We start from the raw sequence: 53,489 nt of genomic DNA, 5'->3' as shown, positions 1-53,489 counted from the left end.
CTCAATCATCAAACGAATGAAGCATATATGTGTTCTTTGCGTTTGATATATATCAAACGAATAATTCTACAGGAAAGAATAAGGAACAATTATAATGGCCCAATCAATTCTTTCGGCCTAATTCCAAAAACATATCATCAAAATTAATTACAACCCGATGAAATAAATTAATAAAATCCATTCCTTATAATACAGATAAAGATCAGCCAGACCGAAACACTCTCTCACCGGGAAGCGGAGATCCTGCGGCTTCTATGTAAGCATACAAACGATATGCTACACAGGAACCCCGTATTGCTAAGAGCTATGGGGAGACGATAGTTTTTTCAACGCCCGGAGTATGGACGTGTTTATTACTAAACTACGTAAGAAACTAAAAGCCGATCCCTCGGTTCAAATAATAAATATCCGTGGGATCGGCTATAAGCTAATTATTTAAAATGATCAAAAGAACAATTCAGGTTCGCGCCGTGCACTGAAGTTTTTATGAAGCATGGCCGTATAAGGCGTATCAAACGTACGTGCTCCTTCCGGACATTCCTTCACACAGGCACAACATTTAATACAGAGAACAGGATCACTGAACATCCGGTCATCGACAATCGAAATGGCAGTAACCGGACAAACATCAATACAATATTCACACTGTGTACATAGCTCTTCATCCGTAACCGGAGCCTGTGGTGTCGACGGTCCTTTTACTTTATAAGGGTAATTCCCTTTCACCTCCAGCACTGGCAATTTCGACAAACAGCCAGCATCATCCAGTTTCTTCAGCGTATCATGTCCAAACTGAGAAGCCTTAAACAGATCATCCTTATCCGGACGACCTGCCGCAATAGGCATATCCTTCCGGCTATAAGAATGTTCACCGACAAAAGCACCGGCACTGACAGGAATAAATCCCTGCACTACCAACGTATCGCTCAGCTCTTTCAAAGCATCTTCGTAATCGCGGTTCCCATAGACAACCACTGGTATGACCGGCGTATCTTTTCCCTGAAACATACGGATACGTTCCATCGCCGTTTCTGCAACACGCCCGCCATAGACCGGGACAGCAACGATCACCAGCTCATTCTCTCCTATTAGCAACGGTTCCTTTAAGCCTTCGCAGGTTATATCCGACTCAGATAAAGTTTCCGCTTCCAATCCTTCCGCAATAGCATAAGATATCTTAGCCGATGTATGCGTCGGAGAAAAATAGATTAAATGTATATTCTTATACTGCATATCTTTTATTTTATCGCCGCATCGATCTTTTTCATCAATTCGGCAAACTCTTCTTCCGTATATCCTTTGCCGGCATAGATCACTTTACCGTCCTTACCTATCAAATAGGTTCGGGGAATCAGGTTCTTGGCAAACGCACCGAAGATCGCCCGGTTCTTGTCGGGGTATAACGGGAAAGTAAAACCTTTTTTCTCGTTGTACTTCGCCAGTTCGGCATCCGTATGTTCACGACCGATCACCAGCATTTGAAAACTCTTGTTATCCTTATATTTCGGCCACAGTTTCTGCTGTACCTCAGCCAGTTCTTTCTGGCAGGGAGGACACCAAGTGGCAAAAAAGTTTATCAGGACTACTTTTCCTTTCAGAGATGCTGACGATGTTTGTGTTCCGTTATCGGAAACGATCGTAAATGCAGGCATCTGGTCACCTACCTTTATTATGTCTGCATCGTTTTGTGCATGAGTAATAAAGGCAAAGATCATAAAGATGGCGGTTAAGAGACTTTTTTTCATAAAAATTTTATTTTAAACTTTGGGCTACGTCATAGCCTGCTTTCAATGCTTTCAGGTTCATCTCGACCACTTCTTCACCCTTACGGCCAAAGATATGACGGATACCATCTGCTATTTTATCATATTCGATACCGATAAAAGGAGTTGCTGCCCCCAGCATAACGATATTCGCAGCACGGGCCGTAGCCACTTCTTTTGCAATTGCCTCCACATCGAGAATTACTTTATGCGGCAGCTTATTCAATTCTTCATTCACCTTGTCGATATCCGGATAGTTGGGGATATTGACAAACGGCTGTGAGTTTGTCACCAGCCAACCCTCTTTTTTCAGATAAGGAAGATAACGGAGGCTCTCCATCGGTTCCAGAGAAATGATCAGGTCGGCATGTCCTTTCGGGATCAGATCGGAAGCGATCGGCTGGTCTGACAAACGCAAATTCGACTGTACGTCACCTCCGCGCTGGCTCATTCCGTGTACTTCCGCTTGTTTCATATACAGACCTTCTTTCAAAGCTGCTTCTCCAATAACGGCGGCAATAGAGAGGATACCTTGTCCTCCTACACCTGACAATATAATATCTGCTCTCATTTCTTACTTGCTTTTTTCTTTCTGGTTAATGTCTGGATACATTCACGACGCGGGATCAGGACAGATACGCCCTTATATTCAATCTCTTCGCGGATGATCGTTTTCATCTCTTCGTAATTCTTTTTCAACGGGATCATCACACGGATATGAGCCGGATCGACGCCGATACCGGCACAAATAGCTTCCAGACGTCCTGTTCCGGCTGAATCTTGCCCACCGGTCATCGCCGTTGTTTCATTATCGGAGATAACGATCGTTATATTCGTATTCTCGTTTACACAATCCAGCAAACCGGTCATACCCGAGTGCGTGAAAGTAGAGTCTCCGATCACTGATACCGCAGGGAATACACCGGCATCGGAAGCACCCTTTGCCATCGTGATAGAAGCCCCCATGTCAATACAGGAGTCGATTGCACGGAATGGAGACAAAGCACCTAACGTATAACAACCAATATCACCGAATACTTTCGGATCTTTATATTCGGCCAACACTTCGTTCAGCGCTTCATAGACATCGCGGTGACCGCAACCCTGGCACAAAGCGGGCGGACGCTGTTCAACCACTTCCGGTATCGCATAGTAACTGTTAATTTCTTTACCCAAAGCCTTCCCTACAGTATCCGGAGTCAATTCACCGTCACGCTGTAAAGTTCCGTCCAAACGGCCATGTACAATAACACCTTTCCCCAGGAAACCTTTCAGTTGTTCTTCCACTACCGGATATCCTTCTTCCAGTACCAGGATTTCCTTGCATTCGTTTGCGATCTTTTCCACCAACTTACGTGGTAACGGATACTGGCTGATCTTCAGTACCGGATGCTCAAACCCGTCCGGATAATTCTCAGACAGATAATTGAAAGCAATTCCTGTAGTAATGATACCCAACTCTTTATCCGGAGCATCGAAATACTTGTTATATGTTGAATTTTCAGAAGATTCGGTAAATACTTTCTGAGATTCCAGTAATACTTTGAAACGCTTACGTGCCAAAGCCGGAAGCAGGATAAAACGCTGGCGTCCGTCCGGCGGGCAATTCATTGTATTTTCATCTTTGATCGGACGTGTCACTACACCTGCACGGGAATGTGCCATACGGGTAGTAATACGCATCAGGATCGGATAACCCAGTTTTTCAGAAAGCTCGAAACCTTCATACACCATATCGTAAGCTTCCTGCTGGCTGGAAGGTTCCAGCATCGGGATCATGGCAAAATTACCATATACACGGTTATCCTGTTCATTTTGTGAAGAGTGCATAGATGGATCATCCGCTGTAATAATGATCATACCGCCGTTAATACCACTCATTCCTGCATTCATAAAGCAATCTGCTGCCACGTTCAGTCCGACATGCTTCATACAGCACAAAGAGCGCTTTCCGGCATAACTCATACCTAATGCAGCTTCCATTGCAGTCTTTTCATTCGCACTCCAACGGCTATGTATCCCCCGTTCTTTCGCTACTGCCGAGCCTTGGATATACTCGGTAATTTCTGTTGAAGGAGTACCCGGATAGGCATAAACACCGGAAATACCGGCATCAATCGCAGCTTGTGCGATTGCCTCATCCCCCAAGAATAGTTGTTTTTCCATGTATATTTGTTTTCTTAAATTGATTTTTATGTTATACCAACTGCCAAAGATACAGTTTTTACCCCAACAAGCGGTAAAAAATTTATCGAATCTTTCTCCTGTTAAGCTCAGCCCTGTAGCGGTTTGCATTACGGTTATGTTCCGTCAATGTCGCTGCAAAATTGTGGCGTCCCGAAAAATCCTCTTTGGCACACATATAAAGATAATTATGCTTCATATAATTCAAAACGCTGTCCATCCCTTTGATGGTAGGAATACGTAATGGCCCCGGTGGAAGGCCGGGATATTTATATGTATTATAAGGAGAATCGATCTCCAGATGTTCAAACAGGATACGCTGCAAGGTAAAATCACCTACGGCGAACTTCACAGTCGGATCTGCCTGTAAGGGAATTCCACGATGCAAACGGTTAAGATATAATCCTGCTACAATCGGATATTCATCCGTGGCTGCTGTTTCTTCCTCCACAATAGAAGCGAGAACAGAAACTTCAACCGGGGTCAGGTTTATGGCCTTTGCTTTTTCCAAACGTGCATCTGTCCAGAAAGATTTATACTCCCGTTTCATACGTTGCATCAGTTTCTCTGCCGGAATATTCCAATAGACTTCATAAGTATTCGGGATAAACATTGCCATGACTGTTTCAAGCGTGAATCCCAACGAATCACAATAGGCGGAATCATTGAGCAAAGAGAGCAATTCTTCTTTATCCAGCATCAACTGGTCATCCATACGTTCGGCTAGATCATCCTTGAAACGGATATTATTAAATGTAAGACGGGTTGCCACCTGATGTCCGCGCCGCAGATCGTTCAAAAGCTCCAGGTTACTCATCCCCGGTGATACGGCATATCGCCCGGTCCTTATGTTCTCCTGATATTTCAATATCCCTGCCAATTGTTTAAAGCTACCGATCCGGCTACAATCAGCGGAATCGATCAATTGGCGACACAGGTCATCAAAATTTTTTTCCTTTCCTATATATAGGTAGACTGTTTCTTTCGGCATAAAATTCGGAGCCCATGCCAGACGATATCCCCAAAAGCCCGCTCCCGCCAGCAAAAAGACTAAAAATACGACTCCCCCGATTAGTATATTACGTTTTCCTCGTTTTTTCTTATTCATTTTTTAATCCAATAAAATACTGATTATCAGAACAGGTTACAAAAGTAGTATCTTTTTCTCAAAAAATAGATGCAAAATACTTTGTTTATTAAAAAACATACGCCTATCTTTGCAGCGCAATTCTAAGGAAGAAGCACAGAACACATGGAAGTGTGGGTGAGTGGCTGAAACCACCAGTTTGCTAAACTGACGTACTCGTAAGGGTACCGCGAGTTCGAATCTCGCCGCTTCCGCTCCAAGGCTGTTAGTCGAAAGACTGATAGCCTTTGTTGCTTTATCCACCTCCAATAAAACCATTTTTCAGATCCTTTCAAAGTATTTTGTCAATGGAGTGGCACAACTACGCCATCCTAATGGGAGTCTTCATAAGTATAAGTGTTCAAATACTTTTTTAACTGATAATACCTGTAGAATCCAATGAGAAGCAGAATCACACTAACACCTATGCATATCCATGCTACTGCTATCAGATGTTGAATACTTTTGATTTCAAATATGCCGAACCCGACGGTCAAAAGATATAACGAGGTACGTATATAAGAAAAAAGAGTTCGTTCATTTGCCAACCTGGTTCTTTCCAATGCCAGATAATCCCTCAATATAATTTTCTCATAATTTTTAAACCCATTCATTTATTATCCCTTTCTTTCTATATAACATGATGACTTTATATTTTAAACACACAAAACAGAACTGTTGTTTACCTGTTTTTTGAGGATATTTTCATCAGATTTCCACGATTCCACAATCCAATTCCACAATCACATCACCATTGAGAAAACAACCATCACTGATAATCAGTATTTTACCCAGAACAAATCATTTTGGCATGCCAATTGAACTATCATAAATGTATTAGCATAAAAGATTGTTTAATTAAAAATTTAAAGTCATGAAAAAAGTATTAGTTGTTATGGCAATGGTGATGGGTGTTGGTTGTATGAGTGCTATCGCAGCAGAAACAAGCGTTGATTCAGTGGCTTGCTGTCAAGCGTCACAGGATGAATACAAAAAGATTGAAGTAACGGAAGTACCGGATGTTGTGAAAAGTGCAGTTGAAAAAGCATATGCAGGTCAGACAATCAAAGAAGCCTCTGTAGCAGAAAAGGACGGAGCAAAAACTTATAAACTGGTAATCGCTACAGCTGAAGGAACTGAAAGCACTGTTACTTTCAATGACAAAGGTGAAGAAGTAAAATAAATTAATAACCCACAGGTTATAAAACGGTTAAGATAAAATGTCCGGGACTTTTAAAGAAGCCCGGACATTTTTGTTCTTTAACTTTCATACTTTTCAGCCCATCCCAGAATCACCGGACTGTGTACATCGACACCGAATTCTTCCGCTTTTAACAGGATGCGATGTGCCAATAAAGACTTTTTATCTTCCGGTGCATATCTGAAATAAGCTTCGGCAGCCCTTACATGAGCACCGTCCGGCATTGGGAATTCCCGCGTTTCAGGAAGACCGAAATCAGAAGAGGGAAGTTCTTTACGTTCTTCTGTCGTTAATTTGTCACTAAATTCATTTGCCATAACAATCCATTTTTCAATTCGCTTATAATAACCCGGACAGCAATCGAAAAGCTCACTATTATGACAACATTTAGTAATTATTCTATTAAACAGAATCAGTCAACAAGAAACAGAGAGGTTATTCTTCCTTTTTAAGCAAGATAATATCCAATATGGAACTGACAATATCCGCTTTCTTCACCACCATTAAATGATCACCTCCTTCAACCGGAAAAACATCTTCGAGCCGGTCATAAGGAAATATCTGGTCGGAAGTTCCATGGATATGATAGAGATGTTCGCTTTTATTATCCGGTACCCAGTCTGTGATCTGTTCCACCGCCCATTTTATATAAACCGGATCAGTTACCGTCATATATTCAGCCAGATCAGAATTGGATGCATTATATACCAAACGGTTAAATGCATTCGTTATAAAATCAGTCGAAGAGAAAAGCCGCTTAGGCATAAATTCCATCAGATTCACTTTACGGACTGCCTGGAAAAGAATAGGGATTTCTTTCTTGCTTTTAAAAGAAGAAATAATCACACATTTCTCCGGTTTCAGGAAAAGGGTCATTTCCTGCATGACCACTGCACCGAAAGAATAGCCGATCAGGATAAACGGAGAGGAAGTATCGATCACTTTTGCCATAGTCCGGGCATATTCGGACAAGGATTCGTCCGGCCGGGGAATATGCCATTCAATATAAACCTTCCTATACCCTTTCGGAAGCCTCAGCTTATCAAATACCTTACAATTATAGCACATTCCGGAAATAAAATAGACATTGATATTCTTTACATCCTTCTTCCGGAACCAGTTTACCAACGATGATAAACGATTCCATATTCCGGGAGATTGTGCTTTATTTCCTTCCATACTGCTTTTACTCTTTATAAGCATAAAGATAGTGGTTTTGTTCAAAAACCTTATATTTATAACCAAAAGAATGTTTTACTCATAAAAGAACACGAAGATGACCGAAAAAGAAAAAATGCTGGCCGGTGAATCATATGATTGCGGCGACAAAGAGTTAATCACACGCTGGCACCTTGCCAAAAAACTGGCAAAACAATATTACGATACAGATACAACCGACAAAGAACAGCTGAACAGTATCCTCGACCAGTTACTCGGATCAAGAGGTGAAAATGTATGGGTTTCAGCCCCTATTTATGTCGATTATGGCGAAAACATACACCTGGGAAACAATATCGAGATAAATATGAATTGTACGTTTCTCGACTGCAACACAATTACCATAGGCGATAATTCCGGTATCGGTCCGAATGTACAGATATTTACCGTCGGCCATCCTGTAAATCCCGACGATCGACTTTCATCGGGTAAAGAAGGAGGTTTCTCTTTCTGGAAATCGAATACCGCTCCCGTGACGATCGGAAAGAATGTCTGGATCGGAGGCGGATCAATCATTCTTCCGGGAGTAACGATCGGTGATAATACAACGATCGGAGCAGGCAGTGTTGTTACTAAATCAATTCCGGCTAATTGTCTGGCAGTTGGAAACCCCTGTAAAATTATCAGAAACACATTATATTCTATTCTATCACAAGAAGAGACAAGCGATTGAAGTTAGAGTTTATTGCATGTATCGGGGAAACGTCATTTCCATCGTTAATGTTTACATATTCGGATAAACCTTGCAAACAAAAATGCAGCCTTTGCATCCTTTGCAAAAACTGCATTTCATTAATTATCCACTAAGATCACAATATCAGATATTACCTACCATTTTAGACGGATCAACCCAATTATCAAAATCTTCAGCCGTTAACAAACCCGATTCGACGGCCGCCTGCTTCAAAGACTTATTCTCACGATAAGCCTTCTGGGCTATCGATGCAGCCTTGTAATAACCGATCTTCGGATTAAGAGCCGTTACAAGCATCAATGAATCGTCCAGATGTTTCTTTATATTCTCTTTTACAGGCTCGATACCGATAACACAATTATCATTAAAGCTCCTGCAACCATCGCCAATCAGGCGGGCACTATGAAGAAAGTTATAAATAATCATCGGTTTGAATACGTTCAATTCGAACTGCCCGTTTGCCCCACCTACCGAAATAGCCACATCATTGCCCATCACTTGTGCGGCGATCATTGTCAGTGCTTCGTTTTGGGTCGGGTTTACTTTACCCGGCATGATGGAAGAACCGGGTTCATTCTCCGGAAGATGGATCTCACCTATCCCGGCACGTGGACCGGAACCGAGCATGCGGATATCGTTTGCAATCTTCATCAGACTGACGGCAATACCCTTCAGTGCACCATGGGTAGACACGATCGCATCGTGAGTAGCCAATGCTTCAAACTTATTCGGCGCGGTAACAAACGGCAACCCGGTCAGTTGTGCAATTTTACGGGCAACATTCTCTCCAAAGTTATCAGGCGTATTGATACCCGTACCGACAGCAGTACCACCTAATGCCAGTTCTGCCAAATGCGGCAAAGTACTTTTCAAGGCATGAATACCATATTCCAATTGAGCAGCATAACCACTAAATTCCTGGCCAAGCGTCAACGGCGTAGCGTCCATAAAATGGGTACGTCCTATTTTTACGATCGGCATGAACTCACGGCTTTTCATTATCAAACTCTTATGCAGCATCTCCAGGGCCGGGATCGTATTCTCCCTAAGCATTTTATATGCTGCGATATGCATAGCCGAAGGGAAAGTATCGTTCGACGACTGCGACTTATTCACATCATCGTTGGGCGACAATATCTTTACCTCATCCGTCAATTTTCCACCATTCAACACATGCCCGCGATAAGCTATCACTTCATTCACATTCATATTGGTTTGCGTTCCGCTACCGGTCTGCCATACAACCAAAGGGAAAGAGTCATCCAGTTTTCCATCCAGTATCTCATCACAGACACGTACAATCAGGTCGCATTTTTCCTGAGATAAAACTCCGGCATCTTTATTTGCCAGGGCCGCTCCCATCTTCAAATAAGCGAATGCCCGGATAATTTCTTTCGGCATCCGGTTTATATCCTGTGCAATCCTGAAGTTTTCAACACTACGTTGGGTCTGTGCACCATAATAGGCATCGATTGGGACTTTCACGTTTCCCATCGTATCTTTTTCTATCCGACATTCCATAAGTCTTTTTCTTTAATATCTTTTTTATAAAACCGTACAGATAATGAAATGTTTATACCTCAGGAGCATATATTTTGAAGTAACGAACCTTCATATAGCCATAAGTAAGGACAAAAAGCATGAAAACATATAAAAGCTCGGCCGTCCAGTAAACCATCAGCGGGACATCAAACTGTACCAATACCAAAAACAGATAGACCAGATAAATCAGGATCGTAATCAGTTCAAAAACAAAAGCAGTCCGTGTCCGGCCCGTTCCCGTTACAGCATTACAATAAATATGTGCCGGAACCGATAGGAAATAATTGGAGAGCATTACAACAAAAGGCCAGAATGCACTCCGGATCAGCTCCTGATTTTTTGTATAAATACCTAATACCTCATCCGAAAAAAGGAAGGTAAATACAAGCAACGGGATTCCCAGCATGTAGCTCAAACTCATCATCTTCCGGCATAAAGGCATGATATTACGATATTCCCCGGCACCGATCAGATTGCTGACCAAAGATCCTGTTGTCGTTGAAAAGGAACAGACTATTACAAAAAATACAGTAGAGATACTACGGACTATATTTGCAATGGCTAGCTGCTCCTCTCCCAAATGTTCAATCACCACAAAAAACAAGAACCAGGGAGCCACGGCCGTAAAAGAATACATCATGCTCCATACCGAAAGCTTAAATAGCCGAAGTTGCAATTGCCAATCGTATACAGGCCGTAGTCCATAATAACGTTTGTCTATTTTGCGGCAAACATATACCACTAAAACGATCAGAAAAGAAAGTTCCGAAATGGTGGAAGCCAATGCGGCTCCGGATATTCCCAGCCGGGGAAACCCGAAGTTACCGAATATCAACAGATAATTCAATACAATATTAGTAATTACCATTACGACTGCCCCCGTTGTCAGTATCCGTGTCTTTGTTATTCCCACAAAGAAAGCCCGGAAAGCCAAAGCCGGAAAAGTAAACAACAGACCGAACGTACGCCAGTCCAGATATTTTATTACAGCCTCATACACTTCTTCCGATGTGATCAGTTCAGATAATAAGGCCGGAGAGAATAACCAGGACATTACGAACATAGATCCGGCCAACACAATAAGAAAGAACAGTCCCTGAAAGAATACTTTCCCCGTCTCATTATAATTCCCTTCTCCGTTACGACGGCCTACCATCACTTGTAACCCCAGACTGAAACCAAACCCCAGCATATAGATAGCCAGGTAATACATACCCGCCAATGCGGCAGCTCCCAACTCCACCTCTCCATAGTGTCCCAGAAAGATAGCGTCTGTAATATTAATCAATTGCTCTATAAGAATGCTCATCATCACAGGAAAGTTGATGAGCCATATTTGTTTGTATGTGAAATTCATAATTCAACTTAGTATATATGCGTCACTATACATTCTTTTCAGAAGAATGCATCACGACAATTAATTATAAAATAAGATTTGTACCCTGTATGATAAGAGGATAGCGAATTACAGACAAAGAAGGTCTTTGCCTTATGTCAAAGGAAACTACGCTATATACAGAGTTGACACTTCATAAGTTGAATAATCGGATTATTTGTAACAGTTGCAAATGTAAACGTTTTTCCTGACTATGACTACTAAAACGGCAGAAAATGAAAAATATAAAAAGGACGACACTCCTGCCGTCCTTTCCGTTCAATCACAAATGACCTTCTTATCTGTCGGAATACAGTCCAATCGTATTTCCTTCACTATCGGAAAACATAGCAAAATATCCGCGACAGTCAGCTTCAATCTTTGTCTTTTCCCTAAGAACCTTTCCCCCGTTGGATTTGATCAGAGAGAGTGTAGCTTCCATATCGTCTACATGCAAATGGATAAGTACACCGTTCTTTGACGGGAGAAAATCGGCAGCCCATGATACGGCACCCGGAGCCAAACCGTCTTCATCAGGGAAGAAAGCCATCTTTTCGGCATCGCACTCCATCACATCCAACTTCAGGCTCAACACTGTTTCGTAAAACTTTACGGCCCTTACAAAATCAGAGGCCGGAATCTCGAAGAAAGAAATTAACTTTTTCATGTTCACTTTTTTAGATAAACAGTTTCTGTCTTTTGACAATGCAAAGATAGAGTATGCCAAAAGCCGAAACTTGGAAAAAAAGGACATTAGCCGTTCTCCTGTGAGAAATAATCGGAATAGGGAGCACAAACGCCCAGATACTCTTTCGGGGTATATCCGGAGAAAACCTTAAATTCATTAATCAGATGCGGCTGGTCATAGAAGCCACATTCATAAGCCAGTTGGGAAAAACTTATATCCGGAGTAGATTGCAGTACATATAAAGCATGCTGGAAACGGACAATCCGCAGGAACTCCTTCGGGCTGATCCCAACATGTCCGGTAAAAATACGTTGAAACTGTTTAGTACTCAGATAAACAGATGAAGCAAGATCAGAGATACGCACTTCTCCTCCCCGCCGGTTGATCGTCCGAATAGCAGAAAACATCCGTTCGAGATTATGTTCTTTCGGAGGATTGAGACGGGACAGAAGGAAATGTTCGACCAGGCAGATACAATTCCTGTCGTCTGCTTCATATAATATACGGTCTTCCAGTTCCTGCAATTCGCGGTCGCCCAACTCATCGGCAGAAACTTTTTGGTTGCAAAACTCACTGACGGGCATCCGGAAGAATGCACTTACCGAATGTGTATGGAAGACAACAGCCAGTATCCTGATCGTTCCGGAAAAGCTCAGTTCGGAGTAACCGACATACTGCCCACACAAAATAGACTGGCTGTTTACACGTCGGCTGTCGTGTGAGGAAGATAATAATATTGGATTCCCCCGATAGAAAAGCATCTGCACATTCCCGGTCGGGATGATGCGCTCCGTGTTTTCTATAGGACTATCCGTCTCCAACAACCAGTAATGCCTGACATAAGGAGCAAGTGCCGGCGATGGTAATAGTATCTGAAACGATTCCATGCCGGCAAATATACGAATTTATTCAATCGGAATATGGATTTCAGTCACCAGCTCTTCAGGAGCGGTATTGACCGGATTATTCAGATACTTTTCATATCCCGGCGCATCAAGCGGCCTGTATCCACTTTCAGGAATCAGGTGCAGATAGATCGTATCATATACCGATTTCAGATGTTCATACGAACCTTTATAGCGGAAGATTAGATATTTAGCAGCAGGTAATTGCTTTACGCCAACCTCCCCTTTCGGTTCGGCTGTTTTCGGTAAAACCAGGCAAACATACGTGCGCAGCTTGTCAGGTTCCGTCACTTTAGGGTCGTCATGATAGATACAGATATGCTCGATCCCTTCCGAATACAGGTTCTGTTCTTTCACAAAGGCCCACAGTTTCTGCCAGGCCCCGCAAAAATCGAGAGTCATATAGGCTCCCGATAAACGGACATAGGCAATCTGACGGTCAGGATATTCTTTTACTTCAGTTTCTATATTCAAATCATGTCTTACTTCAACAGGTCTCATAATAATGTAATCTTTATTTTTACGATAATTATTAGGTGAAATACCATAGAACAGTTTAAAGGCCTTCGACAAGGAAGACGGGACATCATAACCTACGCGCCAGGATATTTCCTGTACCGACATATCCGAGTAACGCAGTAACCGAGCTGCAGTCTCGACCCTCATCCTGACAATAAAAGCACCGATATTCTCTCCCAGGAATGCTTTTACGATCCGGTGGAAATGCCAGGGCGAAAAACCGGACATCTCTGCCAGCATATCCAGATCAATTGTTTCGCTCAAATGATTGTTGATATACTCTACCAGGATATTTATTTTACGTTGATACTCTTCTTTTGTTGCGGGTCTTTGTTCCATATTCATTTTGTATTTCGCTACAAAGATAAGAGCGGGGAGGATAAGATACTTTTCCTATCTTGCTAAAAAAGGGCGACCATCACTGGCCACCCTTTCCATGTTCACGTTGAATTATCGTTTGTTTTTAAATCAGAGAGTGAATGTTTAATATCTAGTTGTTATAGGAATTTTACATAAGATTTATTTCTTCCGTTAGTAATCATCCTTATCGTACTCATCCGGATGAAACTCCCATACATCATCAAAACGTATAAGCCCACTCATGCCAGCTAAGACAAAACCTCTCTTGCCATTTGAGAAAGATGCCTGTGCCTTACGACTTACCCCTTTGAATTTGGCTACATTCTCCCACAAATCAGTTGAAGGAGAATATTTCCAGGTATCGGTACACAGACTTCCGCTTTCACCGCAAGTCAGATAGGCTGAACCATCGATAACAAAAGTTGCTGCCGACACACGAGCTATCGCATACTCATCATCATAACTTTCTTCCGAAGTATCCGAAATATTACGCAATTGTGTCCATATCCCTGTTGAAGGGTTGAACCTCCAGAAATCATCTGCATAAACTCCGTTATTCAATCCGCAGCAAATATATGCCTTGTCGTCGATCACGAAAGCGGATGCGCCACTCCGTTTACATCCATCGAAATAGAGCTGTTCCCAACTATCGGTATCCGGATCAAACACATAAAAGTCTTTCAAAAAACTGCCGTCATAGCCGCAACCGACATAACCTTTACCATCGACACCGAAAGCCACTGCATCATAACGTGCACCGCCGGGAAAGTCGGCTCTTTGTGTCCAACTATTGGCTGCCGGATCATATTCCCAGAAATCATCCAACTTATTGCTTCCGTCATATCCGGTTCCGAAATATCCTTTCCCGTCAACCGCCATGGCAACTCCCGAGTTACGCGCCGCACCGGGAAAGTTCGCTTTCTGTGTCCAGGTATCCCGGTCCATATCATATTCCCAGAAATCCGACAAACGGCTTGTTCCATCAAATCCACAGACCAGATATCCGTAATCTCCGATCGTAAACGATGCGACATCACTACGGGGAACCCCGTCAAAGTCGGATATACGATACCATTTTCCCATCAAGCAATCTTCCGTGTCATCATCATCGGGAATGATATCGTCATCCTCCTTACAAGAGACCATCGTTACGGAGAACATGGTCAACAGCAATAGAAACAACCTCTCAAATACATTCATACCACTTCTTCTATTTACTGATACAAAAGAACAAAGTATCTTACCTACGCACAAATAAAATCGACCAACAGGACTAATCTCCCGATGAACAGACTATTATAAAAGGTAAAGCCCATTCAGACGCACAAGCAGTAATTGTCTTTACAAAAAGAAAGGGCGACCATCACTGGCTACCCTTTCCGACGTTCACGTTGAATTATCGTTTGTTTCTAAATCAGAGAGTGAATGTTCAATATCACCAATTGTTATTGAAAAATCCTTGTTATTTTTAAGCCTTTCCAGGACCAGCGAACCGATCTTACGGGCACTGGCCTCATCCGGGAAAGACCTCAGCGTGTCAATTGCAGGAATGGAGGGCTGATATATCAACACCTTCTTGTTCATCACGATCTGATAGCCCCAGCCATCCTCCAATTGAAACGTTTGCAACTCCAGTTGCCGGCCGTCGGGAGACCCCACATCTCCATGACGGAAATAAAGAAATAAAATAAGTACCGGTAACAGCACCAGGCCCCAAAGAGCCTTTCTACCTTTAATAATCATCATCGTCGTATTCATAAGGGTGAAGTTCCCAAATGTCATCAAAACGGTAAGTGCTGCTCTTTCCCGTCGCCACAAATCCCCTTTCACCATTGGAAAAAGAAACAGCAACTGTACGGGCCGTACCTTTAAACTTGGCTACATTCTCCCACAAATCGGTTGCAGGATAATATTTCCACGTGTCGGAACGTATACTCCCACTTTCCCCGCAGGTCAGATAAACTGCCCCGTCGATAACGAAAGCCGATGCATTCGTTCGTACTATATTATAATCATCATCATAACTTTCATCCGAGGTATCGGCTATGTCGCGCAACTGAGTCCATGTCTCTGTTGAGGGATCGAACATCCAGAAGTCATCCACATAAGTACCGTTATTCGTTCCGCAACAAATATATGCTTTATCGTTCATCACGAAACTGGTTGCACCGCGCCGTTTGGTTCCGCCGATGCTGACGATCTGTTGCCAGCTGTTGGAACCGGGGTTAAACGCATAGAAATCTTTCAGATAATTCCCATCATAACCACAACCGATATATCCTTTGCCACTTACACCGAAAGCGACAGCATCATAACGTGCACCACCGGGGAAATCAGCTTTTTGTGTCCAGCTATTGGCGGTAGGATCATACTCCCAGAAATCGCTCAGTTTATTCGATCCGTCATATCCGGTTCCGAAATACCCTTTGCCGTCAACCGTCATGGCAACTCCCGAGTTACGCGCCGTACCGGGGAAGTTTGCTTTCTGTGTCCAGGTATCCCGGTCCATATCATACTCCCATAAATCCGACAAGCGGTTTGTTCCATCAAATCCACAGACCAGATATCCCTTATTCCCGATAGAGAACGAGGAGGCATCACTACGGGCCAAACCGTCGAAATCGGATACGCGATACCACTTTCCTATCAAATCATCATCATCGTCATCCCCACAGGATATCATTACCAGAGGCAGCAAGGCCAGCAGGAACAGAAATAGTCTTTTTTGTGTCATCATATAACGTGTTACTGTTTACGGATGCAAAAGAATAAAGTATCTCAAAATCCGGCAAATTAAATCGACAAACAGCCTTTCCTATCCGATGAATGGGGATTTCAGGAAGGTAAAATCCTTTTTGGGCCTTATACCGGACCTGTTACCGGCTAATCTGTGCAATCAGGCCATTAACAGAGAAATCCGGGGCATTGGCAGGTTATTCTTGCATGAAAAAGACTGAATCCGGTTCTTTGTGCGGTCAATTGAACAGTATATAATAATATGAAAAGAAACATTTTTCTGTTATGGATATGCCTGGCTATGGCCGGCAGCCTTTTCCAATCCTGCTATGACGAGAGTAATAAGTATGGTAACGGATTAGTCGACTCGGCTTTCCGCAACATCAGTACGGACACCAGCACAGTGACGGTTACCGCCCTACTGATCGACTCGTTGGAGACTTCCGGCAAATCTCTTGTCATGTTAGGTGAATACACTCATCCTGTATGGGGCAAAATATCCTCCTCCAGCTATGTAGCTTATAACTGCCCGTCATACACGACCGATATCGATGCCCAGGTGGTACTCGACTCACTGGTCCTTTCCTTTAATTACGGAGGATATTATGTAGGTGACACCTTGCCGGCTCAACGGATCAACATACATAAGCTGACCGAAAAAGTGAGATTGAACGATAACGGTTATCTCTATAACACCTCATCGTTCGCCTACGAAACAGAGCCATTGGCCACCAGCACGTTCATCCCCCGGCCCCAAAGCGGGGAAAAGCTACTGGTACGTCTGCCCGATGAGATGGGACAGGATTTTCTAACCCGTTTCCACAAACGGGATATCCAGGTCAGCTCCGACTATTTTGAAGATTACTTCAAAGGGCTCGTCGTCATACCGGAAGTTACGGGTAACCAGTCGCTGCTCTCCTTCCAGGTTGCAGACAGTTCAGCGACGTTGGTCCTTCATTACCACATCATCGACGAAAAGGAGAATGAACAGGTATTGACATTCACCCCTAACACGACTACCCAGTTCAACCATATCGACCACGACCGCACAGGTACAATTATGGAACCTTTTCCGGCAGGGCAGAAAGAGATACCGTCTGCCTTACTCGATAACCGAGGCGTTCTTTTCGGTGGCCTGGGATGGTACACGCGTCTGGAATTTCCTTTTATCAATAACATCCTGATGCAAGGTGAACAGGTTGCTATCGAAAGTGCCTTGCTGAAAATCTACCCTGAACCCGGTACGTTCTCCGGAACCAACGCACTCCCCGACAGTATTTATCTCTATATCGCCGATGAGAACAATGTTGTCACCGATGCCGTAACGGATTATCTGGGAACAGCCGTACAAAGCGGTACTTTAGTGAAAGACGACACATACGACGAAAACACCTATTACTATTTCGATATCACAGACTTTATGCAACAGGAACTGGGAGCTTTCGGGATGTACAAACACAACCTGCAACTGGTGTTCAATGAAGACACTTATACGACATCGTTCCGCAACCTGACTTTCAGTGACCAGCAGGGCCGTTCTCCTATTGTCTTACAGCTAATCTACAAAATATATGAAAGTTATTAAATATCTGATCCTTTTCTTTCTGCCGGCCGTAACCGCCAATGCTCAAAACATTATGACCTCCTCGCCTTATTCGATGTTCGGACTCGGTGAGATCGTAACGGGTTTATATGGTTCCAATTCTGCTATGGGAGGCGTATCGACCGGTATGCGCGATGCCTGGCTGATCAATACGGAAAACCCGGCCGGACTGACCGGACTCGACACGCTCCGCCTCTTTGCCGAGACTTCGGCATTCCTGAAAAGCGAATCTTACCGGTCGAAAAGCGGTAGCAGCCATGCATTCACCGGTAATGTATCGGCCTTTTCCCTGGCTGGACGCATTATTCCCCGCTGGTATATGGCAGCCGGCCTGACACCTTATTCATCGGTCGGTTATTATTTCCAGAGTACACAACCGCTGGAAGGATCGCCCGATTCATATTACACCAGCATATTCGAAGGATATGGCGGACTTTCCAAAGTCTACCTGACAAATGCCTTCATGCTGACTAAAAACCTTTCGGTCGGTGTCAATGTAAGTTACATATTCGGCAACACGAAACTCACGGAAAGCCAAAGCGACATTTCAGTTGAAAACAGAATGTACACACATAATTTCTATGCCGACTTCGGATTACAGTATCACCGCCAACTCAACCGCGATGCCTCCTTTACGGTAGGGGCTGTCTACGGATATAAACAACGGCTGAAACTGGAAAACTCGATCGCCATTACTTACAGCAGCAACGAGACAGAACAAAGCAAGAAAAATACGACACAATACCTGCCGCAATATTTCGGAGTTGGAGGTTCGTTGGCTTATAAGAAATGGACGTATGCCCTCGACTACAGCCTCCACCAATACAGCTGTCTCTCATCGGGCGACAGCCGGGTAAAGTTCAAAGATTCGCATGAGTTGAAAATGGGTATCAGCTATTTCCCAGACGGATATACGTCGGGAAGTTACTGGAAACGGATCACGTACAAAGCCGGAGTAGATCTATCGACTCCCTACATGCAGATCAACGGACAGACCGGTTACTCGTACCGGGTGAGTGCAGGAATGGGACTGCCGGTAATGAACGGACGTATCAATGCAGCTTTTTATTATGACCGCACACAACTGAAGAATAATGTGTTCGGACGGGAAGCCTTCGGGGTAACGGTTTCATATACATTGAGCGAGTTATTCTATAAACTGAAGTTATAATTTATCACAGGAATGCTTCTGATCCGGAGAGTAGAGCCGCCGATCCGGCATGCCTGTGATAACAGGGATAGCACTATAGTGTCAGTGCATGCCACACTATTGTGTCAGCACACGTCACACTATAGTGCCGGAGAAGTAATATTCATCAGTAGTAAATTACTTTGAAGACGTCCCGCTTTCCAGAATGCTGACAATCGAGAATAAGGTAAAGCAAATGCCTCCCAGACCGGCCAACACACGTGCCGGAACGAAATAGTAAGCATGAACCGAACCCAGTTCAAACAGAAATGCGGAGAGGAACAGACAAGTCAATGCAGTGAAAATAGGTATCAACGGGATACGGTTGGACAATTTGAATTCGTGCCTCCATATCTTCGACAACAATATCACTTTACTGGATATACTGTAACAAACCAGTCCCAGCCCTATCATTATATAACCGGTCGCCCCGTTTGCCGGATTAGCAGTTGCCAGGATCAGGATAATCCCCCAGACAACACAAATACTTCCCATGATCAATACCATAACCGGCCAGAACTCCCGTTCGGTGGGTGTAAAAATATTCCTGATCTGCCGGGCGATCGTCGCTACCAAAGCAATCAGGCTGGTACAGATACAAGCCAGGCCGATCATGACATGCCCTGCTACAAAATATTCCGAACCACGATCACTCCCGGCCAATAGGCAAAAGGCCCACAGCCAGGCAACCAGCGCGATCAGGCCGGCAATAGCAATCAGGGTCAACCCCTGAGCACGGGTAAAAGCTTCGGGCGGAACATCATGGTCCGTCTTTTTCGCATTGACGGTAATCATCGTAAACCGGGTGGAAGAAGTTGCCGTAGTCGATACGCAAGCGGTGATCAACCCGACCCCGCAAATCACATGGCCGGCTACAAAGGAAGATGCATCGGGCGACCGCATGATACAGATCCCGGCTATCACGGTCAGAAGGGATGACAAATACCCCAGTGCCGGAAGCGCATACCGGCTTATCTGTCCAAACGTATGGATGATCTGCCGGATAATCGTTGCCGCAGTCGAGAACAGCGCGATACAAATCATCCCCAGGGAGAATATTACCGGGCCTGCAACAAACCGACTCGGGTCTGTTCCATACGCCAGAACGAACCATCCATAACCGAAACAAAACAGGGCCATCAGCAGAGGTATCGCCCTGAACAGAACACTAATGCCGTAATTCATAGTCTATTTGTTTTTTAATTTTCATCCAAACAGACAGGATTACGGCATTGTTCCTCAAATTACATTTTTATAGAATCTTTTTAGTTATCAGGAGCTGACAGCCTTATTCCTGCAAGGCCAACCGCCCCATCAATGCAGGCAGGTAAGAGTCACTGATCGGAATCAGTTCGTCACCGATGCGTATCCGCTTCCGCTCAATATAGCTGATATGCGAGAGAGATACGATATAGGAACGGTGTACCCGGCAGAACAAACCGTCCGCCAGATTTTCCTCAAAACGCTTCAGGCTTACCTGCGACAGGAGTGGCTTGCCCGTAGTACGGTGAATCTTCACATAATCGCCATAGCCCTCCAGGAAAAGAATATCTTCCCTGCGAAGACGAATGATCTTACTTCCTTCCCGAACAAAAACTGGTTGTTCGGTTTGTTCCCTGTGCAATACATCATGCACATCCGCCAATGCTTTATCCAACTTCTCAAAATAGCCCATCAAGGCGTTCAACGTAGAAGCATCCCCATCGAAAGTAATACATTTCAACATAGTTCCGTATCTTTTAAGTTTATGCTACAAATAAAGAAGAAAGTTCGGTGAACAAAGGTTAAGGGCCGATAAATGGTACAACTTAGTCGGTGAATCGCCCAAAGGGGCGGGGCGAAAAAATTTACCGGAATGATGCAGTATTTCATCCGTTCACTCTTCCATCAGTATCCATTTCTTAAAAACAGGGGTCTTTGTCTTGCTGATAATGATACGTTCGGGAATAGGCAAAATGAGATTGACGGACAAACGGCTTCCGAACCACAAGTCGATATCTTTAATCGCTTTCCGGGAGATGATAAACTGGCGGTTTGCCCGGAAGAAATGCCTCTCGTCGAGTTGATCGCCCAAGGCATCCAACGTACGGTCTACCGGATGCTGTTTGCCATCGGAGGTATAAGCCGTCACTTTTTCATTTGCCGTATAGAAATACAGGATATCTTTTACCTGCAAAGGATAAAACTTATCTGTCAGCATGATAAGCAAACTTTTGATCACATGGCGCCCCTGTATGACATCGTTGGTCTGCCGGATATGGGCCAGACGTTCCTCGGGACTGAACAGGCGAAGTTTGCTCAAGGCACGTTCCAGTGAAGTGAGCGTTACGGGTTTCAACAGATAGTCGATACTGCTCACCTGGAAGGCTTGCAAAGCATACTCATCATAGGCCGTAGTAAAAACAACCGGAGCTTCGATCTCGACCTGTTCGAATATTTTAAAAGCGGAACCGTCTGCCAGATGGATGTCCATAAAGATGATATCCGGTTGAGGGGCCGTATGGAAATAGACCACACTTTCTTCTATACTTTCCAGTTCCGCTACTATTTCGATCGGGATAATGGAGTTTTGAGCCAATATCGCTTTCAGGGTACTTACCGCAGCCGTTTCATCTTCTATTATTACAGCATTCATACGATCTATTTTGGTTTATAATAATCCGGAGCTTATTCATACCGGTTTATTCGATAAAGGAAGGGACACTTTGAAATATTCTTTCCGGTTGGAGATATTGATATCTTTACCGGTCAACAAGCGGTAACGCCCCCAGAGATTCTTTAAGCCGATACCGCTACTGTGTTCCTCCTCTACCTTCGGCTGAACTTTATTGGAGACCACCAACATGTTCTCCCCTGTAGTATAAATGTCGATTTGCAACGGATACTGCTTGCTGATCACATTATGTTTGACTGCATTTTCAATTAACGGCAGTACGCTCAGGATAGGAAGCGACCAAAGTAGCAGGGCCGGTTCGGCCTGTATGGAAAAAAACAGTTTGCCTTCATAGCGTACCCCCAGCAGATAAGTATAGGCTTTTACGAACTGTAATTCTTCTGCCAGCGTAACCATTTCCTTCTTATTGCTTTGGAGGATATACCGGAATACATTCGACAGTTCATCCAGATAAGTCAGTGTCTGTTCCTTTTCTCCATTACGGATCAGCGAATTAAGACCATTGAGTGAATTAAAGAAAAAATGGGGATTGATCTGTCCCATCAGGGCATTGTATGATGTTTGCAGCTTTTCCGTTTTCAACTGTTCATATTCCAGCATCATCTGTTGTTTACCGCTGAGTAGACGGATCAGGAGCACACTCAGAAGTACGGTCAATAAAACAAACAGATGCTCCGTGAGTTGCGGATGAAAAAAGAAGGGAGGTGATGCCATCCGGCTAATGGCTACAGTCTCCATCCGGTCTCTCGCCTTTGAAACAGGCCGCCCGTATCCCGGAATGATCTTATCGGAAGAAGATACCTTCACATTCGGGACATCCTTTATAATAAACTCGTGAATCTCCATATCTTGCGCCAGAAATTCACTCTGGGCAAACGGGTAGACCGTCAGAAGCCCCAGCCCGACAAGAAAACTGACTGCCCCGGCAAACAAGACTACTTTATATTCTTTTAGCTTCAACAGTTTATCCCCCACCTTATACATCTGTACATCCACCATAAAAAGAATGAAGGCAAACAGGAAAAACCAAACCAAAGGAAAATAAAAGAAATAACCATGCAACAGTACAGGAGGCGCCATCATATATTTGTCATTCGTCATATTGACCGCATGATCATAACTACGCATCAACATCGGGAAATTGACAAAAAGGGTCAATAGTACGGATATTGTAAAACCAATCAACAACTCACTCTTTCCGGAACGTAACATACAGGACTAATTTATAGGACGTAAAGATAACGTTCCCCGCTTACATGAAAAATTCCTATCGACGAAACGGACAAAAACATCGGTGAAACGTCCCTTTTCCAATGAAACCTGTATCCAACAAAAAAGCCACCCGAATAAATCGGATGGCTTTTTGTATGGCAATTAAATCCAAACGGATTAGAATCTTCTTTCTTTGATTCTTGCTTTCTTACCTGTAAGAGCACGCAGGTAATACAATTTAGCACGGCGTACTTTACCCAGCTTGTTAACAGTGATGCTTTCGATGAACGGTGATTCGATCGGGAAAATTCTCTCTACACCAACGTTTTCAGACATCTTACGAACAGTGAAACGTTTCTTGTCACCATGTCCTGAGATACGGATCACTACGCCTCTGTACTGCTGGATACGTTCTTTGTTACCTTCTTTAATACGGTAAGCTACTGTAATAGTGTCACCACTCTTGAATGAAGGATACTCCTTCTTTGTAGCAAACGCTTCTTCTGCAATCTTAATTAAATCCATTGTTTTATAGCTTTTTAATTGTAATTTAAAATGAAACGCAATATAACGGGCGACCTGTCCCGACAGAGATTGCGCAAAGCGGATGCAAAGTAACGAAAGATTTATTTGATACGCAAATAGATTGAAGAATATTTGCATCACACGTATAAAACCTCGGCAGATTTGTTTATTTTTGGAGAATAATAATGATTACGTGAAGATGAGGAAGATACTTACAATACTGTTTTGCTCTGTGTGTTTACTGACTGCCAAAGCACAGACTATACCCAATATGTACCGTAACGTCGATCAGGCAAAAATGAATCACTGGGTTGATTCCGTGTTCGATACAATGACTTACGACGAACGGATAGGGCAACTCTTTATGGTCATAGCCGAACCGAAATCGGAGAACCGCAATATGCAACGGCTGATGCGGTATGTGAATGAGATAAAGGTCGGCGGGATCCTTTTCCATAAAGGGAATCCGGTCACCCAGGCGGAAGTGACCAACCGGCTGCAGAAAGCATCTCGTGTCCCGATGTTCGTTTCGCTGGACGGGGAATGGGGGCTGTCCATGCGACTCAGCGGAACGACCCGTTTCCCGAAGAACATGATGCTGGGAGCTATCGAAGATGATAAACTGATCACTGAATATGGCCGGGAAGTAGCCCGCCAGTGCAAAGAGATGGGGATACAAATAAACTTTGCCCCAGACATAGATGTGAACAGCAATACAGACAATCCGGTCATCGGCCTGCGCTCTTTCGGTGAGAATCCGCGGGCTGTGGCCGACAAGGGAATTGCCTATGCCCGCGGACTGGAAGGTGCAGGCATCATCTCCGTTGCCAAACATTTTCCCGGACATGGCGATACAGCGGAAGATTCACATAACACGTTACCGGCCGTCCACCACGACCGGGCACGTCTGGACAGTGTCGAACTATATCCTTTCAAACGATATATCTATGATGGTTATGCGGGGATCATGACCGGACATCTCTATATCCCGGCATTGGATAAAACCCGTAACCTGCCTTCTTCCCTCTCCCGCCCTATCGTCACCGGACTGCTGAAAGAGGAGCTGGGCTTCAGAGGTCTGTGTTTCACTGACGCACTCGCTATGAAAGGTGCAACCACCCGCAAATCGGATAATCCGTCGGTGAAGGCGTTGTTGGCAGGAAATGATATTTTGCTGGCACCGGCAGCTCCGATCAATGACTTTACCGCTGTCAAAGAAGCGATCGACGAAGGTATCCTCAGCATAGAGGACATTGAGGCTAAATGCATAAAGATCCTTCAATACAAATATATTACCGGACTGAACAACTATCGTCCGGTCGACACGAAAGGGTTAAGCAAACGACTGAACTCACCGCATGCCGCCTGGCTGGCAGCCAAGCTCAACGCGGAAGCAATCACTTTGTTGAAGAACGAAGAGAATATAGTTCCGCTCAAACAATTGGATAAAAAAAAGATTGCAGCTTTGTCTATCGGTGCATCCGTCGGAAATGAGTTTCAGGAAATGCTGGGACGCTATGACAGTGTTGCTTGTTTTAGCATCAGCCGCAATTCAACTGCCGCACAAGTTCAGAACATCTATAAACAACTGGAAAAATACGATGTAATCATCTGCGGCATACATACTGTCCGTATCCCCGAAAGTCTGTTACTCCGTCAGTTAACCACCAAAAAAGAAGTAGTCTTCACTTTCTTTACCCTGCCTTATTCCTGTAAAGAATATAAGAGTTCCATCATGAAGGCCAAAGCGGTTGTCATGGGATACGAAGGTACCCCTCTTGCACAGGAATATGCTGCACAAGTCATTTTCGGAGGAGTCCCGGCCAAAGGCAAGCTGCCTGTCACGATTCCCGGACTATTCCATGCCGGTTCGGGTATCTTTACTGAAAAGACACGGCTCGGCTACCATGAACCGGAAGAAGTCGGAGCCAATGCCGTACGTCTGGACGTTATCGATGCGATTGCTGAAGACGGACTCGAACAAAAAGCCTATCCCGGCTGTCAGGTACTGGTAGCTAAAGACGGAATGATCATTTACGATAAATCATTCGGCTATTTTGATTACGACCAGAAACAGCAAGTAGAAGAAAATTCCGTCTACGACCTCGCCTCTGCCTCCAAGGCAGCAGGTACATTATTAGCGGTAATGAAAGCCTACGATGAAAAGAAGTTCACCCTCAATAACAAAATATCGGATTATGTTCCTGAATTGAAGGACTCCAATAAAAAAGACCTAAATATAAAGGAACTGCTTTATCATCAGTCGGGGGTTATCTCCACAATCAACTTTTACCTGGATGCAATTGATAAAGACAGCTATAAAGGCAGTCTTTACAGCCGCGAAAAGAATGCTACACATCCGGTACGCTTCGATGCCAAGACCTATGTCCGCAACGACTTCAAATACTTGCCGGAACTGGTGTCTTCCACCCAAAAGCCGGGATTTACCACCGAAGTCGCCCGCAACTTCTACCTGCACGACTCTTTCAAAGATAGTATCATGCAGGATATAAAAGACTCACGGCTCGGTACACGCGGAAAGTACGTATATAGCTGTGTCAACTTCATCATGCTGAAAATGATGGTGGAAAATCAGATGAAACAGCCGATGGACCAGTTGCTTCATAACGATTTCTACAGCCGGTTGGGAGCCTGGCACACGACCTATAATCCACTCCAAAGAATGGACAGCCTGCAAATCGTCCCAACCGAGAATGACCAGTTCGTACGCCGCCAGTTATTACGCGGTTATGTACATGACGAGGCTGCCGCCTTCCAGGGAGGTGTATCCGGTAACGCCGGACTGTTTTCGAATGCCAACGACCTGGCGAAAGTTTTACAGCTTTTCCTGAACCAGGGCACATACGGCAACGAACCATACTTGTCAGCAGAAACCTGCCGCCTTTTCACTCAAAGCAAAAGCCCGACAAGCCGCCGCGGACTGGGTTTCGACAAGCCTGCCGTCGGAACGCACAAAGGTTCTCCCTGCAGTAACCTGACACCGCCTTCGACGTACGGCCATACAGGTTTTACCGGAACTTGTTTCTGGGTGGACCCGGATAATCAGTTACTTTATATATTCCTCTGCAACAGGGTTAATCCGTCACGGGCCAACAACAAACTCAGCGCCTTAGATATCCGTACACGCATACAGGATGCAATCTATAAGGCGATTGATAGGAAAAGCCAAAAAGATTAGTATTTTTGCACCACCTTATTATAACAACATTAATTACTAAAACAAATAAAGTATGCTATTCGGACACGGTGATGACTTTTACAATTCGCAGAATGAAGTGAAGATAAACTTCAGTTCTAACGTATGGCACGGTGCTAACCTTGATAAACTCAAGGAACATCTTAATGAACAGTTCAGTAAACTGACACGTTATCCGGAGCCGGATGCTGCATCACTGAAAAGACTGCTTGCCCGCCGGTATGAAATAAAAGAAGAAAATGTAGTGGTGACAAACGGCTCGATAACTGCCTTCTATCTGATCGCCCAGGCATGGAAAGGGGCTAAATCCACCATTGCCGTACCTTCATTCTCGGAATATGAAGATGCTTGCCGCCTGCATGAACATGAAATCAATTTCTTCTCTACCTCCGATGATCTTTCGGAACTTTCTCTGGAAGGACAGGATTTCTGCTGGATATGTAATCCTAACAATCCGGACGGAAAACTGCTTCACCGTTCTGAGCTTCTGAGATTGATTGCAGCTAACCGCAATACGAAGTTTATCATCGACCAGGCTTATGTAGCCTTTACGACAGAAGACATGTTGAAACCTTCCGACGTAAAGAACAACCCGAACCTGATCCTGATCCAGTCCATATCGAAAGCATACAATATTCCAGGATTACGTATCGGCTATCTGGTCGCTTCTCCTGAAATAGCAGCGGAAGTAAACAAATATATCATCCCCTGGTCGGTCAATGCCATCGCACTCGAAGCCAGCAAATATATCCTGATCCATCCGGCCCAGTTCACCCTGCCTATCCGCAAATGGCAACGTGAAACAGCCGAACTGATCTATCAGCTGAATAAATTCGACAATCTGGAAGTGATACCGACGGCCACAACATTCTTCCTTGTCCGCCTGAAAAAAGGGACAGCTGCCGAACTGAAAAAGTATTTATGGGACAATTACGGTATCCTGATCCGCGATGCATCCAACTTCCGCGGACTGGATGAAACGTATATCCGCCTGTCCACCCAGACAACAGTAGAGAATCAGATTCTGATCGATGCGATCCGCGAATGGTTCGCTAAACTATAAGTAAAGAGTTGATTTACAATTTATAATTCAATCCCGGCATATCTATCAGATTGATATGCCGGGAATGTTTTTTCAGTTCTAAACGATTAAGATCGTTATTCCCACCATCTAAAAGACAACCTTCCTGGTATTAGATGTAAAAGTCCGTACATCTTTACAGGTAATGCATGCTTTTCTTTTTCGTAAAGCACACACTACACATATGTAACCCAAGCCTTACAAAAATAAAACAGAGACCTTACTTATATCAAAGTCATAAGAAAAACGGTTAAAAGTCATATGCTTAACGATTAATATACAGGATAAAATTGCTTAATCCTCAATACCCGGCACCAAACTGTATACAACAAATAAAACAACAAGAAAAAGAGAACGATCTATAATATCCTTTACAGAAACTTTTATCTTTGTAAAGAATTACCAGTATCGTCTTGAGTTTGAACACTCCGGTCGATAAGAGATCCGAATTATACACATTAATATTAATATAAAAATATCGATTCTATGAATCTTTGCAACCGACTTTTACGACAACTGATCATATGCCTTTTTTGTCTCTTTACAGTCGTTAGTTTACAGGCACAGATCAGCGAGGGAGGCCTGCCGCCTAGTTTTCAGTTCAAATCTAACTTGCGAAGTACAGAGCAAGCCATACAAATCCCGGTAAATTTCAGTGTCGAAGACCTAAAAGCTGTCGATGCATGGCATGTTAGCCAAGGTGCTCCGCTGTGTATTGCCAAAGTAATCGACACCGACTTCAACATAGCGAACGACGGGGACTGGATCACCTTACCTGATGGTCAGCAAGTATGGCAGTTACATCTGCAGGCGAAAGATGCAATTGCCCTGATCTTCTATTATTCCGACTTCTACATTCCGGAAGGAGGTAAATTGTATATTTACAATGCAAACAAAACCCAGGTATTGGGAGCCTATACCAACCGTACACATCCTCAGAACGGAGCTTTTGCAACCGAACTTATCGCTGGTGATGAAGCTGTACTGGAATATGTACCCGCCCCCTCTGGAAAAGAAGTGCTTCTGCGAATCGACAAGGTAGGATACGGATACAACCACTTATCTATTGAAGCCCCCGGTGCCGGTCAGTCAGGTCCTTGCCAGGTTAACATCAATTGCGAAGAGGGAGACAGCTGGCAACTCCAAAAGAAAGGAATCATTCAGATGATACAATTGATAGACGATGCCACCTATATCTGTTCTGCTTCTTTGATAAATAACACAGCGAAAGATAAAAAACCTTATGTATTAAGTGCCTTCCACTGCTCACAGAATATGTCTGGGACAAAGGAGGCTACCGACGAAGAGCTGAATCAATGGTTGTTTTATTTTCACGAAGAACACTCGGGTTGCGATAACGAATCACCGATCCTTCCGATCAAAACCATGGTCGGTTGTACCCGAAAAGTTGCTATCCCTGTCGAATACGGTTCAGATGGCCTGCTCCTGTTATTGAATCAGAATATACCGGACGATTACGATGTGTTTTTCAATGGATGGGATCGTATAAACAAACCTTCTCTCTCCGGAGTCGGAATTCACCATCCGGCAGGCGACTATATGAAGATATCCACTTACGGTAAATATCCCACAGAATCAGCAACCTGGCGGAATAGAGACACTGGGCAAACAGGAGCGAAAAACGCTCATTGGAATGTCATCTACGATGCAACCCCCAACGGACACGGAGTAACCGAAGGCGGTTCTTCCGGTTCACCGCTGTTCAACAGTAACGGATTAATCATCGGGACATTGAGCGGAGGTGACTCCAGTTGCGAAGACCCCGAAGGCATCAACCTATATGGCAAATTATCCTTCCACTGGAATAAATACAGCGAAAACAATACAGGCAGGATGGATCTCTGGCTCGACCCATTGCAAACGGGAGTAACCACGCTGTATGGAATGACGCAAACGGGGGAAACGATAGGAAGTAACTATAAAGGCCCCGCCGATCTGACATATCAGGAAACAGACAACAGAGATATTTTATTGAAATGGTCGGCTCCCTTATACGATCAGTTAGCAGGATGGGGTACGTCAAGCCGTTACAATCAATACGGATTACGAGGGGAACCTTTCTATTTCGCACAAAAATGGGACACGATCGACTTGTCCCCCGTGCATAAGAAAACGATTACACACGTCTGCATCTATCCGGTATCGAATGTAACATACGGTATATATATCAAGCAAGGAAATCGTATCTATGAAGAAGATGTCATCGAATCCGATCCTGACAAATTCAATTCGGTCAAACTCAAAACACCCTTTGTAATCGATTCTAATCAGGAGCTACTGGTAGCCATCCATGTGAAAGAATATGGCAATGACGTTTATCCGGCTTTCGTTGATGAGGGACCGGCAATAGATGGAAAAGGAAATATTTATTCGTTAGACGGAAAAGAATGGAAAACTTTCGCAAAGGAGGAGTTAAATGCCAATACACTCCTGGCCATTAACATTTCATCTCAGGATGGTGAATTAACTTCAAACTATACGGCATCCGGTATGCGACGCATACCGGTTACTCCAGCCGAACCCTCGGAGACACGTCGGTTGTCAGTCAAAAGATCAAATGTTGTTTCTGATTTGCCCGAAAGTTCCCTGATCACAGCTTTTCCTGAATTGACGGAATATAAGGTGTATCAGGATCAATCTCCACTAGCGACACTGCCGGGCTCACAAACACAATATACGGTCAAAAACAGAATCTCCGACGTATCGCTGTTTCAGGTATCGGCCCTCTATGGGAAAGAGGAAAGTCTTCCCGTCAGTGCCCGAATAGAAACAAGCGTCAGCAACGAACTGACACCGGTTAAAGAGGAAATAGATATTCACCCTCGTGTATTCAGCGAAAAAGTTCAGATACAAAATCACCAGCAGGTAAAGGTGTTGGAAGTTTATTCTTCTGATGGCAAACTGGTACGGAAAATACAACGTCCGAACAACATACTGAACACCAGCAGCCTATCCACTGGCGTTTATTTCTTCAGGCTTTCTACAGAGGAAGGGACAAAGACCATACAAGGTATAAAGCACTAAAGGATAAATCTGCATATACATAAAAAGCCTCTCTGATAATTCTACCAGGGAGGCTTTCAAATATATATCAAATCTATTTCTTATTTTTTGTAAGTCTTATAGCCATAGACAGCCAGGTTACCCAATTCTTCTTCAATGCGAAGCAGCTGGTTATACTTAGCCATACGGTCTGAGCGGCTCAACGAACCGGTCTTGATCTGTCCTGAATTAGTAGCAACAGCGATGTCGGCAATCGTAGCATCTTCCGTTTCTCCTGAACGGTGTGAAGTTACAGAAGTATATCCGTTACGGTGAGCCATCTCGATAGCATCCAGTGTCTCGGTCAATGTACCGATCTGGTTTACTTTGATCAGGATAGAGTTGGCACAACCTTCTTCAATACCTTTTTTGAGGAATTCTACGTTTGTAACAAACAAGTCATCACCCACCAGCTGAATACGGTCACCCAAAGCCTTGGTTAACTTCTTCCAACCTTCCCAGTCGTTTTCATCCATACCGTCTTCGATCGAGTCGATCGGATATTTATTTACTAATTCGGTCAGATATAATACTTGTTCGGCAGCTGTACGCTTTGCACCATTCGGACCTTCAAATTTGGTATAATCGTAAGTTCCTTTCTTATCATAGAACTCAGACGAAGCACAGTCCATAGCGATAGTTACATCCTTACCCGGCTCGTATCCGGCAGCCTTAATTGCAGCCATAATAGAACCCAGTGCATCCTCTGTTCCGTTAAGAGCCGGAGCAAAACCTCCTTCATCACCAACAGCAGTACTCAGACCACGGTCGTGTAAAACTTTCTTCAATGCGTGGAATACTTCAGCTCCCATACGCAAACCTTCACGGAAACTCTTCGCGCCTACCGGACGGATCATGAATTCCTGGAATGCAATCGGAGCATCAGAGTGCGAACCTCCGTTGATAATATTCATCATCGGAACAGGCAATACATAAGCATTCGTTCCGCCGATATAGCGGTAAAGCGGCTGGTCAAGATAATTGGCGGCAGCTTTAGCTACGGCAAGCGAAACACCCAGCATGGCATTGGCTCCTAGCTTCGACTTTGTCTTTGTTCCGTCCAAAGCGATCAGTTTATGGTCGATCTCACGCTGGTTCAAAGCACTCATACCGATAATTGCAGGTGCGATAATTTTGTTCACATTATCTACGGCTTTCAGAACACCTTTGCCGCTATAACGTTTTTTATCGCCATCACGAAGTTCGATTGCTTCGTTTTCACCGGTTGAAGCACCAGAGGGAACAGCAGCACGGCCAAACGCACCACATTCAAGAAGTACATCTACTTCTACTGTCGGATTTCCACGGGAATCAAGGATTTCTCTACCTATTACTTTTTCAATTTTCATAACCTAAATATTTAGTACTCTATTATTTCTCACTCAGTACAAATATAACAAAGTTTACACGCTGATTGTTGCCAGTCCCTTATAGAGTTTTTCGATGAATAAATAGAAGAGTTTCTTTTTCAATTCAATATTTTATCTAAATTTGCGCCTTGTAATGGTTGACAATTTTTTCCTAAAAAGTTTCAACCATTTGCAACTTCCAACTGTTTTAACATAAAAAGTCTTGTTTTGTTGGGTTATGAAAAAGATTCTATCCATATTGACACTCTTTATTCTGGTCCTTATCGGTCAGGAGGTAGTGTTCAATGCAGATAGTGGAACGATAGTCCAACAAGGTTACACAAATGACAATGCAAGAACCTCTTCTCTGAATAAAGAGCTTAAGAAGTTTGAGTTAGGGAAAATTCCTCTTGAGTCTTACGATATAACAGCCCGTACCAAACCGGCTTCCGATAACTACGAACGACTGTTCAAATTATCGAACAACAATAAAAACCTTCTCCTCCTACATCTGAAAGGTCAAGCTATACAATATAAAGTATCAGAGACTTTATCTACTATTCAAACCATAAACTACTCTTCGCTTCGTAAATGTGGAAATCTTTGGATCTACGTTTTACGAAAACTCGTTATTTGATATTATAGATTAAACAACTGTAATCGATGGTTATGCCTTTTTTGTAAGGTATGATCCGAATGCACATTCCCTTATTTGTGCACTCAGACTATTATTTTCTGTTTATTATCTCCAATATAATATCAAAATTATGAAAACAAATAAATCTGTTATATTAAAAACATCCAACGGCGTATCAGCCGGTATCGTTATTATCGTTTGCTTTATCCTGGCTGTATGTTTCTTTGAATTCGTCCTGGGTAATCCATCTAACTTCATGGATAATAATCCTGACAACCATCCGCTTCCCGGAAATTATGCAGGTACGATCTATAAAGGGGGTTATATAGTTCCTGTTGTAATCACTCTTCTATTGACTGTTATTACATTAAGTGTAGAACGTTTCATCGCTATCAGCCGCTCCAAAGGGAAAAAAGGATTGATGGGGTTCGTGCAGACCATAAAGAAAGACCTGGAAGAAGGTAATCTGGATGCCGCAAAAGCAGCCTGTAAAGAACAGCAAGGCTCCGTTGCCAATGTCGTTAACGCAGCTCTGACACGCTATGCGGATGTAGAACAAAGAGCAGACCAGACAAAAGAACAAAAGATGGTCATCATTCAAAAAGAGATTGAAGAAAGTACGGCGCTGGAATTACCGACTATGGAACAGAACCTGCCTGTCATCGCTACGATCTCAACGTTAGGTACCTTGTTTGGGTTGCTGGGAACCGTATTAGGTATGATCCGTTCGTTCGCCGCTTTGGCTAATGCAGGTGCTCCCGACTCCGTTGCTTTGTCTACTGGTATCTCTGAAGCGCTGGTTAATACGGCTTTAGGTATCGCCACCGGTGCCATGGCCATCATCTCATACAACTATTTCACCAGTAAAATAGATAATATTACCTATGCTATTGACGAGATAGGCTTCTCTATCGTACAGACATTCGCCGCTAAACACTGAAGCATATGCCTAAGATCATAGTAAAACGCAAAAGTACATTCATTGACATGACGGCAATGAGTGACGTAACGGTATTGCTGCTTACTTTCTTTATGCTGACATCTACCTTTATTCAGAAAGAACCGGTTATGGTAACGACACCGGGGTCTGTTTCCGAAATCAAAATACCGGAAACAAATATTCTTTCAATCCTGGTAGACCCGGACGGGAAAGTATTTATGAGCCTGGATAAACAGGAAGATAAGGCAAATGTATTGAAGATGCTGGGAAAAGATTATGGTATAAACTTTACCGACAAAGAAATATATGAATTCAGTCTGCTTCCTTCCTTCGGTGTTCCTATCCAGAATATGCAGGAGTTTCTGAATCTCCCGGGATCCGAACAAGACCGGTTAATAGTCAACTACGGAATCCCGGCCGACAGTACCAACAACCAGTTTAAAGCGTGGGTTCAACATGCCCGCGAAGTAAACCGTGACCTGGTGATTGCCATTAAAGCCGATCAACAGACTCCTTATCCGAAGATTAAGAACATTATGAACACATTGCAGGACTTGAGGGAAAACAGGTATAACCTGATCACTACTCTCAAAAATGTACCTGACAATGCCTAAACAACAAACGTTATGGCAGAAGTAAATACAGATAAAGGAAAAGGCGACGGCAAGAAAGGTAAACAGAAAAAGGTGAATATCCGTGTGGACTTTACTCCGATGGTGGATATGAACATGCTACTGATTACTTTCTTCATGCTCTGTACTTCGCTCAGCAAACCGCAGACCATGGAGATCAGTATGCCGTCGAAAGACCATGTGACGGAAGCCGAACAGACGAAAGTAAAAGCCTCCAAAGCCATCACCCTTATACTGGGTGAAGACAGCAAGGTGTATTACTATTTCGGCGAACCGGATTACGAACATGTTGAATCGCTGCAAACTACCGACTTCTCTTCCACCGGATTACGTAACATTCTTTTGGAACGTAACGCCGATGCCGTACAGAAGATCACGGAACTGAAAGTAAAAAAGCTGAATAAAGAAATCTCCGAAGATGAGTTCAAAAAGCAAGCCGCAGAAATAAAAGGAGGTAAAGATGCACCGGTCGTATTGATCAAAGCTACCGACGATGCTTCTTACAAAGACTTAGTGGACGCACTCGACGAAATGCAGATTTGCAACATAGGCAAATATGCGATTGTCGATATCACTGACGGAGACAAATTCCTGGTTGATAATCTAAAAAGCGGGGGCGAACTTTCCAAGGAGATCGCCCAGGCGAATAAAAAATGACGATCATGATTAATATTAATAATATAAATCTAAACTCACCGGAATGGACCGATTTGATCTTCAAAGGAAAGAATAAAGAATACGGAGCTTATGAGCTACGCAAAAATTCTTCCCGCAGACATATTCGTGCCCTGGTCGTCGTTACCATCGGAGCAATCCTGGTAATGACCATTCCGGCTTTAATCAAATCTGTCATCCCGCAACATACCAAAGAGCAGGTACTGGAAGTTACAACACTTTCCAACCTGCAGATGGAAACGAAGGTGCCGGAAGAAAATCAAATTCGTAATATCGAGGCCCCTCCTCCTCCCGTACTGAAAAGTACGATCAAATTTACTCCGCCTGTCATCAAAGCGGATAAAGATGTAAGGGATGAAGAGGAGATCAAAACACAGGAAGAGCTGACCACATCCAAGTTGGCTATCTCTGTTGCCGATGTAAAAGGCTCTGACAGTGAAGACGCAATCGACATCGCCGACCTGAAAGATAACAAAGAAGTGATCGAGGAGGAAACGACTCCTTACGTAGCTGTTGAACAGATGCCACAATTCCCCGGTGGGAACGAAGCACTGTTGAAATACATCAGTACTCATTTAAAGTATCCGGTAATCGCTGCTGAAAATGGTATCGAAGGAACAGTCACACTCCGCTTTGTTGTCAGTCCGACAGGCGAAGTCACCAAGGTGGAGATCCTAAGACAGTTGGATCCATCCTGCGACAAAGAGGCGATACGTGTTATCAAGTCTCTTCCGCAATGGGTCCCGGGAAAACAAAATGGTAAACCTGTACCGGTCTATTTCACTGTCCCGGTACGCTTCAGATTGCAATAAGATGGAGGTAAAGTGTATAAATACGAGGCTTGTTTGGGGTATATCCATGATTGTGATATACCTCGGCATGTCTTTTCTCCTAATCTTCACGAACTTGTTTAACGAGAATATGTCATTCTATATGCGGATGATATTTGGTGTCTTATTCTTTTGTTACACAATATTCAGAGGATATAGGCTGGTAAAAGACAATAAACGATGAGAAATCTATTGTATATAATAATATGTATAGCGGTGTTAGCTTCATGCAACAGCAAGAATAGCAATTCGCCGGACGATACTCCTACGAGCGGTGTAATAGCAATTGCCTCCGACGGTTGCTTTACTCCGATCATAGAGGAAGAGATCGCCGTGTTTGAAAGTCTTTATAAAGAAGCTGGTATCGTTCCCTACTTCTCCGGTGAAACAGAAACGATCAACCGCTTATTACATGACAGTACACGGTTGGCAATCGCTTCACGACCGCTAACCCAGGAAGAGACTGAATATATGAACGGCAGAAAGCTATTTCCCAAAAGTATTCATATCGCTACCGATGCTATCGCTTTAATCACAAACAAACAAAATACAGACTCTCTGATTGGCATTCCGGTATTAAAGGATATACTGACAGGCAAGATCAAGGACTGGGAAGAGTTTACTACGGATAATAAGTCAGGAAAAATAGAAGTGGTATTCGACAATCCGAATTCCGGAACTGTTCGTTATGCTATCGATTCAATCTGCGGCGGAGAACCGTTGAGTGGTAATCTCCATGCGATGAAAGATAACCGGCAGGTAATGGATTATGTATCTAGAACTCCGGGAGCACTGGGTATCATTGGAGTAAACTGGATCAGTAACCCACTGGATTCAACATGTATGAGTTTTCTGGACGATATAAAAGTGATGGCAGTCAGTCGTTACAGAAAAGCGACCGTTACCAATAGCTTTAAACCGTATCAGGCATACATAGCCCTAAAGGAATATCCAATGACAAGGTCTGTTTACCTGATCCTGTCAGAACCGCGTATGGGACTGGCTTCCGGTTTTACCACCTTTATCACCAGCGACCGGGGACAACGGATCATTCTCAAATCCGGAATTCTTCCGGCTACACAACCTGTCCGGCTGGTCAATGTCAGAGATCAATTATAAACCCTATAAACATCAATCATTATGATAAAGAATTTATATATACTCATATTAAGCCTGATAGCGATAGCTATCCACGCTGATAACCAACAAGGTATTGCCTATTATAAAGCCGGTGAACCGACGATTGCAAGCCAGCTTTTCAATAAACAGTTAAACGGTTCTCCCGCAGAACAGGCAGAAGCGCTCTATTACCTGGGAGAAATAGCCTTCGACGCCGGAAAAACAACCGATGCCCTGGCTAACTATCAAAAAGGTTGGGCTGTTTATTCCGATTACGCTTATAATAAGGTGGGAGAAGGGAAAGTATTACTAAAAACAGACAAGTCGGCAGCCCAAAAAGCATTTGATACAGCAACCAAAGTTGATAAGAAAAATGTATCGGTTTATGTAGCCATTGCCAGAGCTTATTCAACTTATGGAATGAATTCAGAAGCAAAGGCTGCTCTCGATAATGCCAAAAAGTATAACATCAATGATCCGGCAATTTACATATATGAAGGCGATATGTTAATCAGTGAAGATAAACCGGGAGATGCTGCCGGCAGATATGAACAAGCGATTCACTTCGATCCCTCCTGCAAAGAAGCTTATCTCAAATACGCAAATGTTTACCAGGGCGTTCAGCCGACATTATCCATAGAAATGCTCCAAAAAGTAATTACAAACTATCCGGATTATCTTCCCGCCTATAATCAACTTGGCAATATTTATTCATTACAGGGAACATACTCCAAAGCGGTAGCTGCATATAAAACATATATGACAGGAGGTCTTTACTCTATTGACAATCTGATTCATTACGCATCTGCTCTGTTCTTCAACAAGCAATATGCAGAAGCAAGTCAGGTGATTAATGATGGACAGGCAATCGATCCCAATAATTTCCTGTTAAAACGTCTATGCATTTATAATAACTATGAAACAAAAGCATATGAAAAAGGACTTGAAGAAATCAATACTTTCTTCAATGATCCGGATGCTAAATATATATGGCAGGATTATTTGTACTACGGTCGCTTACTCAACAAAGCCAAACAATATGACAAAGCTGCAGAAGCATTGCTAAAGGCAATAAAAGAAAATCCGGCTCACACAGAAGTGTACAAAGATCTCGCTGAAGTATACAGTAATAGCGAAAAGGATTCTGAAGCGATTAATGCCTATACACAGTATATAGAATCATTAGGTAAAGAATCGGAAGCGGCCGATTATTACCAACTGGGTAAATATTATTATTCAGCAGCGACCAAAGACAGCTTGGAAGCCAATAATTATTTAACAAAAGCCGATAGCCTGTTTGCTATAGTAAAAGAACGTGTACCAGATAGTCATCTGGGAAGTTTATGGCAAGCGCGAACACAATCTCAACTGGATCCGGAAACAGAGCAGGGATTAGCTAAACCCTATTATGAGACCTGTATTCCTATGCTGGAAAAAAATAAAGACAAATATCGTAATGAATTAACGGAATGTTACCGCTATCTAGCTTATTACTATTATCTTAAAGAGGATATGGAGAGTTCCAAATCATACTGGAATAAGATACTGGCAATTGATCCTTCTAATGCTACAGCACAGGAAGCATTGGAAAATATTAAATAAGATATTTAATATCCATATAAAACAAAGACAGCCGTCATAAAAATGACGGCTGTCTTTGTTTTATATAACTTACAGAAATTATTCTGCAGCCTTTTCTTCTGTTGCTTCTGTTGCAGGAGCTTCAGCAACCGGAGCAGCTGTTTCAGCAGCTGTAGATTTTTTACGAGAACGTCTTGTTTTCGTAGTTTTCTTAGTTGCATTATCCTTCAACATGTTTTCGTTGTAATCAACTAACTCAATGAAGCACATTGCAGCGTTATCACCTAAACGGTTACCAGTCTTAATGATTCTGGTATAACCACCCGGACGATCGCCGATCTTCTGAGCTACTTCTTTGAAAAGTTCTGTTACAGCGTTTTTATCCTGTAAAGTACTAAATACTACACGTCTTGAGTGAGTTGTATCCTCTTTACATTTTGTGATCAGAGGTTCAACAAACTTACGAAGTGCTTTCGCTTTTGCTGTTGTCGTAAAGATTCTCTTATGCTTGATCAAAGAAGAAGCCATATTAGACAGCATTGCTTCACGGTGAGTATTTGTACGACCTAAATGATTAAATTTCTTATTATGTCTCATCGCTTTACTTACTCTTTATCTAATTTATATTTCGTGATATCCATACCGAATGAAAGGTTCAGGCTTTCAAGCAGTTCATCAAGTTCAGTGAGCGACTTCTTACCGAAGTTACGGAATTTCAACAAGTCATTCTTGTTAAATTTAACCAGTTCACCCAATGTTTCAACATCTGCAGCTTTCAAGCAATTCAAAGCACGAACGGAAAGGTCCATATCTGCTAGCTTGCTCTTAAGCAACTGGCGCATGTGAAGAACTTCTTCATCGAATTCTTCATTGCCGTCAGTATCCACTGTCTCGATCGCAATCTTTTCATCTGAGAACAACATAAAATGATGAATCAGAATCTTAGCAGCTTCTTTCAACGCTTCCTTCGGATGAATAGAACCATCTGTGGCTATTTCAAGAACCAACTTTTCGTAGTCCGTCTTTTGCTCAACACGGAAGTTCTCGATTAAATACTTAACGTTACGTATAGGAGTGAAAATAGAGTCAATAGCAATAACGTGAACGTCCGCATTCGGATCTCTGTTTTCGTCAGCGGGTACATATCCGCGTCCTTTATTTATCGTTAATTCAATCTGGAAACTAGCGTTCGGATCCAAACGGCAAATAACCAGATCTGGATTCAATACTTCGAATCCGGTCAGTTGTTTACCTATATCACCGGCTTTGAACACTTCGGAACCCGAAACAGTAATACTTACTTTTTCATTCTCTATGTCGTCTACAATATGCTTGAACCGTACCTGTTTCAAGTTCAAGATAATGTTTGTTACATCCTCAATAACACCGGGGATTGTACCAAATTCATGGTCAACCCCTTCGATCTTAATGGATGTAATAGCAAAACCTTCAAGCGACGACAGGAGAATACGGCGCAGAGCATTACCTATAGTAATACCATAGCCGGGTTCCAACGGACGAAATTCAAACTTTCCGAAGAAATTGTCCGCTTCCAACATTAATACTTTATCGGGTTTTTGAAATGCTAATATCGCCATGGAAATCAATTATTATTTAGAATACAATTCTACGATCAACTGCTCTTTAATGTTTTCAGGAATGTCAGTTCTTTCCGGCAGATGCAGTAATTTTCCGCTTAAAGAAGACTGATCCCACTCAATCCAAGGATATTTGCTGTGATTGAATCCTGATAATGCATCAGCAATCACTTCCATAGACTTAGATCTCTCTCTAACACCAACGATCTGACCGGCTTTCAAAGAGTAAGAAGGAATATTTACAACCTTACCATCAACTGTAATGTGACGGTGAGAAACCAACTGACGGGCTGCTGCTCTTGTAGGAGCCATACCCAAACGGAAAACTACATTGTCCAGACGGCCTTCCAGTAACTGAAGCAGAACTTCACCGGTAATACCTTTTGAACGCTGTGCTTTTTCAAACAGGTTTCTAAATTGTTTTTCTAATACACCATAAGTGTATTTTGCTTTTTGCTTCTCGCGAAGCTGAATTCCGTATTCAGAAGTTTTTCTTTTTCTGGCGTTACCATGTTGTCCGGGAGGATAATTCTTTTTAGAAAGAACTTTATCCGGTCCGAATATAGCCTCACCAAACTTACGGGCAATTCTTGTTTTTGGTCCAGTATATCTTGCCATTTTTTTATTGTTTTAATTTTTCTGTCTGAATCTGGAACCGTGCAGCCGCGATTACAGAGAGGATAAGGTCTTTGTGCAATCTATTCACAATTCCGGATTCAATGTTCAAGAAACTATAGTTAATTATACTCTTCTCTTTTTCGGAGGACGACAACCATTGTGAGGCAGCGGAGTAACGTCAACGATTTCAGTTACTTCAATACCGGCACCATGGATAGTTCTGATAGCAGACTCACGTCCGTTACCCGGTCCTTTTACGAATACTTTTACTTTTCTCAAACCAAGATCATAAGCTACCTTAGCACAATCTTGTGCTGCCATCTGAGCGGCATACGGAGTGTTCTTTTTAGAACTTCTGAATCCCATCTTACCTGCAGAAGACCAACTAATAACCTGACCTTCGCTATTGGCAAGAGACACAATAATGTTATTGAAAGAAGAATGAATATGAGCTTGACCGTAAGCGTCTACTTTTACGTTTCTCTTCTTTGCTGCGACTGTTTTTTTTGCCATATCAACTCTTATTATTTAGTAGCTTTTTTCTTATTTGCAACAGTTTTCTTCTTACCCTTACGAGTACGAGCATTGTTCTTTGTGCTCTGACCTCTCAATGGTAAACCAATACGGTGACGAACACCTCTGTAGCATCCGATATCCATCAGACGCTTGATGTTTAGCTGAACTTCAGAACGAAGATCACCTTCTACCTTGTACTCAGCGCCAATGACTTCACGTACTTTTGCGGCCTGATCATCTGTCCAGTCTTTCACTTTGATATCACGATCAACGCCTGCTTTCTCTAAAATAGATTTTGAAGCACTCCGACCGATACCATAGATATAAGTCAAAGCGATTTCTCCTCTTTTATTTTGTGGCAAGTCTACACCAACTATTCTTATAGCCATATTACTTACTTAATTATTTTGCAAAAATAATAAATTATCCCTGACGTTGTTTATACTTAGGGTTTTTCTTGTTAATTACATATAAGCGACCCTTTCTTCTTACAATCTTACATTCAGGGGTACGCTTCTTTAAAGATGCTCTTACTTTCATATCTAGTTATTTTTATTTATATCTAAAAGCAATTCTACCTTTTGATAAATCATACGGAGACATTTCCACTCTCACCTTATCACCAGGAAGAATTTTAATATAATGCATACGCATTTTTCCTGATATGTGAGCTGTAATTTCATGTCCGTTCTCCAATTCTACACGAAACATTGCATTCGACAATGCTTCTACAATAACTCCATCTTGTTCAATAGCTGCTTGTTTAGCCATATAAATCAAATTAAATTGCGTTACTTCCTAGGACTTCTTCTAAAAATTCAAATGAAGACAAAATTTGAGGACCGTCAGGTCTGATCGCTATACAATGTTCAAAATGAGCAGAGCACTTTCTGTCCTTTGTACGCACTGTCCAACCATCCTTTTCAAAAACGATATTTTTACTTCCCATATTGATCATAGGTTCAATGCAGATACACATTCCACTACGCAATAAAGGTCCGCAGCCATATCGTCCATAATTGGGTACTTCAGGTTCTTCATGCATCTTGCGTCCGATACCATGTCCCACCAGTTCCCTTACAACAGAGTAACCTTTCGACTCACAGTATGTCTGCACTGCATGACTTACATCCCCAACACGTTTTCCTTCCACAGCCTGTTGAATTCCCTGATAAAGAGATTCTTTTGTTGTTTTCAACAATTTCTTTACTTCCGGAGCAACTTCACCTACACAAAATGTATAAGCAGAATCACCAACAAAACCATTCAATATCGTTCCACAATCGACAGATATTACATCACCTTCCTTTAAAACAGCTTTTGAGGAAGGAATACCATGTACTACTTGTTCGTTGACAGAAGCACATATTGAGTTAGGAAAACCACCATACCCTAAAAAGGCTGGAACAGCTCCATTATCCCTAATGAATTCTTCAGCAATCTTATCGAGTTGAAGAGTTGTCACCCCGGGAGCAATATGTTTTGCCAATTCTCCCAGTGTCCGACCGACCAATTGATTGGCCGAACGCATCAACTCGATTTCTTCATCTGTTTTTAAATAGATCATTCTACTAATAAGCGGCAACTGAGCCTGTACGACCCTTAATTCTTCCTGACTTCAACAAACCGTCATAATGACGCATCAACAAATGACTTTCTACTTGCTGTAATGTATCCAACACTACACCAACCAAAATCAACAAAGATGTTCCTCCAAAGAACTGTGAGAACTCCATACTAACACCGGCGATTCTAGCAAAAGCAGGCATAATAGCTACCAATGCCAGGAAGAATGCACCCGGAAGAGTAATGCGGTCCATGATTGTATCCAGATAGTCTTTGGTACTTTTTCCCGGTTTAACACCCGGAATAAATCCATTGTTTCTCTTCAAATCATCAGCCATCTGCGTCGGATTGATCGTGATAGCTGTATAGAAATAAGTAAAGAGGATAATCAATACTGCAAAGACAAAGTTATACCAGAAACCGGTATTATCCATAAATGCAGCCCAAAAACCACTCTGATCACCAGTACTGGAGAATCCTACAATAGAAATAGGAATAAACATAATTGCCTGAGCAAAGATGATAGGCATTACGTTTGCAGCATTCACCTTTAAAGGAATATACTGACGAGCACCACCATACTGTTTGTTACCTATGATTCTCTTAGCATACTGTACGGGTACTTTACGAGTTCCCTGAACCAATAAAATAGCACCGGCAATAACAAGTAAAAGAAACAGCATTTCAAACAAGAACATAACCAGACCACCAGTTTTTTCACTTGTTCTTGAAATAAATTCCTGGAACAATGAATGCGGCAGACGGGCTATGATACCAATCAAAATGATAAATGAAATACCATTTCCAACACCTTTATCTGTAATTCTTTCACCTAGCCATAAGATAAACATACTTCCTGCAGCCAGAATAATAGTAGAAGAAACGGTGAACAGGATACCCGGAGGTAATGCTGCTCCAGCGGCTTTAAGCTGAACGCTTAAGTTCACCAGATAAGTAGGTCCCTGGAATAACAGGATAGCTACTGTCAAATAGCGAGTCCACTGATTGATCTTTCTACGACCACTCTCTCCTTCTCTCTGCAATTTCTGGAAAGAAGGAACTGCAATGGCTAACAACTGCATAACAATTGAAGCGGAAATATAGGGCATAATACCCAATGCAAAAATAGAAGCATTAGAAAATGCACCACCTGAAAACATATCCAACAGTGCAAGCAATCCGCCTCTTGTCTGCGCCTGTAAAGCGGTTAACGCTTGAGGATCAATACCAGGAAGCACTACATACGTTCCGAAGCGATATATAGCCACCAATAAAAGAGTGGTGAGGATCCGATTTCTCAGATCCTCAATCTTCCAGATATTTTTTATTGTTTCAACTGCTCTCATGACTTAGAGTTTAACAACAGTTCCACCTGCGGCCTGGATAGCTGCTTCTGCACTCTTAGAGAAAGCGTGAGCTTCAACTTCTAATTTAGCAGTAAGACTACCATTACCAAGAATTTTAACCAGTTGAGATGCAGAAATAAAACCAGCTTCGATCAATTCATCAACACCAATCTTAGTTATGTTCTGAGATTCAGCCATTAACTGTAATGTTGCGATATTGATAGCTTTATATTCCACACGGTTAATATTCTTGAAACCAAATTTAGGCAAACGTCTCTGAATTGGCATCTGACCACCTTCAAATCCGATCTTTCTTGAATAACCAGATCTAGACTTCGCTCCTTTATGACCTCTTGTTGAAGTACCTCCTAATCCTGAACCCGGACCACGGCCGATTCTTTTTCTGGTCTTAGTAGATCCTTCAGCAGGTTTTAAATTTGATAAGTTCATATCTTATAATTTATTTTTTCAACCAATTATTACTTTTCTACTGAAACCAAATGTTTCACTTTCTCAACCATGCCCAAGATAGCCGGAGTAGCTTCATGTTCTACTACACGGTTCAATTTTGTCAGGCCCAGTGCATCAAGTGTTCTTTTTTGGTCTTTCGGGCATTTAATTCTACTCTTAACTTGTTTAATTTTAATAGTTGCCATAATTTTTCCTCCCTAATTAACCTCTAAACACTTTTTCAACAGCAATACCCCTGTTCTGAGCAACAGTAAACGGACTTCTCAATTCACCCAAAGCAGCAATAGTAGCTTTTACTAAGTTGTGAGGGTTTGAAGATCCTTTTGATTTTGCCAAAACGTCAGTAATACCAACACTTTCTAATACAGCACGCATAGCACCACCGGCTTTTACTCCGGTACCGTGAGATGCCGGTCTGATCAATACCTGTGCGCCACCGAATTTAGCAAGCTGTTCGTGAGGAATAGTACCTTTGTGAACAGGAACCTTGATCAAATTCTTTTTAGCAGCTTCTACACCTTTAGCGATAGCTGTCGTTACTTCACCGGCTTTACCTAAGCCCCAACCGATGATACCATCTTCGTTTCCTACTACTACAATAGCAGCAAAACTAAAAGTACGTCCACCTTTTGTTACTTTAGTTACGCGGTTGATTGCAACCAATCTGTCCTTCAACTCTAAGTCGTTGGTCGATTTAACTCTATTATTAACTCCTGCCATCTTCATTAAAATTTAAGGCCGCCGTTACGTGCAGCATCTGCTAATTCTTTAATTCTCCCATGATACAGGTAACCGTTACGGTCGAAAACTACAGCCTTTACACCAGCTTCCTGAGCGCTTTTAGCGATCAATCCACCAACCTGGGCAGCGATTTCTTTTTTAGGAGCCTTAACATCTAATTTCAAAGATGAAGCAGCAGCCAAAGTTTTACCTGTAGTATCATCTATAACCTGTGCATAGATCTGCTTGTTGCTTCTAAACACAGTAAGGCGCGGACATTCAGGAGTTCCTGAAACTTTGCCACGTATACCTCGTTTTATTTTTAATCTTCTTTCTTCCTTCGTTGTCATGATAATTTCAGTTTACGTAGATTACTTACCTGCTGATTTACCAGACTTTCTGCGAATTTCTTCACCCACGAACTTAATACCCTTACCTTTATACGGTTCCGGCATTCTGAATGAACGAATCTTTGCACAAATCTGACCTATTAATTGTTTATCAGCTGATTCAAGGATAATAAGAGGATTCTTATTTCTCTCAGTCTTCGTTTCAACTTTCACTTCTTTCGGTAACTGCAAATAAATATTGTGAGTATAACCTAAAGAAAGATCCAGTAACTGTCCTGTGTTAGACACACGATAACCAACACCCACCAGTTCCAGTTCTTTTTTGTATCCTTCAGATACACCGATCACCATATTGTTGATCAAAGAACGATATAAACCATGTAATGCGCGATGGTTCTTGTCGTCTGTCGGTCTTGTTAAATGAATAACTCCATCTTCCAGAGTTACATTAATATCAGGATTAACAGCCTGAGTCATTTCGCCCTTAGGACCTTTTACAGTCACTACGCTATCCTTAATCGTAACCGTTACACCGGCTGGCACATGAATTGGTAATTTTCCTATTCTTGACATTCTTCTTTCCTCCTAATTAATAAACATAACATAATACTTCACCACCGATTTTAAGATCGCGGGCTTCTTTGTCAGTCATCACACCCTTAGAAGTAGAAAGAACGGCAATACCTAAACCATTCAATACTCTCGGCATTTCTTTGTAACCAGTGTACTTACGCAAACCTGGAGTAGAAACTCTTTGAAGCTTCTTGATTGCATTCACTTTGTTTACCAGGTCATACTTCAGGGCAATCTTAATTGTACCCTGAGGACCATCTTCTACAAACTTAAAATTAAGAATGTAACCCTTTTCGAAGAGGATCTTAGTGATCTCTTTCTTTAAATTTGACGCCGGCACTTCAACAACTCTGTGCTTCGCTTTGATTGCGTTACGCAATCTTGTCAAATAATCTGCAATAGGATCTGTCATATATAAATGAATTAAATTGATCCGGCCACCCGGACAATATTTAAATAAAAAAACTTACCAACTTGCTTTCTTTACACCCGGGATTAAACCATTGGATGCCATTTCACGGAATTGAATACGTGAAATGCCGAACTGGCGTACATACCCTTTCGGACGTCCTGTGATCTTGCAACGATTGTGCAAACGTACAGGAGAAGCATTTTTAGGTAAAGCCTGCAGAGCTTCATAGTCGCCGGCAGCCTTCAGTTCAGCTCTTTTAGCTGCATATTTAGCCACAAGCTTTGCTCTTTTAACCTCGCGGGCTTTCATTGATTCCTTAGCCATAACTTAGTCTTTTTTTGCATTTTTAAAAGGCAACCCAAATTCTCTCAACAGAGCATACCCTTCTTCATCTGTTTTCGCAGAGGTCACAAAGGTAATATTCATTCCTAATATTTTAGTAATATTATCGATATTTATTTCAGGAAAAATGATTTGTTCCTGAATACCCATGGTATAATTACCTCTACCATCTAACTTACTTTCAATACCTTTAAAGTCACGAATACGCGGAAGAGCGATACGAACTAATCTTTCCAAAAATTCGTACATCTGCTCACGACGCAATGTTACCATCACACCAATCGGCATTTTTTTACGCAACTTAAAGTTTGAGATATCCTTTTTAGAAACTGTTGCAACAGCTTTCTGACCTGTAATTGTAGACAATTCGCTGATTGCGATATCGATGATCTTCTTATCAGCAGCAGCCATACCTAATCCCTGATTGATAACAATCTTTTTCAGTACGGGAACCTGCATTACCGACTTATATCCGAACTCTTTCGTCAAAGCAGGAACAATTCTGTCCTGATATTCTTTTTTAAGACTGGCAGTATTGCTCATTACTTAATTTCCTCCCCTGATTTTTTAGAATAACGAACTAAAGCACCTTCAGCATTTTCTTTACGTCCGATACGTGTCGGTTTTCCAGTTTTCGGGTCAACCACGTTCAGGTTTGAAAGATGAATAGGAGCTTCTTTCTTTTCAATTCCTCCTTGCGGATTCTTTGCATTAGGCTTAGTATGCTTTGATACCATGTTAACACCTTCAACAATAGCACGGTTCTCGTCTACGAGTACCTGTAAAACACGACCTGTTTTACCTTTGTCTTCGCCGGTATTAACAAAAACTATATCGCCTTTTTTGATATGTAATTTACTCATTACCTTAAATTTTACGAATTAAAGTACTTCAGGTGCAAGTGAAACAATTTTCATATTTGTTGCACGAAGTTCTCTGGCAACCGGACCAAAGATACGGCTTCCACGAATATCACCACCGGCATTCAACAATACGCAAGCGTTATCATCGAAACGAATGTATGAACCATCCGGGCGACGGATTTCTTTTTTAGTGCGAACAATGATAGCCTTAGAAACAGCACCCTTCTTCACATCACTTGATGGGATTACACTCTTAATTGCAACTACAATTACATCCCCAACAGAAGCGTAACGTTTTCTTGTACCGCCTAATACACGGATACACAAACATTCTTTTGCGCCACTGTTATCTGCTACTACTAGTCTAGATTCTTGTTGTATCATGTTACTTAGCTCTTTCGATTATTTGAACAAGTCTCCATCTCTTTGTTTTGCTCAAAGGACGAGTTTCCATAATTTTTACGGTATCACCGATATTGCACTCGTTCTTTTCGTCGTGAGCATGATATTTCTTCGTTTTGTTAACGAACTTACCATAAATGGGGTGTTTTTCCTTCCATTTAATAGCAACAGTGATGCTTTTATCCATCTTGTTGCTAGTAACCACGCCCGTTCTTTCTTTTCTTAAATTTCTAGTTTCCATCAGGCTCAATTATTTGTTGTTAAGTTCTCTCTGGCGCAATTCTGTTTTCATGCGCGCAATCATCCTGCGTTGTTGTTTAATCTGAGCAGGGTTGTCTGTCGGAGAGATAGTGTGGTTAATAACCTTCTGATCGTAGGCAGCAACCTCAGCATCTACTCTTTCAAGCAATTCTTTTGTGCTTAATTCTCTAATTTCTGCAATCTTCATAACAATTACGCATTTTGATTAGCCATATCATAATCACGTCTCACAACAAATTTCGTTGTTACAGGAAGCTTCTGAGCCGCTAAGCGCAATGCTTCTTTTGCAACATCAAAGGGAACACCTTCGATTTCGAAAATAAGACGACCTGGAGTAACAGGTGCAACAAATCCTTCCGGGTTACCTTTACCTTTACCCATACGTACTTCGGCCGGTTTCTTTGTAATAGGTTTATCCGGGAAAATCCGAACCCAAACCTGACCTTGACGTTGCATATAACGAGTTACCGCGATACGGGCAGCTTCAATCTGGCGACCGGTAATCCATTTATTCTCTAACGCTTTTATACCAAACGAACCGAATGCCAGCTGGTTGCCACGTTGAGCTTCACCCTTCATGCGGCCTTTCTGCTGTCTTCTGAACTTGGTTTTCTTTGGTTGTAACATCTCTTCTTAATTCTAACGTTTAACGATTAGCTTTTTTTCTCTTGAAGTTCTTATCTCCTCTGTTGCCACCGGCATTCTCATTTCTGCGGCCTGAATCTTTAGAAGCAGTGAATGAAGGAGCAAGATCTCTCTTACCATAAACTTCACCACGGCAGATCCATACCTTAATACCCAGCAAGCCAACTTTCGTCAACGCTTCAGCCAAAGCGTAATCGATATCTGCTCTCAGAGTGTGTAACGGAGTTCTTCCTTCTTTGTACATTTCAGAACGGGCCATTTCAGCACCATTCAAACGACCAGATACTTGCACTTTAATACCTTCGGCACCCATTCTCATGGTAGAGGCGATAGCCATCTTGATAGCGCGACGGTAAGCAATTTTTCCTTCAAGCTGACGTGCAATATTGTTTGCAACAATAACTGCGTCTAATTCGGGTCTTTTTACCTCAAAGATGTTGATCTGAACTTCTTTGTCGGTAATCTTTTTCAACTCTTCTTTCAATTTATCAACTTCCTGACCACCTTTACCGATGATAATGCCCGGACGTGATGTGCAAACTGTTATTGTGATCAACTTAAGCGTACGTTCAATAACGATACGAGATACACTAGCTTTAGCAAGACGAGCATTCAAGTATTTACGGATCTTGCTATCTTCCAGCAAAGTATCTCCGTAATTTTTGCCGCCATACCAATTGGAATCCCAACCACGGATGATTCCTAAACGATTACTAACCGGATTAACTTTTTGTCCCATCTACAATTAATTTTGACTATCGTTTTTACTAAGTGTATCAACAAACAAGGTTACATGGTTCGAACGTTTACGAATTCTGTATCCTCTACCCTGGGGAGCCGGACGCATTCTCTTCAATGTAGTAGCGCAATCTACGCTGATTGAAGAAACAAACAACTCACCAGTTTCTGCTTTACGTTCATTTTTCTGCTCCCAATTGGCAATTGCTGAACGAAGCAATTTTTCTACTCTTGCTGCAGCTTCCTTGTTAGAAAACTTCAAAACACCAAGCGCACGGAATACTTCCATACCGCGGATCATGTCTACAACGAGACGCATCTTACGCGGAGAAGTAGGTACGTTACGCAACTTTGCGAAGTACATGGTCTTTTGGGCTTCTTTTCTTGCTTCAGCTGATATTCTTTTTCTAGCACCCATTTTTATTGATTCTTTTTATTTTCAGATTCCTGAATTCCTGTTACTACCGATACTTATTTTTTCTTGTTACCGGCGTGTCCACGGAACGTACGAGTAGGAGAAAACTCTCCCAGCTTGTGACCTACCATATTCTCGGTTACAAAAACAGGAATAAATTTATTTCCATTATGAACTGCAATAGTATGGCCTACGAAATCAGGCGAGATCATTGAAGCTCTTGCCCATGTCTTAACTACAGCTTTCTTTCCTGACTCATTCATAGTCAAGACTTTCTTTTCCAGCTTTACGTTAATATACGGGCCTTTTTTTAGTGAACGACTCATAGTTTACTTAATTAATCAGATTATTTCTTTCTTCTTTCAATAATATACTTTGAAGAATGCTTCTTCGGAGCTCTTGTCTTCAAGCCCTTAGCATACAAGCCTGTACGAGATCTTGGATGACCTCCGGAAGCACGACCTTCACCACCACCCATTGGGTGATCAACCGGGTTCATTACAACACCACGGTTGTGAGGACGACGACCTAACCATCTAGAGCGACCGGCTTTACCTGATTTTTCAAGACCATGGTCTGAGTTACCTACACTACCAATTGTAGCCTTACATGCAGCAAGAATCTTTCTGGTTTCGCCAGAAGGCATCTTAATAATTGCATAAGCACCTTCTTTAGAAGTCAACTGAGCAAATGCACCTGCAGAACGTACCATTTTAGCACCCTGTCCAGGACGAAGCTCAATATTGTGAATAATAGTACCAACGGGAATATTTGCCATCGGCAAAGTATTACCTACCTCAGGAGCGGCATCGCTACCTGAAACCACTGTCTGGCCAACTTCCAAGCCGTTCGGAGCAATAATATAGCTCTTTGCTCCGTCAGCATAATACAATAAAGCAATACGAGAAGTACGATTTGGATCGTACTCGATAGACTTTACTGTTGCAGGAATGCCATCTTTATTTCTCTTGAAGTCGATAATTCTGTACTTTTGTTTGTGACCGCCACCAAGATAACGCATAGTCATCTTACCTGTGTTGTTACGACCACCAGTACTGCTCTTACCTACCACAAGAGACTTCTCTGGTGTACTTGCAGTGATTTTATCAAATGCACCAATAACTTTGTGTCTCTGCCCCGGTGTTGTGGGCTTTAATTTACGTATTCCCATTTCTTTTTTTAGATATTACTAAAGAAATCAATTGTTTCTCCTTCTTTCAACGTTACGATTGCCTTCTTAAAAGCTGACTGTTTACCATTGATAATACCTGATTTTGTATAACGGCTTTTCTGCTTGCCAGAGTAGTTGATGGTGTTAACATCAACTACGGTTACATTATACATATCCTGTACAGCTTTTTTGATCTCCAACTTGTTGGCATCAGGAGAAACACGAAAACCATAGCGATTAGCCATTTTTTCTGTAATCGCTGTTTGCTTCTCTGTTACTATAGGTTTAATGATAATTCCCATTTCTTTACTCCTTATGCATTAAAAAGTTTTTCTATAACAGCAATAGAGCTCTCAGTCAAAACCAAATTAGCTGCATCAAGCACTTTGTATGTGTTTAATTCAGAGGCTGTTATAACACTTGTCTTTTCTAAATTACGAGCCGACAAATATACAAAATTATTTTTCTCCGGTAAAACCATAAGTAACTTTTTATCAGCCACTTTCAGGTTTTTAGCAATTGTTACAAATTCTTTAGTTTTCGGAGCTTCCAGAGCGAAATCCTCAATAACTACAATTGCATTATTTTTAGCTTTATAAGCCAATGCAGACTTACGAGCCAGACCCTTTACCTTCTTGTTCAATTTGAACTCATAATCTCTCGGTTTCGGACCGAAAACGCGAGCACCACCAACCAATACTGGAGAGTTGATATCACCACGACGGGCTCCACCACCACCTTTCTGACGGATCAGTTTGCGTGTACTACCAGAGATCTCACTTCTTTCTTTCGATTTGTGAGTACCCTGACGCTGGTTAGCCAAATACTGTTTTACATCCAGGTAAATGGCATGATCATTTGGTTCAATGCCGAAGATAGCATCGTTCAAAGTTACCTTTCTTCCGGTATCTTCACCTTTAATATTAAATACGCTCAGTTCCATTACTTTTCAATTAATAAGATTGAACCTTTTGCTCCTGGAACAGATCCTTTAACCAATAAAAGATTATGTTCCGGCATTACCTTGATCACTTCCAGGTTCTGAACTGTTACACGTTCATTACCCATCTGTCCGGCCATACGCATGCCCTTGAATACCTTTGCAGGGTAAGAACAAGCACCGATACCACCGGGAGCACGCAAACGGTTATGCTGACCGTGAGTAGTCTGACCTACACCACCGAAACCATGACGTTTTACTACACCCTGGAAACCTTTACCTTTTGATGTACCTACTACATCAACAAAACCTGCATCTTCCAGATAATCCACAGTGATCACGTCACCCAGATTGTATGCAGTTTCAAAATTCTTGAACTCGGCCAAGTATCTCTTGGGAGTTACACCGGCTTTTTTGAAGTGACCCATTTCCGGCTGCGTTGTGTGTTTCTCTTTTTTGTCTTCGAAACCCAACTGTACAGCTTCATAGCCATCTTTCTCCAAAGTCTTGATCTGTGTAACAACACAAGGACCCACTTCGATAACAGTGCATGGAAGATTCTTTCCCTCGGCACTGAAAACGGATGTCATTCCGATTTTTTTTCCTAATAATCCTGGCATTTCACTTAATTTTTAAATAACTCACACTTTAATTTCTACTTCAACACCGCTGGGTAATTCCAGCTTCATCAATGCGTCAACTGTTTTTGCAGTTGAGCTATAGATATCTATCAATCTTTTATAAGATGATAGTTCGAACTGCTCACGAGATTTCTTATTAACGAAAGTAGAGCGGTTCACAGTAAAGATACGTTTGTGTGTAGGCAGGGGAATCGGTCCGCTAACAACAGCACCTGTAGCCTTTACCGTCTTCACGATCTTCTCGGCAGACTTGTCTACCAGAG

The 53,489-nt window shown here is 42.5% G+C and carries 66 protein-coding genes, 1 tRNA gene and 1 pseudogene (1 of these 68 cut by a window edge); 16 read left to right on the top strand and 52 right to left on the bottom strand.

Translation table 11 applies throughout. The features are described from left to right. Positions 1-213 precede the first annotated feature (213 nt). A pseudogene (locus IEY67_RS22065) lies at positions 214-439 on the top strand (winged helix-turn-helix domain-containing protein); the annotation flags it as partial. A gap of 5 nt (positions 440-444) precedes the next feature. Here IEY67_RS22065 and IEY67_RS22060 read toward each other — a convergent pair. The 5 genes from IEY67_RS22060 to mltG all read right to left on the bottom strand — a co-directional run bounded on the left by IEY67_RS22060 (position 445) and on the right by mltG (position 5,055). Next, the gene (locus IEY67_RS22060) at positions 445-1,233 is read right to left on the bottom strand and encodes a 4Fe-4S binding protein (protein ID WP_122357177.1); all 789 of its coding nucleotides are present in this window, start codon (positions 1,231-1,233) and stop codon (positions 445-447) included. A 5-nt stretch (positions 1,234-1,238) separates the two neighbouring features. Further along, on the bottom strand, positions 1,239-1,745 hold the full coding sequence (locus IEY67_RS22055) for a TlpA family protein disulfide reductase (protein ID WP_183672387.1): 507 nt from the start codon (positions 1,743-1,745) through the stop codon (positions 1,239-1,241). 7 nt (positions 1,746-1,752) lie between these two features. Further along, a complete protein-coding gene (locus tag IEY67_RS22050; RefSeq protein ID WP_122375370.1) occupies positions 1,753-2,334 on the bottom strand; it encodes an indolepyruvate oxidoreductase subunit beta in 582 nt (193 codons plus the stop codon). Continuing rightward, entirely contained in the window at positions 2,331-3,929 is a 1,599-nt protein-coding gene (locus IEY67_RS22045) for a thiamine pyrophosphate-dependent enzyme (RefSeq protein WP_183672386.1), read from the bottom strand. Before IEY67_RS22045 ends, IEY67_RS22050 begins: the two co-directional genes overlap by 4 nt. A gap of 82 nt (positions 3,930-4,011) precedes the next feature. Further along, complete coding sequence (gene mltG, locus IEY67_RS22040) at positions 4,012-5,055, bottom strand: endolytic transglycosylase MltG (RefSeq protein ID WP_183672385.1); 1,044 nt, start codon at positions 5,053-5,055, stop codon at positions 4,012-4,014. Between the two features lie 146 nt (positions 5,056-5,201). On the opposite strand from mltG, the gene IEY67_RS22035 reads away from it, so the two are divergent. Continuing rightward, positions 5,202-5,288 (top strand) — tRNA-Ser (locus IEY67_RS22035). Positions 5,289-5,405: 117 nt separating this feature from the next. On the opposite strand, the gene IEY67_RS22030 is transcribed toward IEY67_RS22035, so the two are convergent. Then, complete coding sequence (locus IEY67_RS22030) at positions 5,406-5,687, bottom strand: DUF202 domain-containing protein (protein ID WP_122375373.1); 282 nt, start codon at positions 5,685-5,687, stop codon at positions 5,406-5,408. 260 nt (positions 5,688-5,947) lie between these two features. Between IEY67_RS22030 and IEY67_RS22025 the strand changes: the two genes are divergently transcribed. Next, positions 5,948-6,256: a hypothetical protein gene (locus IEY67_RS22025; RefSeq protein ID WP_122357171.1), complete on the top strand. Its 309-nt coding sequence runs from the start codon at positions 5,948-5,950 to the stop codon at positions 6,254-6,256. Between the two features lie 77 nt (positions 6,257-6,333). Here IEY67_RS22025 and IEY67_RS22020 read toward each other — a convergent pair whose 3' ends face one another. Together IEY67_RS22020 and IEY67_RS22015 are read right to left on the bottom strand one after the other, a co-directional pair. After that, positions 6,334-6,591 (bottom strand): hypothetical protein, encoded by a 258-nt coding sequence (locus IEY67_RS22020; RefSeq protein WP_122357170.1) that lies wholly within the window; start codon positions 6,589-6,591, stop codon positions 6,334-6,336. A 118-nt stretch (positions 6,592-6,709) separates the two neighbouring features. Continuing rightward, a complete protein-coding gene (locus tag IEY67_RS22015) occupies positions 6,710-7,453 on the bottom strand; it encodes an alpha/beta fold hydrolase (protein WP_183672394.1) in 744 nt (247 codons plus the stop codon). A gap of 97 nt (positions 7,454-7,550) precedes the next feature. Here IEY67_RS22015 and IEY67_RS22010 point away from each other — a divergent pair, with 97 nt between their 5' ends. Then, positions 7,551-8,165 carry a sugar O-acetyltransferase gene (locus tag IEY67_RS22010; protein ID WP_183672384.1) on the top strand — a complete coding sequence of 205 codons (615 nt, stop codon included), beginning with the start codon at positions 7,551-7,553 and terminating at the stop codon, positions 8,163-8,165. A gap of 144 nt (positions 8,166-8,309) precedes the next feature. Here the strand turns inward: IEY67_RS22010 and fumC are convergent, their stop codons facing one another. The 8 genes from fumC to IEY67_RS21970 all read right to left on the bottom strand — a co-directional run bounded on the left by fumC (position 8,310) and on the right by IEY67_RS21970 (position 16,309). After that, positions 8,310-9,707 carry a class II fumarate hydratase gene (gene fumC / locus IEY67_RS22005; protein ID WP_122357168.1) on the bottom strand — a complete coding sequence of 466 codons (1,398 nt, stop codon included), beginning with the start codon at positions 9,705-9,707 and terminating at the stop codon, positions 8,310-8,312. Positions 9,708-9,759: 52 nt separating this feature from the next. Continuing rightward, positions 9,760-11,085: an MATE family efflux transporter gene (locus IEY67_RS22000; RefSeq protein ID WP_183672383.1), complete on the bottom strand. Its 1,326-nt coding sequence runs from the start codon at positions 11,083-11,085 to the stop codon at positions 9,760-9,762. 316 nt (positions 11,086-11,401) lie between these two features. Continuing rightward, entirely contained in the window at positions 11,402-11,770 is a 369-nt protein-coding gene (locus IEY67_RS21995) for a VOC family protein (protein ID WP_122357166.1), read from the bottom strand. An 86-nt stretch (positions 11,771-11,856) separates the two neighbouring features. Beyond that, positions 11,857-12,678 (bottom strand): helix-turn-helix domain-containing protein, encoded by an 822-nt coding sequence (locus IEY67_RS21990; RefSeq protein WP_183672382.1) that lies wholly within the window; start codon positions 12,676-12,678, stop codon positions 11,857-11,859. Positions 12,679-12,696: 18 nt separating this feature from the next. Further along, positions 12,697-13,554 (bottom strand): AraC family transcriptional regulator, encoded by an 858-nt coding sequence (locus IEY67_RS21985; protein WP_183672381.1) that lies wholly within the window; start codon positions 13,552-13,554, stop codon positions 12,697-12,699. A 192-nt stretch (positions 13,555-13,746) separates the two neighbouring features. After that, positions 13,747-14,775, bottom strand: a complete 1,029-nt coding sequence (locus IEY67_RS21980; protein WP_199673312.1) for a Kelch repeat-containing protein — start codon at positions 14,773-14,775, stop codon at positions 13,747-13,749. Between the two features lie 186 nt (positions 14,776-14,961). After that, a complete protein-coding gene (locus IEY67_RS21975; protein ID WP_183672380.1) occupies positions 14,962-15,333 on the bottom strand; it encodes a DUF4907 domain-containing protein in 372 nt (123 codons plus the stop codon). Beyond that, positions 15,308-16,309 (bottom strand): Kelch repeat-containing protein, encoded by a 1,002-nt coding sequence (locus IEY67_RS21970; protein WP_122357182.1) that lies wholly within the window; start codon positions 16,307-16,309, stop codon positions 15,308-15,310. Before IEY67_RS21970 ends, IEY67_RS21975 begins: the two co-directional genes overlap by 26 nt. Before the next feature lie 264 nt (positions 16,310-16,573). Here IEY67_RS21970 and IEY67_RS21965 point away from each other — a divergent pair, with 264 nt between their 5' ends. Further along, positions 16,574-17,896 carry a DUF4270 family protein gene (locus tag IEY67_RS21965; protein WP_122357163.1) on the top strand — a complete coding sequence of 441 codons (1,323 nt, stop codon included), beginning with the start codon at positions 16,574-16,576 and terminating at the stop codon, positions 17,894-17,896. Beyond that, positions 17,883-19,085 carry a BamG family beta-barrel-assembly machinery protein gene (gene bamG, locus IEY67_RS21960; RefSeq protein ID WP_183672379.1) on the top strand — a complete coding sequence of 401 codons (1,203 nt, stop codon included), beginning with the start codon at positions 17,883-17,885 and terminating at the stop codon, positions 19,083-19,085. Before IEY67_RS21965 ends, bamG begins: the two co-directional genes overlap by 14 nt. A gap of 156 nt (positions 19,086-19,241) precedes the next feature. Here the strand turns inward: bamG and IEY67_RS21955 are convergent, their stop codons facing one another. The 5 genes from IEY67_RS21955 to rplS all read right to left on the bottom strand — a co-directional run bounded on the left by IEY67_RS21955 (position 19,242) and on the right by rplS (position 23,514). Continuing rightward, positions 19,242-20,288 carry a DUF2776 domain-containing protein gene (locus tag IEY67_RS21955; protein ID WP_183672378.1) on the bottom strand — a complete coding sequence of 349 codons (1,047 nt, stop codon included), beginning with the start codon at positions 20,286-20,288 and terminating at the stop codon, positions 19,242-19,244. A 103-nt stretch (positions 20,289-20,391) separates the two neighbouring features. Continuing rightward, positions 20,392-20,829 carry a LytR/AlgR family response regulator transcription factor gene (locus tag IEY67_RS21950; protein ID WP_122357160.1) on the bottom strand — a complete coding sequence of 146 codons (438 nt, stop codon included), beginning with the start codon at positions 20,827-20,829 and terminating at the stop codon, positions 20,392-20,394. Positions 20,830-20,979: 150 nt separating this feature from the next. Further along, positions 20,980-21,738: a LytR/AlgR family response regulator transcription factor gene (locus IEY67_RS21945; protein WP_122357159.1), complete on the bottom strand. Its 759-nt coding sequence runs from the start codon at positions 21,736-21,738 to the stop codon at positions 20,980-20,982. Between the two features lie 36 nt (positions 21,739-21,774). Continuing rightward, on the bottom strand, positions 21,775-22,989 hold the full coding sequence (locus tag IEY67_RS21940; protein ID WP_122357158.1) for a sensor histidine kinase: 1,215 nt from the start codon (positions 22,987-22,989) through the stop codon (positions 21,775-21,777). 177 nt (positions 22,990-23,166) lie between these two features. Next, positions 23,167-23,514 carry a 50S ribosomal protein L19 gene (gene rplS, locus IEY67_RS21935; RefSeq protein ID WP_122357157.1) on the bottom strand — a complete coding sequence of 116 codons (348 nt, stop codon included), beginning with the start codon at positions 23,512-23,514 and terminating at the stop codon, positions 23,167-23,169. Positions 23,515-23,713: 199 nt separating this feature from the next. On the opposite strand from rplS, the gene IEY67_RS21930 reads away from it, so the two are divergent. The 3 genes from IEY67_RS21930 to IEY67_RS21920 all read left to right on the top strand — a co-directional run bounded on the left by IEY67_RS21930 (position 23,714) and on the right by IEY67_RS21920 (position 30,857). Then, entirely contained in the window at positions 23,714-26,713 is a 3,000-nt protein-coding gene (locus IEY67_RS21930; protein ID WP_183672377.1) for a serine hydrolase domain-containing protein, read from the top strand. A 52-nt stretch (positions 26,714-26,765) separates the two neighbouring features. Continuing rightward, a complete protein-coding gene (locus tag IEY67_RS21925) occupies positions 26,766-27,794 on the top strand; it encodes an aminotransferase class I/II-fold pyridoxal phosphate-dependent enzyme (RefSeq protein WP_183672376.1) in 1,029 nt (342 codons plus the stop codon). Positions 27,795-28,298: 504 nt separating this feature from the next. Continuing rightward, positions 28,299-30,857 (top strand): T9SS type A sorting domain-containing protein, encoded by a 2,559-nt coding sequence (locus IEY67_RS21920; RefSeq protein WP_183672375.1) that lies wholly within the window; start codon positions 28,299-28,301, stop codon positions 30,855-30,857. A gap of 80 nt (positions 30,858-30,937) precedes the next feature. Here IEY67_RS21920 and eno read toward each other — a convergent pair whose 3' ends face one another. Beyond that, entirely contained in the window at positions 30,938-32,224 is a 1,287-nt protein-coding gene (gene eno, locus IEY67_RS21915) for a phosphopyruvate hydratase (protein ID WP_122357153.1), read from the bottom strand. A gap of 238 nt (positions 32,225-32,462) precedes the next feature. Here eno and IEY67_RS21910 point away from each other — a divergent pair, with 238 nt between their 5' ends. From IEY67_RS21910 to IEY67_RS21880, 7 genes are all read left to right on the top strand, one after another. Then, positions 32,463-32,861 carry a hypothetical protein gene (locus tag IEY67_RS21910; protein ID WP_183672374.1) on the top strand — a complete coding sequence of 133 codons (399 nt, stop codon included), beginning with the start codon at positions 32,463-32,465 and terminating at the stop codon, positions 32,859-32,861. A 130-nt stretch (positions 32,862-32,991) separates the two neighbouring features. Further along, positions 32,992-33,801: a MotA/TolQ/ExbB proton channel family protein gene (locus tag IEY67_RS21905; protein ID WP_122357152.1), complete on the top strand. Its 810-nt coding sequence runs from the start codon at positions 32,992-32,994 to the stop codon at positions 33,799-33,801. A 5-nt stretch (positions 33,802-33,806) separates the two neighbouring features. Beyond that, positions 33,807-34,415, top strand: a complete 609-nt coding sequence (locus IEY67_RS21900; RefSeq protein ID WP_075558828.1) for an ExbD/TolR family protein — start codon at positions 33,807-33,809, stop codon at positions 34,413-34,415. 12 nt (positions 34,416-34,427) lie between these two features. Beyond that, the gene (locus IEY67_RS21895; RefSeq protein ID WP_122375385.1) at positions 34,428-35,090 is read left to right on the top strand and encodes an ExbD/TolR family protein; all 663 of its coding nucleotides are present in this window, start codon (positions 34,428-34,430) and stop codon (positions 35,088-35,090) included. Positions 35,091-35,104: 14 nt separating this feature from the next. After that, positions 35,105-35,920 carry an energy transducer TonB gene (locus tag IEY67_RS21890; RefSeq protein ID WP_183672393.1) on the top strand — a complete coding sequence of 272 codons (816 nt, stop codon included), beginning with the start codon at positions 35,105-35,107 and terminating at the stop codon, positions 35,918-35,920. Between the two features lie 198 nt (positions 35,921-36,118). After that, positions 36,119-37,057, top strand: coding sequence for a PstS family phosphate ABC transporter substrate-binding protein (locus tag IEY67_RS21885; RefSeq protein ID WP_183672373.1), 939 nt, complete (start codon positions 36,119-36,121; stop codon positions 37,055-37,057). A gap of 21 nt (positions 37,058-37,078) precedes the next feature. Further along, positions 37,079-38,659: a tetratricopeptide repeat protein gene (locus IEY67_RS21880; RefSeq protein ID WP_183672372.1), complete on the top strand. Its 1,581-nt coding sequence runs from the start codon at positions 37,079-37,081 to the stop codon at positions 38,657-38,659. 78 nt (positions 38,660-38,737) lie between these two features. On the opposite strand, the gene rplQ is transcribed toward IEY67_RS21880, so the two are convergent. From rplQ to rpsJ, 30 genes are all read right to left on the bottom strand, one after another. After that, complete coding sequence (gene rplQ / locus IEY67_RS21875) at positions 38,738-39,235, bottom strand: 50S ribosomal protein L17 (RefSeq protein WP_122357147.1); 498 nt, start codon at positions 39,233-39,235, stop codon at positions 38,738-38,740. 8 nt (positions 39,236-39,243) lie between these two features. Then, complete coding sequence (locus IEY67_RS21870; protein WP_122357146.1) at positions 39,244-40,236, bottom strand: DNA-directed RNA polymerase subunit alpha; 993 nt, start codon at positions 40,234-40,236, stop codon at positions 39,244-39,246. 12 nt (positions 40,237-40,248) lie between these two features. After that, positions 40,249-40,854, bottom strand: coding sequence for a 30S ribosomal protein S4 (gene rpsD / locus IEY67_RS21865; protein ID WP_122357145.1), 606 nt, complete (start codon positions 40,852-40,854; stop codon positions 40,249-40,251). Positions 40,855-40,977: 123 nt separating this feature from the next. Beyond that, positions 40,978-41,367 (bottom strand): 30S ribosomal protein S11, encoded by a 390-nt coding sequence (gene rpsK, locus IEY67_RS21860; protein ID WP_005634781.1) that lies wholly within the window; start codon positions 41,365-41,367, stop codon positions 40,978-40,980. An 11-nt stretch (positions 41,368-41,378) separates the two neighbouring features. Continuing rightward, the gene (gene rpsM / locus IEY67_RS21855) at positions 41,379-41,759 is read right to left on the bottom strand and encodes a 30S ribosomal protein S13 (protein ID WP_009859527.1); all 381 of its coding nucleotides are present in this window, start codon (positions 41,757-41,759) and stop codon (positions 41,379-41,381) included. A 34-nt stretch (positions 41,760-41,793) separates the two neighbouring features. Continuing rightward, on the bottom strand, positions 41,794-41,910 hold the full coding sequence (gene ykgO / locus IEY67_RS21850; RefSeq protein ID WP_005645768.1) for a type B 50S ribosomal protein L36: 117 nt from the start codon (positions 41,908-41,910) through the stop codon (positions 41,794-41,796). A gap of 12 nt (positions 41,911-41,922) precedes the next feature. After that, positions 41,923-42,141: a translation initiation factor IF-1 gene (gene infA / locus IEY67_RS21845; RefSeq protein WP_009318521.1), complete on the bottom strand. Its 219-nt coding sequence runs from the start codon at positions 42,139-42,141 to the stop codon at positions 41,923-41,925. Between the two features lie 10 nt (positions 42,142-42,151). Continuing rightward, on the bottom strand, positions 42,152-42,937 hold the full coding sequence (gene map / locus IEY67_RS21840; RefSeq protein ID WP_122357144.1) for a type I methionyl aminopeptidase: 786 nt from the start codon (positions 42,935-42,937) through the stop codon (positions 42,152-42,154). Positions 42,938-42,941: 4 nt separating this feature from the next. Then, positions 42,942-44,282: a preprotein translocase subunit SecY gene (gene secY, locus IEY67_RS21835; protein WP_122357143.1), complete on the bottom strand. Its 1,341-nt coding sequence runs from the start codon at positions 44,280-44,282 to the stop codon at positions 42,942-42,944. Positions 44,283-44,285: 3 nt separating this feature from the next. After that, a complete protein-coding gene (rplO, locus tag IEY67_RS21830; protein ID WP_122357142.1) occupies positions 44,286-44,732 on the bottom strand; it encodes a 50S ribosomal protein L15 in 447 nt (148 codons plus the stop codon). Between the two features lie 29 nt (positions 44,733-44,761). Further along, positions 44,762-44,938, bottom strand: a complete 177-nt coding sequence (gene rpmD / locus IEY67_RS21825; RefSeq protein WP_009859531.1) for a 50S ribosomal protein L30 — start codon at positions 44,936-44,938, stop codon at positions 44,762-44,764. A gap of 16 nt (positions 44,939-44,954) precedes the next feature. Then, positions 44,955-45,473, bottom strand: coding sequence for a 30S ribosomal protein S5 (gene rpsE, locus IEY67_RS21820; RefSeq protein ID WP_122357179.1), 519 nt, complete (start codon positions 45,471-45,473; stop codon positions 44,955-44,957). Between the two features lie 5 nt (positions 45,474-45,478). Further along, positions 45,479-45,823, bottom strand: a complete 345-nt coding sequence (gene rplR, locus IEY67_RS21815) for a 50S ribosomal protein L18 (RefSeq protein ID WP_122357141.1) — start codon at positions 45,821-45,823, stop codon at positions 45,479-45,481. 21 nt (positions 45,824-45,844) lie between these two features. After that, positions 45,845-46,396 (bottom strand): 50S ribosomal protein L6, encoded by a 552-nt coding sequence (gene rplF, locus IEY67_RS21810; protein ID WP_122357140.1) that lies wholly within the window; start codon positions 46,394-46,396, stop codon positions 45,845-45,847. Between the two features lie 16 nt (positions 46,397-46,412). Further along, positions 46,413-46,808 carry a 30S ribosomal protein S8 gene (gene rpsH / locus IEY67_RS21805; RefSeq protein ID WP_122357139.1) on the bottom strand — a complete coding sequence of 132 codons (396 nt, stop codon included), beginning with the start codon at positions 46,806-46,808 and terminating at the stop codon, positions 46,413-46,415. A gap of 54 nt (positions 46,809-46,862) precedes the next feature. Beyond that, positions 46,863-47,132 (bottom strand): 30S ribosomal protein S14, encoded by a 270-nt coding sequence (gene rpsN / locus IEY67_RS21800; RefSeq protein WP_009859536.1) that lies wholly within the window; start codon positions 47,130-47,132, stop codon positions 46,863-46,865. Positions 47,133-47,135: 3 nt separating this feature from the next. Beyond that, positions 47,136-47,693 (bottom strand): 50S ribosomal protein L5, encoded by a 558-nt coding sequence (gene rplE, locus IEY67_RS21795; protein WP_010800552.1) that lies wholly within the window; start codon positions 47,691-47,693, stop codon positions 47,136-47,138. Further along, positions 47,693-48,013 carry a 50S ribosomal protein L24 gene (rplX, locus tag IEY67_RS21790; RefSeq protein ID WP_122357138.1) on the bottom strand — a complete coding sequence of 107 codons (321 nt, stop codon included), beginning with the start codon at positions 48,011-48,013 and terminating at the stop codon, positions 47,693-47,695. The genes rplE and rplX overlap by 1 nt, the downstream gene beginning before the upstream one ends. A gap of 18 nt (positions 48,014-48,031) precedes the next feature. Further along, a complete protein-coding gene (gene rplN / locus IEY67_RS21785) occupies positions 48,032-48,397 on the bottom strand; it encodes a 50S ribosomal protein L14 (RefSeq protein ID WP_010800553.1) in 366 nt (121 codons plus the stop codon). A gap of 1 nt (position 48,398) precedes the next feature. Continuing rightward, positions 48,399-48,656 (bottom strand): 30S ribosomal protein S17, encoded by a 258-nt coding sequence (rpsQ, locus tag IEY67_RS21780; protein WP_009859539.1) that lies wholly within the window; start codon positions 48,654-48,656, stop codon positions 48,399-48,401. A 9-nt stretch (positions 48,657-48,665) separates the two neighbouring features. Then, complete coding sequence (gene rpmC, locus IEY67_RS21775) at positions 48,666-48,863, bottom strand: 50S ribosomal protein L29 (protein WP_075558840.1); 198 nt, start codon at positions 48,861-48,863, stop codon at positions 48,666-48,668. A 5-nt stretch (positions 48,864-48,868) separates the two neighbouring features. Beyond that, entirely contained in the window at positions 48,869-49,303 is a 435-nt protein-coding gene (rplP, locus tag IEY67_RS21770; RefSeq protein ID WP_028730657.1) for a 50S ribosomal protein L16, read from the bottom strand. Between the two features lie 19 nt (positions 49,304-49,322). Further along, a complete protein-coding gene (gene rpsC / locus IEY67_RS21765; RefSeq protein ID WP_122375389.1) occupies positions 49,323-50,060 on the bottom strand; it encodes a 30S ribosomal protein S3 in 738 nt (245 codons plus the stop codon). Between the two features lie 6 nt (positions 50,061-50,066). Beyond that, the gene (gene rplV, locus IEY67_RS21760; protein ID WP_009859542.1) at positions 50,067-50,477 is read right to left on the bottom strand and encodes a 50S ribosomal protein L22; all 411 of its coding nucleotides are present in this window, start codon (positions 50,475-50,477) and stop codon (positions 50,067-50,069) included. Between the two features lie 53 nt (positions 50,478-50,530). Continuing rightward, entirely contained in the window at positions 50,531-50,800 is a 270-nt protein-coding gene (gene rpsS, locus IEY67_RS21755; RefSeq protein WP_122357134.1) for a 30S ribosomal protein S19, read from the bottom strand. Positions 50,801-50,820: 20 nt separating this feature from the next. After that, on the bottom strand, positions 50,821-51,645 hold the full coding sequence (gene rplB / locus IEY67_RS21750; protein WP_009859543.1) for a 50S ribosomal protein L2: 825 nt from the start codon (positions 51,643-51,645) through the stop codon (positions 50,821-50,823). 8 nt (positions 51,646-51,653) lie between these two features. Then, positions 51,654-51,947, bottom strand: coding sequence for a 50S ribosomal protein L23 (gene rplW / locus IEY67_RS21745; protein WP_122357131.1), 294 nt, complete (start codon positions 51,945-51,947; stop codon positions 51,654-51,656). 11 nt (positions 51,948-51,958) lie between these two features. Next, entirely contained in the window at positions 51,959-52,588 is a 630-nt protein-coding gene (gene rplD / locus IEY67_RS21740; protein ID WP_183672371.1) for a 50S ribosomal protein L4, read from the bottom strand. Next, positions 52,588-53,205, bottom strand: coding sequence for a 50S ribosomal protein L3 (gene rplC, locus IEY67_RS21735; RefSeq protein ID WP_183672370.1), 618 nt, complete (start codon positions 53,203-53,205; stop codon positions 52,588-52,590). The genes rplD and rplC overlap by 1 nt, the downstream gene beginning before the upstream one ends. Before the next feature lie 21 nt (positions 53,206-53,226). Continuing rightward, positions 53,227-53,489, bottom strand: the 3' portion of a protein-coding gene (gene rpsJ, locus IEY67_RS21730) for a 30S ribosomal protein S10 (RefSeq protein ID WP_005634728.1). Its footprint extends 43 nt past the window's final position; 263 of the gene's 306 nt are visible here — the last part of the coding sequence; its start codon lies beyond the right edge, outside the window; it ends in the stop codon at positions 53,227-53,229.

Source organism: Parabacteroides faecis, assembly GCF_014647375.1.
Classification (GTDB): Bacteria; Bacteroidota; Bacteroidia; order Bacteroidales; family Tannerellaceae; genus Parabacteroides; species Parabacteroides faecis.
The sequence above is the reverse complement of the archived record's forward strand: the minus strand, read 5'-3'. Positions and strand labels throughout refer to the sequence as shown.

What these genes read in the sequence shown, in the direction of transcription:
- IEY67_RS22060 (WP_122357177.1), bottom strand. Translation starts at nt 1,233, where the DNA reads ATGCAGTATAAGAATATACATTTAATCTATTTTTCTCCGACGCATACA.
- IEY67_RS22055 (WP_183672387.1), bottom strand. Translation starts at nt 1,745, where the DNA reads ATGAAAAAAAGTCTCTTAACCGCCATCTTTATGATCTTTGCCTTTATT.
- IEY67_RS22050 (WP_122375370.1), bottom strand. Translation starts at nt 2,334, where the DNA reads ATGAGAGCAGATATTATATTGTCAGGTGTAGGAGGACAAGGTATCCTC.
- IEY67_RS22045 (WP_183672386.1), bottom strand. Translation starts at nt 3,929, where the DNA reads ATGGAAAAACAACTATTCTTGGGGGATGAGGCAATCGCACAAGCTGCG.
- mltG (WP_183672385.1), bottom strand. Translation starts at nt 5,055, where the DNA reads ATGAATAAGAAAAAACGAGGAAAACGTAATATACTAATCGGGGGAGTC.
- IEY67_RS22030 (WP_122375373.1), bottom strand. Translation starts at nt 5,687, where the DNA reads ATGAATGGGTTTAAAAATTATGAGAAAATTATATTGAGGGATTATCTG.
- IEY67_RS22025 (WP_122357171.1), top strand. Translation starts at nt 5,948, where the DNA reads ATGAAAAAAGTATTAGTTGTTATGGCAATGGTGATGGGTGTTGGTTGT.
- IEY67_RS22020 (WP_122357170.1), bottom strand. Translation starts at nt 6,591, where the DNA reads ATGGCAAATGAATTTAGTGACAAATTAACGACAGAAGAACGTAAAGAA.
- IEY67_RS22015 (WP_183672394.1), bottom strand. Translation starts at nt 7,453, where the DNA reads ATGGAAGGAAATAAAGCACAATCTCCCGGAATATGGAATCGTTTATCA.
- IEY67_RS22010 (WP_183672384.1), top strand. Translation starts at nt 7,551, where the DNA reads ATGACCGAAAAAGAAAAAATGCTGGCCGGTGAATCATATGATTGCGGC.
- fumC (WP_122357168.1), bottom strand. Translation starts at nt 9,707, where the DNA reads ATGGAATGTCGGATAGAAAAAGATACGATGGGAAACGTGAAAGTCCCA.
- IEY67_RS22000 (WP_183672383.1), bottom strand. Translation starts at nt 11,085, where the DNA reads ATGAATTTCACATACAAACAAATATGGCTCATCAACTTTCCTGTGATG.
- IEY67_RS21995 (WP_122357166.1), bottom strand. Translation starts at nt 11,770, where the DNA reads ATGAAAAAGTTAATTTCTTTCTTCGAGATTCCGGCCTCTGATTTTGTA.
- IEY67_RS21990 (WP_183672382.1), bottom strand. Translation starts at nt 12,678, where the DNA reads ATGGAATCGTTTCAGATACTATTACCATCGCCGGCACTTGCTCCTTAT.
- IEY67_RS21985 (WP_183672381.1), bottom strand. Translation starts at nt 13,554, where the DNA reads ATGGAACAAAGACCCGCAACAAAAGAAGAGTATCAACGTAAAATAAAT.
- IEY67_RS21980 (WP_199673312.1), bottom strand. Translation starts at nt 14,775, where the DNA reads ATGAATGTATTTGAGAGGTTGTTTCTATTGCTGTTGACCATGTTCTCC.
- IEY67_RS21975 (WP_183672380.1), bottom strand. Translation starts at nt 15,333, where the DNA reads ATGAATACGACGATGATGATTATTAAAGGTAGAAAGGCTCTTTGGGGC.
- IEY67_RS21970 (WP_122357182.1), bottom strand. Translation starts at nt 16,309, where the DNA reads ATGACACAAAAAAGACTATTTCTGTTCCTGCTGGCCTTGCTGCCTCTG.
- IEY67_RS21965 (WP_122357163.1), top strand. Translation starts at nt 16,574, where the DNA reads ATGAAAAGAAACATTTTTCTGTTATGGATATGCCTGGCTATGGCCGGC.
- bamG (WP_183672379.1), top strand. Translation starts at nt 17,883, where the DNA reads ATGAAAGTTATTAAATATCTGATCCTTTTCTTTCTGCCGGCCGTAACC.
- IEY67_RS21955 (WP_183672378.1), bottom strand. Translation starts at nt 20,288, where the DNA reads ATGAATTACGGCATTAGTGTTCTGTTCAGGGCGATACCTCTGCTGATG.
- IEY67_RS21950 (WP_122357160.1), bottom strand. Translation starts at nt 20,829, where the DNA reads ATGTTGAAATGTATTACTTTCGATGGGGATGCTTCTACGTTGAACGCC.
- IEY67_RS21945 (WP_122357159.1), bottom strand. Translation starts at nt 21,738, where the DNA reads ATGAATGCTGTAATAATAGAAGATGAAACGGCTGCGGTAAGTACCCTG.
- IEY67_RS21940 (WP_122357158.1), bottom strand. Translation starts at nt 22,989, where the DNA reads ATGTTACGTTCCGGAAAGAGTGAGTTGTTGATTGGTTTTACAATATCC.
- rplS (WP_122357157.1), bottom strand. Translation starts at nt 23,514, where the DNA reads ATGGATTTAATTAAGATTGCAGAAGAAGCGTTTGCTACAAAGAAGGAG.
- IEY67_RS21930 (WP_183672377.1), top strand. Translation starts at nt 23,714, where the DNA reads ATGAGGAAGATACTTACAATACTGTTTTGCTCTGTGTGTTTACTGACT.
- IEY67_RS21925 (WP_183672376.1), top strand. Translation starts at nt 26,766, where the DNA reads ATGCTATTCGGACACGGTGATGACTTTTACAATTCGCAGAATGAAGTG.
- IEY67_RS21920 (WP_183672375.1), top strand. Translation starts at nt 28,299, where the DNA reads ATGAATCTTTGCAACCGACTTTTACGACAACTGATCATATGCCTTTTT.
- eno (WP_122357153.1), bottom strand. Translation starts at nt 32,224, where the DNA reads ATGAAAATTGAAAAAGTAATAGGTAGAGAAATCCTTGATTCCCGTGGA.
- IEY67_RS21910 (WP_183672374.1), top strand. Translation starts at nt 32,463, where the DNA reads ATGAAAAAGATTCTATCCATATTGACACTCTTTATTCTGGTCCTTATC.
- IEY67_RS21905 (WP_122357152.1), top strand. Translation starts at nt 32,992, where the DNA reads ATGAAAACAAATAAATCTGTTATATTAAAAACATCCAACGGCGTATCA.
- IEY67_RS21900 (WP_075558828.1), top strand. Translation starts at nt 33,807, where the DNA reads ATGCCTAAGATCATAGTAAAACGCAAAAGTACATTCATTGACATGACG.
- IEY67_RS21895 (WP_122375385.1), top strand. Translation starts at nt 34,428, where the DNA reads ATGGCAGAAGTAAATACAGATAAAGGAAAAGGCGACGGCAAGAAAGGT.
- IEY67_RS21885 (WP_183672373.1), top strand. Translation starts at nt 36,119, where the DNA reads ATGAGAAATCTATTGTATATAATAATATGTATAGCGGTGTTAGCTTCA.
- IEY67_RS21880 (WP_183672372.1), top strand. Translation starts at nt 37,079, where the DNA reads ATGATAAAGAATTTATATATACTCATATTAAGCCTGATAGCGATAGCT.
- rplQ (WP_122357147.1), bottom strand. Translation starts at nt 39,235, where the DNA reads ATGAGACATAATAAGAAATTTAATCATTTAGGTCGTACAAATACTCAC.
- IEY67_RS21870 (WP_122357146.1), bottom strand. Translation starts at nt 40,236, where the DNA reads ATGGCGATATTAGCATTTCAAAAACCCGATAAAGTATTAATGTTGGAA.
- rpsD (WP_122357145.1), bottom strand. Translation starts at nt 40,854, where the DNA reads ATGGCAAGATATACTGGACCAAAAACAAGAATTGCCCGTAAGTTTGGT.
- rpsK (WP_005634781.1), bottom strand. Translation starts at nt 41,367, where the DNA reads ATGGCAAAAAAAACAGTCGCAGCAAAGAAGAGAAACGTAAAAGTAGAC.
- rpsM (WP_009859527.1), bottom strand. Translation starts at nt 41,759, where the DNA reads ATGGCTATAAGAATAGTTGGTGTAGACTTGCCACAAAATAAAAGAGGA.
- ykgO (WP_005645768.1), bottom strand. Translation starts at nt 41,910, where the DNA reads ATGAAAGTAAGAGCATCTTTAAAGAAGCGTACCCCTGAATGTAAGATT.
- infA (WP_009318521.1), bottom strand. Translation starts at nt 42,141, where the DNA reads ATGGCTAAACAAGCAGCTATTGAACAAGATGGAGTTATTGTAGAAGCA.
- map (WP_122357144.1), bottom strand. Translation starts at nt 42,937, where the DNA reads ATGATCTATTTAAAAACAGATGAAGAAATCGAGTTGATGCGTTCGGCC.
- secY (WP_122357143.1), bottom strand. Translation starts at nt 44,282, where the DNA reads ATGAGAGCAGTTGAAACAATAAAAAATATCTGGAAGATTGAGGATCTG.
- rplO (WP_122357142.1), bottom strand. Translation starts at nt 44,732, where the DNA reads ATGAACTTATCAAATTTAAAACCTGCTGAAGGATCTACTAAGACCAGA.
- rpmD (WP_009859531.1), bottom strand. Translation starts at nt 44,938, where the DNA reads ATGGCAACTATTAAAATTAAACAAGTTAAGAGTAGAATTAAATGCCCG.
- rpsE (WP_122357179.1), bottom strand. Translation starts at nt 45,473, where the DNA reads ATGGCAGGAGTTAATAATAGAGTTAAATCGACCAACGACTTAGAGTTG.
- rplR (WP_122357141.1), bottom strand. Translation starts at nt 45,823, where the DNA reads ATGACAACGAAGGAAGAAAGAAGATTAAAAATAAAACGAGGTATACGT.
- rplF (WP_122357140.1), bottom strand. Translation starts at nt 46,396, where the DNA reads ATGTCAAGAATAGGAAAATTACCAATTCATGTGCCAGCCGGTGTAACG.
- rpsH (WP_122357139.1), bottom strand. Translation starts at nt 46,808, where the DNA reads ATGACAGATCCTATTGCAGATTATTTGACAAGATTGCGTAACGCAATC.
- rpsN (WP_009859536.1), bottom strand. Translation starts at nt 47,132, where the DNA reads ATGGCTAAGGAATCAATGAAAGCCCGCGAGGTTAAAAGAGCAAAGCTT.
- rplE (WP_010800552.1), bottom strand. Translation starts at nt 47,693, where the DNA reads ATGAGCAATACTGCCAGTCTTAAAAAAGAATATCAGGACAGAATTGTT.
- rplX (WP_122357138.1), bottom strand. Translation starts at nt 48,013, where the DNA reads ATGAGTAAATTACATATCAAAAAAGGCGATATAGTTTTTGTTAATACC.
- rplN (WP_010800553.1), bottom strand. Translation starts at nt 48,397, where the DNA reads ATGATACAACAAGAATCTAGACTAGTAGTAGCAGATAACAGTGGCGCA.
- rpsQ (WP_009859539.1), bottom strand. Translation starts at nt 48,656, where the DNA reads ATGGAAACTAGAAATTTAAGAAAAGAAAGAACGGGCGTGGTTACTAGC.
- rpmC (WP_075558840.1), bottom strand. Translation starts at nt 48,863, where the DNA reads ATGAAGATTGCAGAAATTAGAGAATTAAGCACAAAAGAATTGCTTGAA.
- rplP (WP_028730657.1), bottom strand. Translation starts at nt 49,303, where the DNA reads ATGTTACAACCAAAGAAAACCAAGTTCAGAAGACAGCAGAAAGGCCGC.
- rpsC (WP_122375389.1), bottom strand. Translation starts at nt 50,060, where the DNA reads ATGGGACAAAAAGTTAATCCGGTTAGTAATCGTTTAGGAATCATCCGT.
- rplV (WP_009859542.1), bottom strand. Translation starts at nt 50,477, where the DNA reads ATGGGTGCTAGAAAAAGAATATCAGCTGAAGCAAGAAAAGAAGCCCAA.
- rpsS (WP_122357134.1), bottom strand. Translation starts at nt 50,800, where the DNA reads ATGAGTCGTTCACTAAAAAAAGGCCCGTATATTAACGTAAAGCTGGAA.
- rplB (WP_009859543.1), bottom strand. Translation starts at nt 51,645, where the DNA reads ATGGGAATACGTAAATTAAAGCCCACAACACCGGGGCAGAGACACAAA.
- rplW (WP_122357131.1), bottom strand. Translation starts at nt 51,947, where the DNA reads ATGGGAATTATCATTAAACCTATAGTAACAGAGAAGCAAACAGCGATT.
- rplD (WP_183672371.1), bottom strand. Translation starts at nt 52,588, where the DNA reads ATGGAACTGAGCGTATTTAATATTAAAGGTGAAGATACCGGAAGAAAG.
- rplC (WP_183672370.1), bottom strand. Translation starts at nt 53,205, where the DNA reads ATGCCAGGATTATTAGGAAAAAAAATCGGAATGACATCCGTTTTCAGT.